We start from the raw sequence: 55,523 nt of genomic DNA on the forward strand, positions 1-55,523 counted from the left end.
ACTCGTGGGGCGAATAGCCCACTGGGCTATTCGCAATCGTCCCACTCAAACAGCGCACGCCTTGCATCCCCGAAGCCGGCCCTGCGCGCGGCGTGTCCGAGTCGCCCGCCCCACCTTAACCGCCCACGACGCTCGATCGGTGGATGCTCGTTGGATCGTTGACGAATTTGATTGGCGGCGGCCGTCGCTTGTAGCGCCACCCCTTGTGGGTGGCATCGACGTCCCGCGGCGGCGTCCTGCTTGTCGAGATTTTCCCCTTTCCAGGAGGTGGCACCGCAGGGGGGTGTAACGTTCAGCCGGCATCTCCCACCCCGGCTTTCTGCCGTTTGCTATTCCGACCTACAATATGGTCTTTTTTGATTCTTATACTTCAGGATACCCATGGCTTTGCAATGCGGCATTGTTGGTTTGCCCAACGTCGGAAAATCAACTCTTTTCAATGCCTTGACGAAGGCCGGCATTGCTGCCGAGAACTACCCTTTTTGCACCATTGAACCGAATGTGGGCGTGGTCGAGGTGCCTGATGCCCGTTTGGCGGCGCTGGCTGAAATTGCCAAGCCTGAACGCATCCTGCCGGCGGTGGTTGAGTTTGTCGATATTGCGGGCCTGGTGGCGGGCGCGTCCAAGGGTGAGGGCCTGGGCAACCAGTTCCTGGCCAATATACGCGAGACGGATGCGATTGTGCATGTGGTGCGCTGCTTTGAAGATGAGAACGTGATTCATGTGGCGGGCAAGATAGACCCCTTGTCCGACATTGAGGTCATCAATACCGAGTTGGCGCTGGCCGACTTGGCTTCTGCGGAAAAAGCCCTGCATCGTTTTCAGAAATCGGCCCGGGCAGGCGATAAGGATTCGATCAAGATGGTGGCCCTGCTCGAGAAAATCATGCCGGTTCTGGATCAGGCGCGCCCCATCCGATCGCTTGCGCTCGACGCCGATGATCAACTGCTGATCAAGCCGCTTTGCTTTATTACCGCCAAGCCGTCCATGTATGTGGCTAACGTCAAGGAAGATGGCTTTGAGCATAATCCGCATCTGGATGCTGTAAAGAAATACGCTGACGCTGAAAATGCGCCGGTGGTGGCGCTGTGCGCCGCTATCGAGGCCGAAATCGCCGATCTGGATGATGAAGATAAAGAGGTGTTCCTGGCCGATATGGGGATGCACGAGCCGGGTTTGAACCGCGTCGTGCGCGCCGGCTTCAGCCTGTTGGGCCTGCAGACCTACTTTACCGCCGGCGTGAAGGAAGTTCGCGCATGGACGATTCATGTGGGCGACACCGCCCCTAAAGCGGCGGGCGTCATACATACCGATTTCGAGCGCGGGTTCATTCGCGCCCAAACCATTGCCTACGACGATTTCATTGCCTGCAAGGGCGAGCAAGGCGCCAAAGAAGCGGGCAAGATGCGGGCTGAAGGCAAAGAGTATGTGGTCAAGGATGGGGATGTGCTGAATTTCCTGTTCAATGTCTAGAGAGCGCGCGTATTGCCGGCTTTTTCATCCGGCGTTTAGGTGTGCCCGTTGCTTGTAGGGCCACCCCTTGTGGGTGGCAAAGTCGTTGACAACCGAGGCGGTGTTTATAAACGCCGATGGCACCCACAAGGGGTGCCGCTACATTAACTGCCGGTACGTTTTGTAGCGGCAGCCCTTGTGGCTGCCATTTCCCCCAATTCAATCGTCGCCTAGCCCAAAAAATTCCTGCGCATTCAGGCCATTGATGTTGTCGCGGTCGATGGCGTTCAGCCATTGGTTCTGGTCAACGAGCTGGCCTATATGTTGTTCGCCCAGCGGAAAGGGGTAGTCCGAGCCCAGCATGACGTGTTCCGAATTCATCGTCGCCACCAGCAGGCGCAGGGCGTGCGAATCGAAGACGGCGCTGTCGACGTAGAACCGGTCCAGATAGCTTGACGGAATATTGGGGCAGTCTTCGCGCACGATGTCGCGGCATTGCCAGGCGTTGTCGACTCGCCCGAGCAAAAAGGCGAAGCTGCCCCCGCCGTGAGCAAAACACAGCTTGAGGGATTTGGGGATGCGTTCGAAGGCGCCCGAGAGGATCAGCGACAGGATACCCAGCTGGGTTTCGGCCGGCATGGCCACCAGCCAGGGCAGCATCCATTTTTTCATGCGGCCGTCGGTCATCATGTCCCACGGGTGGACGAGCACCGCGATATTGTTTTCGGCGCAATGGATCAGGAACTGCACCAGCCGCTCGTCGTCCAGATCGTGTTGACCCAGATGGTTGCCGATTTGTACCCCGACGTGGCCGCAGGCCTTGGCGCGCGAGGCTTCGCGGCAGGCCAGTTCCAGGTCTTGCAGTGGCACCTGGGCCAGGGCTTTAAGGCGCTTCGGGTTTCCGGCGCAATGCTCCAGGGCCAGGTCATTCATGCGTTCGGCCCAGGGTGCGGCGCGATCGGCCGGGCAGCTGTAGCCGAACATGATCGGCGTGGCCGAAATAATTTGCATATCCAGACCGTGACGATCCATTTCCTCGAGTCGCATGGATGAATCCCACAAGGCCCGATATACCGGGCGAAATGGACGATCGCCCTTCATGATCTGGCCGTTTTCGCCATCGCTCGATATTGTCAGCCAGGGCGCTTGCGCCGGATCCAGTCTGGCCGCTTCTTCCTGGCTTATGCGCGGGAAAAAGTGGGCGTGCATATCGATTTTTTTCAGAGGACTCATGGTTTTTATCAGGCTCCTTTGCCAGGATGCAACTTGCCGCAATGAGGGCAACGCCGCTTTTCTTCGGATTGATAGAAGGCATTGAACAGCGGCGGCAAGTCGTGCACGATGCTTTGCAATTGTATTTCGACGCGATGCACTCGTTGTCCGCAGCCATCGGCGGCTTCGCAATACCATTCGAAGCCATCGATCTGTCCGGGAGGCCGCTGCCGTTCAATGACCAGGCAGGCGCTATTGGCTTCGGGCCGTTGCGGCGAGTGGCGTACATGAGGAGGCATCAGGAAGATGTCGCCTTCTTTGAGGTCGACGCGCTCGCGGGCGCCGTCTATCCACAGGTGCAGATAGGCGTTGCCGCGCATCTGGTAAAAAAATTCTTCATAAGGGTCGTCGTGATAATCGGTGCGATGATTGGGGCCGCCCACCACGGTCACGATGAAGTCGCTGTCTTGCCAGACTTGCTGATTGCCTACCGGAGGTTTTAGCAAATGTGCGTGCTCGTCGATCCAGCGGGCGAAATTAAAGGGTTTGCCATAAGTCAGCATGCCGTTCTCCGTGTAGGGGTTTATTTCGGAAAGTAGGCGATGGCCTTGATTTCAATGAGCAGATGCGGATGCGGCAGCTGATGCACGGCTACTGTCGTGCGGGTGGGACCATCGGCCGAAAAAAACTCGCCATAGACTTCGTTGTAGCCGCCGAAATCGTTCATGTTCACCAGGTACGCCGAAATTTCGACTAAATGTTCCAGGCCGGCGCCTTCACTCTGAAGTATGTCGCGGATGTTCTCAATTACCGCGCGGGTCTGCACGCGTATGTCCAGTTGCGTGGTGCCCATGGCATCGGCCTGCGCGCCGGCAAAGCTGTTGTCGGGGCGCCGCGAACTGGTGCCCGATACGAACAGAAAGTCGCCGGCGCGCTTGATATGCGGAAATTTGCCGCGCGGCGTGGCTTTGCCCGGAACGACGCGAGCCTGTACCTGATTGTTCATCGGAGCTCCTGTGAAATGGAAGGCGTCTGGCGCCGGTAATCGGTGAGGCGTTAAAGCCGGATGCAGATGTTGCTGATTTCGGAATAGAAATCCATGGAATAACGCCCGCCTTCACGCCCCATGCCCGACAATTTAGTGCCGCCAAACGGGGTGCGCAAGTCGCGCGTAAACCAGGTATTGACCCAGACTATGCCGGTTTCAAACTGGGCCGCCACGCGGTGGGCGCGGGATAAGTGAGTGGTCCATACGCAAGCGGCCAGGCCGTAGGGGCTGTCGTTGACCCGTGCGATGACTTCATCTTCAGTGTCGAAAGGCGCAATGTGGCAGATGGGACCGAAGATTTCTTCGCGGGTACAACGTGCCGTATCGGACAGGCCGGTGATAATGGTCGGTTGCGCATAGGCGCCTTGATCGCGTTCATCGCCAAAAACGGGCACGCCGCCGCCCGTCACAATGATGGCGCCTTCTTCGCGCGCCAGCCGGTAGTAAGACAGCACTTTGTCGCGATGAGCGTGCGAGACGAGCGGCCCCATGTCCACGCCTTCGGCTTGCGGGAAATCAATACGCAATTGCTCGGTGCGGTCTTTGAGGGCGGCCACGAAGCGATCGAAAATGGAGCGCTCCACATAGACGCGCTCGGAACATAAACAGACTTGTCCCGAGTTGGTGAAGCTTGACCGCAATACGCCGGCAACAGCCGCGTCGAAATCCGCATCGGCAAACACGACGGCGGCGTTTTTGCCACCCAGCTCGAACGACACCTCCTTGACCCCTTCAGCGGCGGCTTTCATGATGGTGCTGCCCGTGCGCGACTCGCCTGTGAAGGTAATGGCGTCGATGTGTGGGCTGGTGCTTAGAAATTGGCCGGCCGAATCGGGTCCGAAGCCGTGGATCAGATTGAACACGCCGTTGGGCAGGCCGGCGGCCTGTATGACTTCGGCCAGCAGGGTGGCCGAAGAGGGTGTTTCTTCGGAGGGCTTGGCCACCACGCAGTTGCCCATGGCCAGGGCTGGAGCCACTTTCCACGTGAGCAACAGCAGCGGCAGGTTCCAGGGCGAGATAATGCCTATCGTCCCCAGGGGTTTGCGAACCACATAATTCAAAATCTTGGCGCCGTCGGGGGCGGTGCTTTCGAACATTTCGCTCGATGCGGTCTTGATCAGGTCGGCAAAGGTGCGAAAGTTGGCAATGCCGCGCGCCACGTCCAGAGTGCGCGCCTGGTGCACCGGCCGGCCGGTATCGGCGACCTCGGCGGCCACAAAATCATCGAAACGTTGTTCAATGCCATCGGCAATGCGATGCAGGAGGGCGGCGCGTTCGGTCACGCTGGTGCCCCTCCAGCCACCCTTGGCGGCGCGGTTGGCGGCACTGATGGCCGCATTGACCGTATCGCGATCCGCCTCGCAAACGCGGCTGATCAGTCGCCCGTTGACCGGGTTGATATTGTCGAACGTGCGAGCTGTTTCGACCCAGGCGCCATCTATGAAGCAACGCAGCAGCGGCGTGGATACGGCGTCTTGCGCCGAAGCAGCATGCGGGCTGGATAGGGGATTGCTGGCCATGCCGCCTCCTGAAGTCGTTTGTTTTTACCAGTGTATGCGTCTGGGTCTATAAAAAATAGTGAAATTGTTGTGGGTGGGTATTCGTTGCGGGAATATCGGTGGCGGGGTTGGTAGGGTTTTGTAGCGGCAGCCCTTGTGGCTGCCATCTACGCCAACAAATCCACCGCCATCCACGAAAACAAACCTGCCGTCGTCTACTACTTCAACGCAGCCAGCGCGCAGCGCGCGGCGCCCAGGTCCCAGGCGGCGCAGCCTACGCTTTTGAATAACAGCGGCCGGTCGAAATCCACGCCGTTTTGCAGCGCATCGGCCAGCGGCTTGACCTGGCTCCAGTCGGCATGGGCCAAAATAAGATCGCCGGCTTCGTGGTGCGCACCGGCCGGATCATCCACGTAGACTTGGCTGCCGAGCACGGTTTGCGCCGCAATCTCGGCCATATCCGCTTTGAAAGCGCCCACCCCCAGCACCAGCCGGCCCGCGCGCGCCGCTTCGTCATAGATAGGGATCTGGCTGGTGGTGGCGGTGATGACGGCGTCAATATCCGCGGGGATTGAGGCGCTTGATCCCGCTTCGAATTGCAGTTTCAAATGCCGGTGCGCCTGGATGAAAGCGCGGACTTTGTCGATGCTTCGGCCGGCAACGAATACGGTGGTATCGGGAAACAGTGCCGCGATGGCCTGTGTGTGCCCCGATGCCTGCGTGCCTGTGCCTATCAGGGCAATGTGCCTGGGGGCCTGCCTGAGAAAGGTTTTAAGGCTCAGCATCGATATGGCTGCGGTGCGCCGCGCCGTCACCGTCGGCCCGTCGAGCACAAACAGCAGTTGACCGGTTTTCCCATCATAGACAGCCACCAGACCATTGATGGTGGGCAGGTTCAGACGGGTGTTGCTGGCGGCGACATTCACCAGCTTGTGTATGCCGATATCGGCGGCTGTGGCCGGCATCGACAGCATGACGGCCCCTTGAGGGAACGGCACGGCTTGCCGCTCGGGCGCGCAGATCGCGCCGCTGGCGTAATCGAGCACCGTCGTTTCCAGGATTTGAACCAGGCGGGAAAAATCGAGGAGCTCGGCGGTTTGCCGGGCGTTGAAAATAGTCGTACTAGAGTTGTTCATGATGTAGCTCTGGAGGTGAAGGCATGGTGCTCATCCACAGAACTTCAGCGTCGTCCTTGCCGTGGTTGATCACGCGGTGCCGCATTCGGCTGTCGATGTAAAAGCAATCGCCGGCCGAAAGCACGGCCGGTTGATAGTATTCAGTATGCAGTTCGACCGCACCGCTTAACACATAGACGAACTCTTCGCCGTCGTGGCGGCTCCAGCCTGCGTTTTCCGCCAGCGCATGAGCCTTGATCCGGGTGATGAACGGCATCATGCTCTTGTGCGACAGGTGCGAGCACAGAACCTGATGGCGGTACAGCGGAGTGTCGTGGATTTCGCCGCTTCCTTTGCGTTCGATGCAGCAGCGTCCGGTGCCCATGTGGTCCTGGGCGACGGTGAAAAGCTCTGCGACATCCATATCCAGGCCTTTGGCCAGTTTAAGCAGGATGTCGTAGGTGGGGGACATCAGGCCGTTTTCGATCTTCGACAGTGTCGAGGTGGCGACATCGCTGGCCTTGCTGGTTTGTCCCAGCGTCCATCCGCGCTGCTGGCGCAGCCCTCGCAGGCGTGCGGCCAGGGCGGATTCGCTGTGTTGCGAGCTTGCTTGCCTCACGATTGGTCCAGTAATAAATAAAAAGTTAAATAGGATAGCGTAAAAGGGCAGGGCCCGATATTTCGGCCGCAAGCGGCCTCACACTATGTTTTTTTCAATAATCAGGTTGTTGTTCAAAATGCGCGCCCAGCCCATGCGCGACAGATCCAGGGTCTGGAATTTTCCGTACGTGACCAGCTCCGATAGCGCGCGCCCCACGGCGGGCGACTGCTGCATGCCGTGTCCGCTAAAGCCGTTGGCAAAGAGCAGGTTTTCAATATCCGGGTGCGCGCCGATGATGACGTTATGGTCGAGCGTATTCATGTCGTAGTGGCCGGCCCAGCTGCGCGTGCAGCGGATCGCCTCGAAGGCGGGGACGCGGGCGGCCAGCAGGGGCCACAGGGTTTCGTCGAACAGTTCATGCTCGACGTCGAAATCGAAGCATTCCGGGTCATTGGATTCGGCGGGTGATATGCCGCAAATGAATCCCTGCCCTTCGGGCCGGAAATAGGCGCCGCTGGGGTCGATGACCATGGGGCAGCCGGCAATGACGGTGGGACATTGAAAGTAGAAAACGCAGCGTTTTCGCGATTCGACGGGCAAAGCGATGCCGGCCTGCCGAGCCAGACGGGGCCCGCCTGTGCCGGCGGTATTGATCAACGTTCCGCATTGCAGGGCGGTGCCGTCGTTCAAGGTCACCCCGGTAATGCGGCGGCCCTGGCGCTGTACGTCAACCACTTCGTCTTCAATGTAGCGGGCGCCTTGCGCGATGGCTTTTTTTCTGAAGCCTTGCATCATTCCGTAGGCATCCAGCCAGCCTTCGCCCGATAGCCCAAGCGACCCGGCCGCCAGATCGCTCGTATTCAGCCACGGAAAGCGCGTTGCGAGCTGGCCAGGCGTCAGGAGCGCCACATCGACGTCGAGTGCCTTTTGTGTCCGATGATTTTCGAGCAATACCTCCATGCCGGCTGCGCTGGCCAGAAACAGATAGCCGCCTTCGTGGAAAGCGGCATCGGGTTGCTGGCCGTCGACGGCCAGCACGGATCCGAACCGGCGCAGGAATTGCGTCCCGAATTGCGACATGGCGATGTTTTCGGGCGTTGAAAACTGATGCCGGATCGAGGCCGCCGACAGAGCGGTGGCGCAGTATTGATAGCTGAAGTCCTTTTCCACTACGAGCACCGACCCTTTGAAATCAGGGTTGGCCGTCAGGAAATAGGCGCTTGCGCTACCCGCCGCCGCACCGCCGGCGATAATGACGTCGTAGTGTTTGGTTTGCATTATTTTGGGAAGGGGTTTCCGGCCCATTAATCAAGGGTTTCGCAGCGACCGCCCCACCATTTGGGTGCTTGCGGTGATTATATTGTTACAGAATTGGAAATAAATACTCTCGGTATTTTCCCTTAAGCAATATAATTTCATATAAGAAAATGCTGTGATATTCTTTCGCATAGGTGTGGTCGCCGAGGCTGACCGCCCATGTCAATCTCATCTTTAGGAAAAAAATGACTACTGCAGAATTGCTGAATAGCTTGGGGCTGGCTTCTTCAAGTTTGACGGGCGGAAACCTGGCGGTTCATTCGCCCCTTGATGGGGCTGTCATTGCGTGCGTGCACGAACATACGGTGCCCGAGGTCCAGGCAGCCATCGGGCGCGCCCATGGGGCGTTTACCCAATGGCGCCAGGTGCCGGCGCCCCGCCGCGGCGAGCTGATCCGTCTGCTGGGCGATGAGTTGCGCGCCAACAAAGAATTATTGGGCCGTCTGGTGTCGATCGAAGCGGGCAAGATTCTCGCCGAAGGCACGGGCGAGGTGCAGGAGATGATTGACATTTGCGATTTTGCCGTCGGCCTGTCGCGCCAACTGTACGGACTGACGATCGCTTCCGAGCGCCCGGGTCACCGCATGATGGAAACCTGGCAGCCTCTGGGCGTTGTCGGTGTGATTTCCGCTTTTAATTTCCCGGTGGCCGTGTGGTCGTGGAATACGGCGCTGGCCATTGTGTGCGGCGATGCCGTGGTGTGGAAGCCGTCCGAAAAAACGCCCCTTACGGCGATGGCTTGCCAGGCGCTGTTCGAACGCGCCATGAAGAAATTTGGCGATGCGCCGGCCGGTTTGTCGGAGTTGCTGATCGGAGCGCGCGAGGTCGGCGAGGCCTTGGTTGATGATCGCAGGGTGGCTCTGGTTTCGGCTACCGGCTCTACCCGCATGGGACGCCAGATCGGCCCTCGCGTGGCGGAGCGTTTTGGCCGTTCGCTGCTTGAACTGGGCGGCAATAATGCGATTATCGTGGCGCCTTCGGCCGACTTGGGCATGGCTGTACGGGGTATTTTGTTCGGCGCCATTGGTACGGCAGGGCAGCGCTGCACCAGCACTCGCCGGTTGATTGCGCACTCTGGTATTGCCGACGAGCTGGTGGCTCGGTTGAAGAAGGCCTATGCCAGCGCCCAGGTGGGTAATCCGCTGGAGGCCCACACTCTGGTTGGTCCGTTGATCGATAAGGCGGCGTTCGATGGGATGCAGGCGGCGCTGGCCAAAGCCAGGCAAGAGGGCGGAAAGGTTTTTGGTGGGGAACGGATGCTGGCCAAGGAATATCCGGATGCCTATTATGTGGCGCCCGCCATAGTCGAGATGCCTGCGCAAACCGACGTGGTGTGTCACGAGACGTTTGCGCCGATTCTGTATGTGATGCGTTACGAGAGTTTCCACGACGCGGTTGCCATGCAAAACAATGTCCCTCAGGGTTTGTCGTCGGCGGTGTTTACAACGGATCTGCGTGAGGCTGAATGGTTCTTGTCGGCGGCGGGCTCCGATTGCGGTATTGCGAATGTGAACATCGGGACGTCGGGCGCGGAGATTGGCGGGGCGTTTGGCGGCGAGAAGGAAACGGGCGGGGGACGCGAGTCGGGTTCGGATGCGTGGAAGGTGTATATGCGGCGGGCGACGAACACGATCAATTACTCGCGGGAGCTGCCGCTGGCGCAGGGCATCAAGTTTGGCGATGATGCGTGACGGTACCTCGTAATAGCGTTTCGTAACGGCACCTGTAGTACCTCTGGCTTTTGTAGCGCCACCCCTTGTGGGTGGCATTCGTCCTTTCGCATTAATGTTATCTTGCCTAGAACCTTCTAGCCCCGCATCGCGGCCGGTTAAGGTGGGTCGGGCTCTGACGGTCACGGTCATGGCTGCGCCATGACTTCCCGTGCGCAGGACCGGCTTCGGGGCGGCGTGCGAACTCGCGAGGCGAATAGCCCCCCGGGCTATTCGCAAGCGTCTCGCTCAAACAGCGCACGCCTTGAATCCCCGAAGCCGGCCCTGCGCACGGCGTGCCCGAATCGCCCGCCCCACCTTAACCGCCCACGACGCTCGTGTTGTGTGTGTTCGATCGTTGATGGTTTTGGTTGTTGCGGCGTCTTGTTGGCGGAATGGCACCCACAAGGGGTGCCGCTACAAAATTCCGTCGCTACGAAACTCTTGACGGACAAGGCGGTATCTACAAAGACATACCCGTGAATGATGTAGCGCCACCCCTTGTGGGTGGCAAAACCTTGGCCATCGAGACAGTATCCGCAAACCTCTATTCGATGGCCTTGACCATGCCTTCGATGACCTTTTTCGCGTCGCCGAACACCATCATGGTTTTGTCCATGTAGAACAGCTCGTTATCCAGGCCGGCGTAGCCGGTGGCCATGGAGCGTTTGTTGACGATGACGGTGCGGGCTTTGTAGGCTTCGAGTATGGGCATGCCGGCGATGGGCGAGTTCGGGTCGTTTTTGGCGGCCGGATTTACGACGTCGTTCGCACCTAGTACCAACACGACGTCGGTTTGCGCGAATTCGCCGTTGATGTCGTCCATTTCGAAGACCTGGTCGTAGGGGACTTCGGCTTCGGCGAGCAGCACGTTCATGTGGCCGGGCATGCGGCCGGCTACGGGGTGGATGGCGTATTTGACGATGACTCCCTGGTCGGTCAGCTTTTGTGCGAGTTCTTTAAGAGCGTGCTGCGCGCGTGCCACCGCCAGGCCGTAGCCGGGCACGATCGTGACGGATTCGGCGTTGCTCATCAAGAAGGCCGAGTCTTCTGGGCTACCCGATTTGACGCTGCGCTGGGCCTGTCCGCCGTTCTGTGCGGCGCCGGGGGCGGCGCCGAAGCCGCCCAGAATTACGCTGAAGAACGATCGGTTCATGGCTTTGCACATGATGTAGGACAGCACCGCACCCGATGAGCCTACCAGCGATCCGGCGATGATCAGCATGGGGTTGTTCAGCGAGAAGCCGATGCCCGCCGCCGCCCAGCCGGAGTAGCTATTGAGCATCGAGATCACCACCGGCATGTCGGCGCCGCCTATCGGGATGATGATCAGCACGCCCAGGGCGAAGGCAATCAGCAGCATGACGGCATAGGGCAGCCACATTTGCGTGGCGATGAACCAGGCGCCGAAGGCCAGCATGACAATGGCGAGTACCAGGTTGAGCATGTGCTGCCCGGGAAAGACAACCGATGCCCCCTGGAATAGCCTGAATTTATAGGTGCCCGAGAGTTTGCCGAAAGCGATGACCGAGCCCGAAAAGGTGATGGCGCCCACGAAGGTGCCTATGACCAGTTCGAAGCGGTTGCCGGTGGGTAAAGGCAGCCCGTTGGCCACGATATTGAACGCATGGGGTTCGGCGATGACGGCAATGGCGATGGCCACGGCAGCCAGGCCGATCATGCTGTGCATGAAGGCGATGAGCTCGGGCATTTTGGTCATTTCGACGCGTTTGGCCATGACGGTGCCGACGCTGCCGCCTATCAACAGGCCGAGCACGATCCAGCCGAGGTCGATGCCTGCCATGCCGTGAGAGGCCAGGCCGGCGATGAGCGCCGCCGTGGTAAGCACGGCGATGGCCATGCCGACCATGCCGAACAGGTTGCCGCGCCGCGATGTCGTGGGGTGTGAGAGGCCTTTGAGCGCCTGAATAAAGCAAACCGATGCGATGAGATAAAGCAGTGTGACCAGGTTAGGGGAGATCATGCCTGACCTCCGGCTGTCTTTTTCTCTTTTTTCTTGAACATTTCAAGCATGCGCCGGGTGACCAGGAAGCCGCCGAACACATTCACCGAGGCAAGCGCCACGGCAAAGACGCCCATGAATCGCGCCAGGCCGCCTTCGGTCAGGCCGGCCGCCAGCATCGCACCCACAATGACAATCGCCGAAATGGCGTTGGTGACGGCCATGAGCGGCGTATGCAGGGCGGGGGTGACATTCCATACGACATGAAAGCCGACGTACACAGCCAGCACGAAAATCGTGATATTGATGAGAGTAGGGTTGACGGCTTCCATCAGGCGCTCCTTAGTACTTTGCCGCCGGTGCACATCAGGCAGGCGGTGACGATTTCGTCGTCTTGCGGGATGAGCAGTTCGCCATTGGCGTTTGCAATCAGTTTCATGAAATCGAGGATGTTGCGGGCATAAAGGGCCGAGGCATCGGTGGCGACCATGGCGGGCAAGTTGCTGTAGCCGATCAGGCTGACCCCGTGCTTGTTGACGATTTTGTCTTTCTCGGACAAGGGGCAGTTGCCGCCGCGCTCGACCGCCAGGTCGACAATGACCGAACCGGGCTTCATGGCCTGTACCGTTTCTTCGGTGATCAGGGTAGGGGCGGGCCGGCCCGGGATGAGCGCCGTACTGATGACGATATCGGCCTGCTTGCAGCGTTCGGAAACGAGAATGGCCTGGCGCGCCATCCAGGCGGCCGGCATGGGCCGGGCGTAGCCGCCCACCCCCTGCGCAATTTCGCGTTCTTCGTCGGTTTCGAAAGGCACGTCGATAAATTTGGCGCCCAGGGATTCGATTTGCTCGCGGGCGGCGGGGCGTACATCCGACGCCTCGACCACCGCACCCAGGCGCTTGGCCGTGGCAATGGCCTGCAGGCCCGCGACGCCTGTGCCCAAAACAACGACACGCGCGGCTTTGAGCGTGCCCGCGGCCGTCATCATCATGGGAAACAGCCGTCCATATTGGTTGGCGGCCAGCAAGACGGCCTTGTAGCCGGCCAGGTTGGCTTGCGACGATAAAACGTCCATGCTCTGCGCGCGAGTGATCCGTGGCGCGGCTTCGAGCGCGAAAGCGGTCAGGCCGGCGGCAGCCAGTGCGGCCAACCCGGCCTGGTCGAAGGGATCGAGCATGCCGATCAGCACGCTATCGGGTTTCATGTGTGCGCGTTCGGAGTCGTTGGGGGTACGCACCTTCAGTACCAGATCGGCGCCCAGCGCTTGGGCGGTGTTTCCAATACTGGCTCCGGCTGCGACATAGGCCGCATCGGGGTAATGGGCCGACAGTCCCGCGCCTTGCTCGACTACTACCGTATGCTTGCCGCTGATAAATTTTTTAACCGTTTCGGGTATGGCCGCGACCCGGGTTTCACCTGGCAGGCTTTCGCGCGGAATTCCTATTTGCATCAAGACTCTCCTGCATCTCGTTAATTTTTTGCGTGGCTTACTATACCCGAACTTGCTGACAATTATTTGCATTGTCGGGCAATGATGTTTGCTAGACTGTTCTTCTCAATTAAGGAGAACATCATGGGACTTCTAGACTCTGTACTTTCTGCGGCAACAGGCGGCGGCAATCAAACGGGTGGCCAGGCGTCGCTGTTGTCTGCCTTGGTTGAGCATGTAAATAGCTATCCCGGCGGTTTGTCCGGCCTGGTTCAAAAGCTCCAGGAAGGCGGTTTGGGCGACGCGGTGTCATCATGGGTGGGAACGGGCGCGAATCAAGCGGTTTCGGGCGAGCAAGTGCAGTCCGCCTTGGGTGACGATGTCGTCAATAAATTGGCACAAAGCTCGGGCCAGGATCCCAGCACGGTGTTGAGCAGCCTCAGCACTTTGTTGCCCCACCTCGTGGATCACGCCACGCCCGACGGCACCGTCGATCCTGCTCAGGGCGGCCTGAATGTTTCATCGCTGATGGGTTCCCTGTCGGGGTTGCTGGGCAAGCTTGGCTAACGGTGTAGCGGCACCCTGTAGCGCCACCCCTTGTGGGTGGCAAAACCGCTACGGTCAAGGCGGCATCCGTAAATAGAGCACCATGGCAGCCACAAGGGCTGCCGCTACATGTGACCCACACGTTTTTGTAGCGGCACCCCTTGTGGGTGCCATTCGGTTCATCCTCATACTGGCCAGCCGCGTTTTGTTCCGCCTTACCCCTTGCTCGCACCCAATGCCTGCTCCAGATCGGCCAGGATATCGTCGATGTGCTCCAGGCCGATCGACAAACGTATCATGTCTTCGCCGACGCCGGCTTTCGCGAGCTCCGCAGGGCTTAGTTGACGATGGGTGGTTGAAGCCGGATGGCAGGCAAGCGATTTGGTGTCGCCGATATTGACCAGGCGCACGATCAGCTTTAGCGCATCGATGAAGCGGCCCCCGGCGGCGCTTCCGCCTTTGATGCCGAACGACATGATGCTGGCCGGTTTGCCGCCCATGTATTTTTGCGCCAGGTCGTGTTCGGGGTGGTCGGCCAGGCCGGCGTATTTCACCCACGATACGTTTTCATGCTTGGCCAGATACGACGCCACTTTGAGCGCGTTTTCGGTGTGGCGTTCCATACGCAAGGGCAGTGTCTCGATGCCTTGCAGAATCAGGAATGCGTTGAATGGCGAAAGTGCCGCGCCGGTGTTGCGCAAGGGCACTACCCGGCAGCGGCCTATGAACGCCGCGGGGCCGAACGCTTCGGTATACACCACACCGTGGTAGGACGGGTCGGGTTCGTTGAGCATGGGGAAGCGATCCTTGTGCTCGGCCCAGGGGAATTTGCCCGAATCGACCACGGCGCCGGCGATGGTGGTGCCGTGGCCGCCCATGTATTTGGTAAGCGCATGTACGATGATATCGGCGCCGTGTTCAAAAGGCCGGCAAATGGCGGGAGACGCGACCGTGTTGTCGACGATCAGGGGTACGCCGTGGCGGTGTGCCGCATCGGCGAAGGCTTGTATGTCCACAATATTACCGGCCGGATTACCGATAGACTCGCAAAATACAGCCTTGGTATGATCGTCGATCAGGGCTTCAAGCGCGGCCACGTCGTTATGCGGCGCGAACTTGACGGTCAGGCCCTGGCGTGGAAAAGTGTGGGCAAACAGGTTATAGGTGCCGCCGTAAAGCTTGCTGACTGAAACAATGTTGTCGCCCGCTTGGGCGATAGTCTGGATAGCGTACGTGACGGCCGCCATACCCGAGGCGACGGCCAGCGCCGCCACGCCGCCTTCAAGCGCCGCGACACGTTCTTCGAGCACCGCGTTGGTCGGGTTCATGATGCGTGTGTAGATATTGCCCGCCACTTTCAGATCGAACAGGTCGGCGGCATGTTGTGTGCTGTCGAAAGCGTAAGAGGTGGTCTGGTAGATGGGTACGGCGACCGACTTGGTGGTGGGATCAGGCTGGTAGCCGGCGTGGATGGCGAGCGTTTCTAGTTTCATGAGCAATTCGAGTGGTTGGTGGAAAGAAGGGCCCAGGGCGCGGACTGTCCATGGTACCGATGTTTTTCATACTCTGGTCGGATTATTCAATCATGTTGATATAGCATTCAGGCATAAAGCCCGGTGCGGGCGGCGTTTCATTACCTTTTGTCAGGTTTCTGCCTGAAAAACCGGGCAGGGCCGAAAAATTCCGGAGCGCTTGGGTTAGCATGCAACGTATTCAATGGATTGCGCATTAATTGGGGGTTATCCCCAAGGTTTTTGAGGGCGGAAATGAAAGTTTGGCTTAAACGAGTGCTTTTCGGATTGGTGGTGGTGATAATCGTAGCCCTGATCGGCTTGGCGATTTTTCTGCTGACCTTCGATCCAAATGCCTACAAGAGCAAGCTCGAAGAAATCGTCTACAGCCGTTATCACCGCACCCTGGCCATCAAGGGCGATATAGAACTGTCGCTCTTTCCCCGCATAGGTTTGTCGGTGCAAGGGCTGTCCTTGTCCGATCGCGATAGCACCAACACTTTCGCTTCCATCGACAGTGCCCGCTTTGCCGTGGCGATCTGGCCGTTGATGTCCAATCGACTGGTGGTGGATCATGTTGCCGTGTCCGGCTTTAAAGCCTGGATCGTGCGCGATCGGCCTGGGCACTTCAATTTTCAGGATCTGATGGGTGGCGCATCAGCCAATGACGCGGCACCCCAAACACCGCCCGGCCCGCCAGAGCCCAAGCCTGCCGCGCTATCCGTGTTGACGGGCCATGAGGCGGCGCGCGCCGATTTTCAAATTGATATTGCCGGCCTCAACCTGAAAAATGGGGAAGTCCATTTGCGCGATTTCAAGACCGGCGCCAGAACCCGCATCGAAAATCTCACACTCAATACCGGCCGCGTGACCTTCGACCAGCCTTTCGATGTCGACTTCAAAGGCAATGTGGTGGGCGTCTATCCCAAAGCCGCGGCCAGCCTCGATGGCCAGGCCGTGGTCAGGATCAATCCCGAACAAAAGGTGTATTCGGCGCAAAAGCTCAATGTGCAGATGTCGGGAGCCCTGGGCGCGCTCGATGCCAAGACGGTCAGCCTGCGCGGCAACCTGGCCTACAGTGCGTATTCGCAACTGCTCACGGCCAGCAACCTGGAACTGGTCGTACAGGGTGGCGTGCAAGGCGCGCATCCGGTCAAGAATCTCAGCTTCAATTTGTCTGTGCCCCAGTTAAAGGCCGATCGCAGCCAGTCCGAGCTGCTGCTCGAAAAGTTGTCGTTGCGCTCCAAGGGCACTTTGCCCACGCAAGACTATGAGCTTGCGGTCGATGCGCCCAGCTTGTCGATTTCGCCCGATGCGGCCAAAGGCGATGCGGTTTCGGGCACGCTCAAGCTGACCGGCCCTCAAAAGGTATTGGGGCTGGCCGTGGGGGTGAGCGGTTTGGGCGGCAACGCCAACGACCTGACGTTGAAAGAACTGAAAGTGGAAGGCGGGCTCAAGCAAGGGCTGCGCGTGGTGCAGTTCAAAGTGTCTTCTCCGGCCAACTGGAGCGCCTATAAACAGCAGGGCGGGCTGTCGGCCATTAAGGGCGACGTCAAGATCGAAGACCCGTCCTTGCCCGGCAACAGTTTCGAGTTTCCCCTCATTGGAAGCATGCAGGCCGACTTGGTCAAAGACCAGGCCAGCAGCGAAATCAATGCCGTCCTGAACGGCAGCAAGCTCGACCTCAAGCTCAAGGCGACCCGGCTGAACGATCCGCAAATTGTGTTCGACCTGAATGCCGATACCCTGGATTTCGACAAATTGCTCCCGCCCGAGCATCCCAAGGTAGCGGCCGCGGCTGATGCCAAGGCTGCCACGGCTGGCGGCAAGCCCGCGGCCCCCAGTGCCGCGGCCAAGCCGGCGGCGCCCGCCGATGCGTCCAAACCGTCGAGCAGCGTTAATTTGTCGCCTTTGGATGCCCTCGATTTAAGCGGTACGGTCAAGGTGGCGCATATCAATGCGCGCGGTCTGCAGCTCGACAAGTTCAACGCCGGCGTGAGGGTGCTTAACGGCAAGCTCGATGTGGCGCCGTTGTCGGCCGATCTGTATCAGGGCGCGCTGAGCGGCACGCTTTCGGCCGACGCGCACAACGCGATGTCCGCCCAGCTGTCGCTGGCTCATGTCAATGTAGACGGCCTGCTGACGGGCCTGACGGGTCAAAGCCGGCTAAGCGGGACCGGAGATATCGCCTTGAACCTGCATGCCCAGGGGGCGACGGTGGCCGCCTTGAAGGCGGATGTATCGGGTACGGTACAGGCCCGTGTTCATGATGGAGCCGTCAAGGGGATCAATGTGGCTCAAACATTGCGTGAAGTCGGCGGCGCGGTGGAAAATGCATTCAGCGGCCAGATGCCCGACGTAGTGACCAAGTTCGACGCTTCCCGGCAAACCGACTTCTCGACACTCGACGCTCAATTGGCTTTCGAGCGCGGTCAGGGCACGTTCAAAAAGCTGGATTTGAACTCCCCCATGCTGCGCGTAACCGAAGGGTCGCCCAATTCGATCGACCTGGTCAACAAGCAGCTTGATCTGCTCGTCAACGTGCGTCTGGTCAATACGCTTATGGGTCAGGGCGGCCCCGCGCTGGCCACCCTGAAAGGCGTTACCGTGCCGATTCTCGTGGCCGGCCCTTTTGCGGCGCTGGGATACCATGTGCAATGGAAAGACATTGGCAGCAAGGCCGTCAAGCAGGCGGTGCGCGATGGCCTGCTCGACTTGATGTCGAATCAGGTGGGTAAGGACTTCCTGCCCAAGGCGGATAAACTGGGCGCACCGGCCCAACCTGCGGCACCCACCAAATCGGACACCATCAGAAGTATCGGCAACGCATTAAAAGGATTGCTAGGCAAATGAACCCTACTCTTTACTTCCCTATAGAAGCCTGCGCGGGGATAGACAATAGCGACGCCGCTCCCTACGACCGGCAATGGCTGGTGGTCGACGCCGGCTGGCGCAGGCTTACCCAGCGTGATCAACCCAAGCTGGCGCAGGTGGAAGTGTCGATTCGTTTCGGTTATTTGGTAATGCGCGCCCCGGGCATGCTGCGCATGGACATACCGCTCGATGTCATCGAAGACGACGACAGCGTGCGCCGCCAGGCCATCATAGGCACGCAGACCATAGATGTCGTGGACGAAGGCGAGCTCGCTTGCGCGTGGATATCGAATTGCCTGGGAACCCCCAGCCGGCTGGTGAAGGTGCATCCCGACGCGCCTGCCGTGCGGTGGGACGAATAACCTTAAAGGGTTTCGGTCAGTGCCTGAAACCTCGCCAATAAAACGGCCTGGCTTTCCTGGTGCTGCGGGTCGACCTCGATGCAATCGACGGGGCAAACAACCTGGCATTGGGGCTCGCCAAAATGCCCCACGCACTCGGTACACATGTCCGGGTTGATTATGTAGATATCAGGGCCCATTGAAATGGCCTGATTCGGGCACTGCGTTTCGCAAACATCGCAGTTGATGCACTCGTCGGTAATGCGCAAAGCCATGGCGCTAGTCCTGCCTGATCATTGTCACTAAGACTGAGTGTAGTGCGAACCTGCGCCGGGCGCTTAACCGGCGCTTAGCGGGTGCCTAATTACCTTCTTCTTCTTGCAGGGCGCGATGTGTCTTGGCCTTGCTGTGCAGCCAGCGCTCCACCGAAGGAAAGACAAATTTGCTGACATCGCCACCCAAAATGGCAATTTCACGCACGATCGTGCCCGAGATGAATTGATATTGGTCCGAGGGCGTCATGAACAGGGTCTCGACTTCGGGCAGCAGATGGCGATTCATGCCCGCCATCTGGAATTCGTATTCGAAATCGGAGACGGCGCGCAAGCCCCGCACGATCACACGGCCTTCCTGATCGCGCACAAAGTCTTTAAGCAGCCCGGCAAAGCTCTTGACTTCGACGTTGGGGTAGTGGCCCAGTACTTCTTCGGCGATCTCGACCCGTTCGTTGACGGTAAAGAACGGTTTCTTGGCGTGGCTGTGGGCAACGCCCACGACGACTCGGTCAAACAGGCTGGCCGCGCGGCGCACCAGGTCTTCGTGACCGCGCGTCAGTGGGTCGAATGTTCCGGGATAGATGGCAGTAATCATGCGGGTTCCGAAGATCGGTGGAGGTGGTTGGTAAAAGGGTTCGGGGTGGATGGCACCCACGAGGGGTGTCGCTACATGGCTGCTACGGTGTATTGGTTTCAGGATTATTGACTTTTTTTTGCGCTGCAGCAAATCGTAGCAAATGATAGTGCACTTGGCCGGCTCGGCCACTACGCAGCAATTCGAATGGTTCAGGGGGCGATATGGCGGATTCCGCCTCGACATAAACCAGACCTTGCGGCTGCAAAATGGGAGGCAGCGCGGGCCACAAGGCCTCCAGCCACTGATGTCCGAAGGGCGGGTCAAGCAAGATCAGGTCGAACGGCGTGGCGCGCAGCGTGGGCAGAACCGCGCGCGCGTCGCCGGCATGGATGTGCACTTGGTTGGCCTGCAGTTTGCTGCGCAATGCCTGCAGTGCCGTCACCGCTGCCGGATTGGACTCCACCATCTGCACGTGTTCAACCCCCCTGGAGGCGGCCTCGAAACCCAGGGCGCCGGTTCCGGCGAACAGGTCGAGCACGCGCCTGGCCGAGAAATCCTGATCCCAAAGATGCTGCAGCCAGTTGTACAGGGTTTCCCGGACGCGGTCGGGCGTGGGCCGCAGGCCCTTGGCGTCGACGACGGGGATAACGGTGCGGCGGTAATCACCGCCTACAATACGGACAAGGTGCTTCTTCATGGTACGCCCAAGACCAGGGTGGCCCTTTAACCAAGTGGATGCTGGATAGTGTAAAGCCTATGTTTAGTTTATTTAAAAGAAAGAAGCCGGGCCCGCATGAGCCGGCGGCGGATGACGCTTCGGCCGCTTTGCCGCAGGCCGCCCCGGTTGAGCCTGCTGAATCCGCTGAACCGCCTATGGAGCCCGTCTTCCCGGTTGAACCTGCTGGTTCCGTTGAACCGCCTGTGGAATCCGCCGCTAAGGCGGCCGCTACGGCGAAAGCTACTGAAGCCGTGGTGCAAGATGCTGTCGTAGAGCCCGCTCAGGTACCCGCGGCGCCGGGTGCCAAGACAAGCTGGCTATCGCGCCTGAAGCAGGGCCTGTCGCGCACGGGCCAGAGCCTGGGTGGCTTGTTTGTCGGCGTCAAGGTGGATGAATCGCTGTTCGACGACCTGGAGACGGCGCTGATTATGGCCGATGCCGGCGTCGAAGCAACAGAAAAGCTGCTGGCCGCCTTGCGCGTGCGGGTCCGCAAAGACCGGCTCGACGATGCCGCGGCAGTCAGGGCGGCCCTGCGCGATATTCTTGCCGACCATCTGGCGCCTCTTGAAAAGCCCTTTCCGTTGGGACAGTTTGTGCCCTTGGTGGTCATGATTGCCGGGGTGAACGGAGCAGGTAAAACGACGTCCATCGGCAAGTTGGCCAACACCTTCCAGCGCCAGGGGGCCAGTGTTTTGCTGGCCGCGGGAGACACTTTTCGCGCGGCGGCGCGCGAGCAACTGGTCGCCTGGGGCGCGCGCAACAACGTAACGGTGATCTCGCAAGACGGCGGCGATGCGGCCGCCGTGGCCTTTGATGCGGTGAACGCGGGGCGTGCACGTCAGGCCGACGTGGTCATGATCGACACGGCGGGGCGCTTGCCTACGCAACTGCATCTGATGGAAGAATTGAAGAAAATCCGCCGCGTTATCGGCAAAGCCGATTCGGCCGCGCCTCACGAAGTCTTGCTGGTCATTGATGGCAATACAGGGCAAAACGTACTGTCGCAGATTCGCGCCTTCGATGCGGCGGTCAATCTAACCGGCCTGGTGGTGACCAAGCTGGACGGCACCGCCAAAGGCGGCACCCTCGCTGCGGTGGCCGCCGGCAGTCAGGGTGTGCGGCCGATACCTGTTTACTGGATAGGCGTGGGCGAAGGCCTGGACGATTTGCAGCCCTTTGTGGCGCGGGATTTCGCCGCCGCGTTGGTCGGGGAATGATTCTGTCGATATCTGTAGCGACAGGCCTTGTGCCTGTCATCTCTGCCAGATCCCATCTGACGTTCAGGATTTTGCCACCCACAAGGGGTGGCGCTACAACTTCCCGACCGGTATCCGTAGCGATGCCGGTATCCGTAGCGGCACCCCTCGTGGGTGCCACCGATAAAAGTTGCACAGCCAATTCAAAAACGAATCTAAATCAAGCTTTCAGCTTCCCTGCAGCAATCAGGGCTTTGAAGGCCGCCTGGGCCGCCTGCTTTTTTTGATCCTGCATCGCGCGCAGCCAGCCCACGGCAAACCAGGCCTGGGGCTGGTCGGCCACGAGTGCTTCGTAGCACCCTTGGGCCAAATACAAGTCGTTCAGCTCGCCCAGAATCTCCTGGGTTTGCGCCAGCTCGGTCAACACCCGCTCCAGGGCGGCCTTGGCGAGCAGGGTCTGGGAAAAATTCAGGCTGTAGCGCAGGCGTTTCACCTTCTTGCGCAAGTCGTGTTGCTCTTCGATCGTCAATAGCGCAAACGCGCCGCCTTGCCCCTCGATTTGCCTGAGCCATTTGTTCAGCACGGCCGCCAGCGCCTTTTTAAGGGGCTTGGCTTGCGCTGGCAGGCTTTGAGGCATCGCCCCGGCGGTTATTCTCGCTGGCGCAATGACACCTTCAAGCAAATTCAATAGCAGGATCTGAAATGAAGCGCGGCCCGCCAGCGCAGCCGAATGGTCGGGCGTATGGGTTTGTGCCGCAGGCAGGGTACAGGCCGGCATGCCCGCCCGTTCGATGAGAGGCGCAACGGTATAACGGACCACATCGTCGTCGCGTGTCTGGCCGAAAGCGCTGAAATGCCGGCGCACCTGGGCTTCGGTTCGCGGCGCCACGGGTGGGATCCAATCCCGATACAGACGCCAGCATGAGCGCAGGCGGCGTATGCCTACCCGCAATTGATGAACGTGTTCGGCGCGCAGCGTCTCGTCTGCCAGGGCGCTGTCAACGCCCGCGACGAAGGCAGCGTTGCGGATGATTTGATTAAGGCATTCGTCAGCGCAGGCCAGGTAGGCCTGGGCGGCCGACATGGCGGGTTTAAGGCGGGGTATGGCCGCTCGCTGCGGCTTGATGAAATGTTCGGCGGCGAGCGTGGCGGGCGATGACGAATCATCGGCGCCGGCAGCCGGCTGGGCTTGCGCCGCGATGGCTAGGGCGTCGCCCCTTTCCGCTTTGCTTCTCAGATCCAGGATCAGGCCGTATTTTCGTGTCCATTTCCGGCCCAGGATGAACAGGCTGCGGATGTTTCCTTTGAGCAGTTCGAATTCAATTTCACTGATGGGCAGCTCAAGGCCGCCGGCGCAAATCACGCCTTGGTCATAAGCCAGCTCCACCACCCCCGAGGGTGTCGGGATCTTCCGCACCAGGCGCTTGACCCGAGTCTCATAGCGCAGCGCCAGGGGGTGCTTGAGCCGGGAAAAAATGGCCGACAGATCGCTGCCCTCGTAAAACGATAAATCCAGTGTCGGCGTGCTGCGCGGCTGGTTGATTTCAATACGGGACAAGGCGTCCGCGCCCGGCGCCTTCAGGGTTTGTATCCACTGCTCGCCTTCCAGGCGCAGCCGCAGCGAAATCCTGGCTTGCGCCAGTTCGCGCCCGGCCGTATCGAAATATAGTGCATGCAAGGCGATTTCGTCGGCCTGCTGGCTGCGCAACTCCTGTTCGATTGCCGTGCGTGCGTTGGCCGGGACGTGTAGTTTGAGTTCTCGTTCTTCCATGTTCGCCGCTGGGCTGCCTGTGGGTGCAACATTAAGGGTTTGCATGGCCGTCGCCCGCTGCTAAGCCCCTATGTGACGGGTATGAGACATTATTGAATAGAGTTATGACGTTTGTATGACAGTCAGTTTAGGCGGTTTATAGCCTAGCCGCCTGGATATGGCGTCGGCGCATTCCTTCAACGAATGAGCGATCGGGCTTTCCCAGCGGGAATCGAACAGGGTGCTGGGCCCCAGGCAGGTCAGGGCCAGTGCGATATTGCCGGAATGGTCGAAAACCGGTATGGAAAACGCATCGATGCCAGGCAGCGGGTTTCCTAGCGCACGGGCTAGGCCATGAGCCCTGATATCGGCCAATAGCGTCTTCATGGCCTCGGCGCTGGGTTGGTGCTGACCAATGCTGGTGACCACGGCGGTGTCGCCCGCTTCCCGCTCGATGTAATGCTGGGCGATTTTGGGCGGCAGCCACGCGGCGAAGACGTGGCCCGTGGCCGTATGCAGCATCGACATGACGGTCCCTTTGCGCATGTTCACGTGCACCGGATAGCTGGCTTCGCAGATATGAATCATGGTCGGACCGTGCGAGCCCAGAACGGCAATGGCCAGCGTGTGTCCGATCTGGCTGGCCAACTGATCGACGTAGGGCAGGGCGATGCGCACCGGATCCAGCCGCTGCAGGCTGACCAGGCCCATCTGCAGGGCGAAAGGGCCCAGTTCGTATTGGCCCGTAGCCCTATTCTGCTGCACCAGGCCTACACGCACGAAACTGACCAGATAGGGGTGCGCCTTGGCCGAGGTCATGCCCGCGCGCGTCGCCAGATCACGCAAAGTAAGCGGCACGCCCGCATCGACCAGGCCGGCCAAGAGGGGGAACCCGGTTTCCACAGACTGGATGCTGCGCCGCCCGTCGTTGGGCGGGGCTGGAATTTTTTGGTCGGCCATTATCGAGGATTCGTCTAAAAGCATGCCAATAGTACTAGGGTTTGGCTTTGCGGGTTAGTATCGGTATAGAGGCGTTAAAATTAGCCAATTTCTTACTGAGCCTATCGTTATGAGCAACCCCGCCGCCGCTGCGTGCGCCGACCCGCAGTCCTACGAAATCTCGTCTGTTTCGGAAATTATCGCCCAGTTGCGGGCCGGGCGCATGGTGATTCTGGTCGACGAGGAAGACCGCGAAAACGAGGGCGATCTGGTCATGGCGGCCGACTATGTCACGGCCGATTCCATCAATTTCATGGTGACCCACGGGCGCGGGCTGGTATGCCTGACCCTGACCGAAGACCGCTGCCGGCAATTGCAGCTGCCGCTGATGGCCAGCCGCAATGGCAGCCGGTACGGCACCAATTTCACCATGTCCATCGAAGCGGCCGAAGGGGTCGGCACCGGGATTTCCGCCGCCGACCGTGCCCGGACGGTACAGGCCGCCGTGGCGCACGACGCCAAACCGGCCGATCTGGTGCAACCCGGCCATATTTTTCCTATCCAGGCGGTGCGCGGCGGTGTGCTGGTGCGTGCCGGGCATACCGAGGCGGGTTGCGACCTGACCACGCTGGCCGGGCTGACCCCCGCAGCGGTTATTTGCGAAATCCTCAAACCCGACGGCACGATGGCGCGGCTGCCCGATCTGAAGCTGTTCGCCCAGGAGCATGGCTTGAAGATCGGCACGATTGCCGACCTTATCCAGTATCGCAGCGAACATGAATCCATGGTCGAGCGCCTGTCTTCGCGCGAGGTGCAGACGGCCTGGGGGGCTTTTCGCGCGGTGGCGTATCGCGATTGCGCCTCCGGCGCGCCGCATCTGGCGCTGGTGCATGGCGACATTTCTCCCGAGGCCGAAACCCTGGTGCGGGTGCACGAACCCACCAGCATGCTCGATGTTTTGTGCGACGGCGCAACCGGCCACAGCTGGAGCATTGCCAATGCGCTCAAAACGATTACCGCGGCGCCTTCGGGCGTACTGGTATTGCTCAATTGCCAGGGTTCGGCCGAGCTCATGTTCAATCAGTTTGCAACGTGGGCGCAAGCTCCCGGTGAAATCAAGCCAGGCGACGACAGTCGTTTCGACCTCAGAACCTATGGTATCGGCGCGCAAATTCTGCGCGACCTGAACGTCGGCCACGCGCGTTTATTGGCTCGACCACGAAAAATGCCCAGCATGGCCGGCTTTTCTTTGACCATCACGGGTTACGATAGCGAACCCCTCAACTTGGCCTAACAGGACGACCAATATGAATCCCTATACGTTATCTCCCGATATGAATGGTGAAGGGCTGCACTTGGGCATTGTTCGCGCCCGTTACAACGAAGAAATCGGTTTGTCCGAGCTTGAGGCCTGCGTGGCCGAGCTGGCCGAGCTGGGCGTTGACGAGCGCGACGTCATGGTGGTCTCGGTGCCTGGCGCCCTCGAGCTGGGGGTAACTCTGGCGCAGATGGCCGAAACGTTCGAGTTCGACGCACTGATTGCGCTGGGCGCGGTCATCCGCGGCCAAACCTACCATTTTGAAATAGTCAGCAACGAAAGCGCTTCGGCCATCAGCCGGGTGGCGCTTGAAACGGGGATTCCCATCGCCAATGGCGTATTGACCACGGATACCGATGAGCAGGCTCAGGCTCGCGCCGTTGATAAAGGCCGCGATTGTGCGCGTGCCGCAGTAGAAATGGCCAATCTGGTCGCCGCGCTCGAGCCCGAGTCGGATGATGATGACGAGGACGAAGACCTTGACGATGAAGAGTAAAACCCATAGCGGCTCGGCGCAGCGGGCGAATTCGCGCAGCGCGCGCCGCCGTGCGCGCGAATTCGCCTTGCAGGGTGTGTATGCCTGGCTGTTGCGCGCCGAAGAGGGCAATCAGGAAGCCGGCGCCATCGACGCCCACATTCGCGATGACGAGGAGTTCCCAGAGGCCGACGCAACCTGGTTCAAGACGCTGCTCCACGGGGTGCTGGCCGAGGCTCCGGGTTTGCGCGAACGCTTTGTTCCCTATATCGACCGGCCGCTTGCCGAGCTCTCGCCTATTGAACACGGCATTTTGCTGATAGGCAGTTTCGAGCTTATCCACCATGTCGAAGTCCCCTATAAAGTGGCCATCAACGAAGCGGTGGAGCTGGCCAAGTCGTTCGGCGGGACCGACGGCTTCAAGTTCGTCAATGGCGTTCTCGATAAACTGGCGGCCGACGTTCGCACCGCCGAGGTTGGGGCGGCCGCCGCTCGGCGCTCGAGCCCTTAAGCCAAACTGACGAGGGCGAGTTGGGTAACGAGTTCGATCTGATCGCCACCTATTTTTCGCGTCCTGCGCCGCCTCAGTTTCTGGGGGTGGGCGACGACTGTGCGCTATTGCCTGTGGCCCCTGGCATGCAGTTGGCAACCAGCACTGACCTGCTGATCGAAGGCCGGCATTTTTTTGCCGATGTCGACCCGCGCGCGTTGGGCCACAAAGCGTTGGCCGTCAATTTGTCGGATCTGGCCGCCATGGGCGCCCAGCCGCTCGCCTGCTTGCTGGGGCTGTCCATACCGCGTGTCGAGCCTGCCTGGCTAAAGGCGTTTTCCGAGGGATTTTACGCATTGGCTGATGCGGCGTCCTGCCCGCTTATCGGCGGCGACACCACGCGCAGCCATTCCGATGTACTCATTAGCGTCACGGTGTTCGGGCAGGTCGATGCCCGTTATGCCTTGCGGCGCAATGCGGCCAAGGTGGGCGACGATGTGTGGGTCACGGGCACGCTGGGGGCGGCCGATGTCGCCTTGCGGCTTATGTTGAACACGCTCGCACCCGATCCGGCCTTGCTGGAAGCGACGCGGCCGTTTCTGGAGTGGCCGCAGCCCCCCCTTGAATTTGGCCGGAAACTGGCCGGCGTTGCCAACGCGGCCCTGGACATTTCCGATGGCCTGGTGCAGGACTTGGGACATATACTCAAGGCCAGCGGGTGCGGTGCCGATCTCGACTATGCCGCGATGCCGGCAGACCCTGTTTTGCAGAGTCTGCCGCCAGCCATCGTGCAGGAGGCCGTGTTGGGCGGGGGCGACGTGTACCAGCTTTGTTTTACGGCCTTGCCTGCGCGTCGCGAGCAGATTCTGGCGCTGGCCCGTCAGGGCGCGCTACGGGTGTCGCGCATTGGCTGCATTACCGCGCAGCCCGGGTTGCGGGTTAAAGACGCCGCCGGGCAGCTTATCCATCCTTTGCCGGTGGGTTTCGATCATTTCGGTTGAGTTTTTCGCGAGGCTTTTTAAAGGTGAGTTCCATGTCTTCTGTTGCATCTGACGTCTCTGCATCGCCTCCTTTCAAGCCTACGGCGGCATGGGTATTTCGCTCGCCCGCGCGGATTATCTCGTTCGGTTTTGGCAGCGGCCTGTTGCGCCCCGGCCCGGGTACCTGGGGCACCGTGCTGGCCTGGATTCTGTGGATACTGGTCGTTGCCCGGTTTTCCGATGCGGCCGTGGCCGGCTTATTGATCGTCTCGTTTGCCTATGGCTGCTGGAGTTGCGACCGGGTTGGAAAAGAAATGGGCGTGCCCGACCATGGCGGCATGGTATGGGACGAAATCATTGCCTTCTGGCTCGTGCTCTGGCTGACGCCCGGCACCTGGGAGGCCCAGTCGCTGGCGTTTATTTTGTTCAGAGCCTTCGACATCGCCAAGCCGCCACCCATTCATTTTTTCGACGCCCATTTCAAGAATGGCTTTGGCGTCATGTGGGACGATATCGTCGCTGCCGTCTACACCTTGCTGGTGATGGCGATATTGGTGCTATTGGAGCGACTGCTATGAACGAGAACGATTCATCGGCATTGGTTCAAACCCTGGCGCAGCAATTGCTTGACAGGGGCTGGATGATGGCCTGCGCCGAATCCTGCACCGGAGGCCTGCTGAGTGCAACGCTAACCGATCTGGCGGGATCCAGCCTATGGTTCGACCGCGGCTTTGTCACATACAGCAATGCGGCGAAGATGCAGCATTTATGGGTGCATGCCGATACGCTGGAACGTTTTGGCGCGGTAAGCGAAGAGACGGCCATGGAAATGGCGGCAGGGGTGCTTAACGCGGCCAAGGGCACACAGTTTGCCGTCTCTACCACGGGTATCGCCGGGCCGGGCGGCGCGACCCCCGGCAAGCCCGTGGGCATGGTGTGTTTCGGCTTTGCGCAACGCACGCCCGACGGCGTGGCCACCCGCGCGGCCATTCGTGTATTTGAGGGCGACCGCCGGCAGGTGCGCGAGAGCGCCGTGGCCTACGCCTTACACACCGCCATTGAGCTTATCGGGCAGCATTGATCGCATCACGCGTCGCGCGGGCGGCGTGGGCGGCGGCTTCGCGCCAGTCATCGCCGCCGCTGGCATACAGAATGGCGCGCGATGAGTTGATCATCATTCCTGTACCGTGGCTATCGCACCCCGCCTTGACCGTGGCCGGAATATCGCCGCCTTGCGCGCCGATGCCGGGCACGAGCAAGGGCATGTCGCCCACCCGCTCGCGAACGCGTGCAAGCTCTTCGGGAAAGGTCGCCCCTACCACCAGCGCGCACTGCCCGTGAGTATTCCAGTGATCGGCCACCAGGCCCGCCACGTGCAGGTACAGGGGCACGCCGTCTTTGGACTCGATGAATTGCAGATCGGAGCCGCCCTTGTTCGAGGTGCGGCACAGGATGACGACACCGCGATCTTCCCAGGCCAGATAGGGTTGCAGCGTGTCAAAGCCCATATAGGGGTTAACGGTGACGGCATCGGCGTTATAGCGCTCGAAGGCCTCGTGGGCGTATTGCTCGGCCGTTGAGCCGATGTCGCCGCGCTTGGCGTCGAGCACGATGGGCAGGTGCGGGTAGGTTTCGTGAATGTACTGGCACAAGGCTTCAAGCTGCGCTTCGGCGCGCTGTGCGGAGAAGTAGGCGATTTGCGGCTTGACGCCGCAAACGTAAGGCGCGGTGGCGTCGACCATGGCGCGGCAGAATTCGTAAATGGCGTCGCCGCGGCCGGCGATCTCGGCGGGGAACCGCTGCGGATCTGGATCCAGGCCCATCATCAGCATGGAGTGGGATGTGGCCCAGGCGTGGTTGAGTTTTTCGGTGAAGGTCATGGGTAGGGGCCAGTGAACGGCGGGAGACGGAACGAGGGCCACCGGCGTGGTGGGCGTTATAAGAATTATTTTAATGGAAGCGTAGGTAAAGCACGGTTGCCCAAATTGCGCCGCCCAACAGCAGGGATAGCATGACCGCTGCGCTGCCGAGGTCCTTGGCGCGGCCGACGAGAGCGTGATGCTCGATCGTGATGGAATCGGCCAGGGCTTCGAGCGCGGAGTTCAGGATTTCAACAATCAGCACAAAGACAATGGTGCTGATCAGCAGAAGGATTTGCATGGCGCCGCGGCCGACCCAGAACGCCGCGGGTGTGAGCACGACGGCCAGCAGCAGTTCCTGGCGAAACGCGGCCTCGTGCTGGAACGCGGCCTTGAAGCCTTGCAGCGAAAATTTAAGCGCATTGCGCAAGCGGCCGAGGCCGCCTTGGCTTTTGTACGGGGAAGTTGTGCTCATGATGGCTATTGTAGCGGCAGCCCTTGTGGCTGCCATATAGGCATTAACATAGTCTCCAATAAAACCTTCTAGCCCCGCGTCGTGGCCGGTCAAGGTGGGTCGGGCTCCGACGTGCACGGTCATGGCTGCGCCATGACTTCCCGCGCGCAGGACCGGCTTCGGGGCGGCGTGCCCGAGTCGCCCGCCCCACCTCGACCGGCCACGACGCTCGTGTGGTTGATTTTGACGAAATCGTCGTTGATGTAGCGGCAGCCCTTGTGGCTGCCAAATCGTTGAAAATCGAGGCGGTTATTCATAGAACGCCGATGGCAGCCACAAGGGCTGCCGCTACAAAAACATACCCGCCGACCCATAAAAAAATCCGGCCACAAGGACCGGATTTTTCCATCAGGGTGCCGGTCCGAAAACCGGCAGGTTATACAGACGCTTAGAAGCCGCCCATACCACCCATGCCGCCCATACCACCCATGTCAGGCATACCGCCGCCGCCAGCAGGCTTGTCTTCCACGATTTCAGCCACAGCGGCTTCGGTCGTGAGCAACAGGCTGGCCACCGACGCTGCGTTTTGCAATGCAGTGCGGGTCACCTTGGTGGGATCGAGCACGCCTTGTTCAACCAGGTCGCCGTACTCGCCCGTTGCGGCGTTGTAACCGTAGTTACCCTTGCCCTTGGCTACATTGTCAGCCACAACGCTAGGCTCGTCGCCAGCATTAGCCACGATGGTGCGCAAAGGAGATTCGATCGCGCGAACGATCAGCTTGATACCGGCGTCTTGGTCGATGTTGTCGCCCTTGACAGCGGCAACAGCGGCCTTGATACGAATGAACGCTACGCCGCCGCCAGGAACAATGCCTTCTTCGACTGCGGCGCGAGTGGCATGCAGAGCATCTTCCACGCGAGCTTTCTTCTCTTTCATTTCGATTTCGGTCGCGGCGCCGACACGAATCACTGCTACACCGCCCGCCAGCTTGGCAACGCGTTCTTGCAGTTTTTCACGGTCGTAGTCGGACGTGGCTTCTTCGATTTGCACGCGAACTTGCTTGACGCGGGCTTCGATCGATTTGCCGTCGCCATGGCCGTCGATAATGGTGGTGTTTTCCTTGGCCACTTCGATGCGCTTGGCTTGGCCCAGATCCGTCAGGGCGGCTTTTTCAAGCGACATACCGGTTTCTTCGGAAATAACCACGCCGCCGGTCAGGATGGCGATGTCTTCGAGCATGGCTTTGCGACGGTCGCCGAAACCAGGAGCCTTGACAGCCGTGGTTTTCAGGATGCCGCGAATATTGTTGACCACCAGAGTAGCCAGGGCTTCGCCTTCCACGTCTTCGGCAATGATCAGCAGAGGACGGCTGGATTTGGCAACTTGCTCAAGAATGGGCAGAAGGTCGCGAATGTTGCTGATTTTCTTGTCGTAAATCAGGACATAAGGATCTTCCAGCACAGCTACTTGCTTGTCGGGATTGTTGATGAAGTAGGGCGACAGATAGCCGCGGTCGAATTGCATGCCTTCGACGACGTCCAGTTCGTTTTCCAGCGATTTGCCGTCTTCAACGGTAATAACGCCTTCCTTGCCGACCTTGTCCATCGCATTGGCGATGATTTCACCAATCGAGCTATCGCTGTTGGCCGAAATGGAACCGACTTGCGCGATTTCCTTGCTGGTGGTGCAAGGCTTGGACAGTTTCTTCAACTCGGCCACAGCCACGGCGACCGCTTTGTCGATACCGCGTTTCAGGTCCATCGGGTTGATGCCGGCGGCCACATACTTCAGGCCTTCTTCCACAATCGATTGCGCCAGCACGGTTGCCGTGGTGGTGCCGTCGCCAGCGTTGTCCGAAGTCTTGGAGGCAACTTCTTTAACCAGCTGAGCGCCGATGTTTTCGAATTTGTCTTTCAGTTCGATTTCTTTGGCAACCGATACACCGTCCTTAGTCACGGTGGGGGCGCCGAAAGAGCGCTCCAGAACCACGTTACGGCCCTTGGGGCCCAGAGTGGTTTTAACGGCATTGGCGAGAATGTTCACGCCACGGACGATGCGCACGCGAGCGTCATCGCCAAATAGTACTTGCTTAGCAGCCATTATTAAATTCCTTGCTTGATTCGTGTTATTACAGGATCACGGCGAGGATTTCGTCCTCGCGGATGACGAGAAGTTCTTCGCCGTCGACCTTGACGGCCTGGCCGGCATATTTGCCGAACAGAACTTTGTCGCCAGCTTTCAGATCAACAGCCTGGATTTTGCCGTCGTCGGAGCGTTTGCCGGGGCCAACAGCCACGACTTCGCCTTGATCGGGTTTTTCAGCGGCGCTTTCGGGGATAACGATGCCTGACGCAGTGGTGCGCTCGTTGTCCAGACGCTTGACGATCACGCGATCGTTCAAAGGACGCAGTGCCATGGAGGAACTCCTGTTCAATAGATAATGGGTTTGGAAATCAGTGGGGGATGATTTGTTAGCACTCAACCCCTTCGAGTGCTAATTATAAGGATGAATTGGATTTGTTCAAGTGGGGTGGGGAGGGTTGTTACATTTTCGCTGGCTGTTGTCGATTTTCACTGAGTTTGGTGTCGATTTTCATTGAGTTTGGAATTTCCGTCACTCAGTTTGGAACTCTCCAAAACACGTAAAGCTAGCATTGATGCGCTCTACAACCGTTTTTTTGCCTTTAGGTGAGTATCCTAAGTCCGGCGATTTTGGTTTTTTGGTGATATTTATGGGCTTGGTCGATTGAAATCTGTCACCAGCGGATCACACCGACTCTAAGCGGAAGTTGTTAGCTCCCTTACGACTGAAAAATTAGGCATTTAAGCCGACCTTAGCTTCTTTGATTCGATGTTTTCTGTGATTGCAGACCTACCACATTGCTCTTAGGCGATGGGTGGCGATATCTCCATTATTCGACCCGTCAGCCAAGCGCCGAGTACATTTCACATACTGCAACCCGCACCGACGCATCGGCCATTCTTGTCGGTGATGTCTACGACTCCAAGGGCTATAACATACAAGGCTTCGCGCCCTTAGAGCATTCCGCTACTGCATAGGAAATTCGCCCACCAAACATGAACCAGATGACGACAAGGAAAATGACCAGTGCCTAGAATATTAATAATCCGTTTCATGATTTATTCACTCCGAAGTTGTCTGTTCTGCGATTCGCAGCCTTTGATGCTCGGCTAGCCTATTTGTGCCAGTAGCAAAAAATTTAGGCAAAGAACGAAGTTGTCGGAAAATTCCAAACTAAACGACTAACGGGTTCCAAACTCAATGAAAATCGACATTTGGAATTCCTTTCACCCAGTTTGGAACTCTCCAAAATACGTAAAGCTAATTTTGATGCGTCCTACGACCGTTTTTTTGTCTTTAGATGAGGATTCCAAACCCGGGGATTTTGGCTTTTGGCGATGTTTAGGATCTACGGTCATACCGGTTTCGGCAGACTTTATTTCTCTTTTTCAGTAGGTCGGTCCCTTGCACTCGCTCCCCTATCAGCCTACCAGACGGCTGCCGCGTCTTAAAGAAATGTTAAGCCGAATACAAAAATTTTTCGCTTGTCACGCTTTACAGTGACGCACATCATGTGACCACTTACTTGATGGAGGAGATTATGAAAATAATACCGAAAATAGATGGTTTTGGTGCCGATGTCTTGGATTGCCCATCTGGGTTGGTGGTATCAGAAGACGACCTTGAACAGATTATGCGTGCCTGGATGAAACATTCGATTCTGTGCTTCCGCGCTGTGAACATGAGTCCCGAGGAGCACGTGCGCTTTAGCCGTCGATTAGGCTCCTTGCATATCATGAGGCCGTTCAAGTTCAATCTTGACGGCTACCCCGAAGTGTTCGTGGTATCGAATGCGAGCAAGGTCGATCCCTCCAAACCCGTGGCGGGCGATGCCGAAGGCGATGCTGGACTTCGTCGAGTTGGCGAGGGATTCCATACCGATGGCGAGGACAAAGCCATTCCGAACGGTGGCTCCTTCCTATATGCAAGACAGGTTCCCCCTGAGCGCGGCGACACGCTCTTTGTCGATATGTACAGCGTCTATGAAGCCTTGCCTCAGAGCGTCAAAGAGATTATCGCCGGGCGGCGTGTTCGCTACAGTCGAATCGACTTGCATTTGACCCACTACCCCCTGATGGCGCCACTCACAGAGGAGGAAAAGCGCGAACGGCCTGACGTCTACCATCCCTTAACACGACAACATCCGCTTAGCAGGCGCACCTCGCTTTACATTGGGCGCTGGGCTTGTGACGTTGAAGGACTACCCTTCAATGAAAGCAAAGAGCTAATTACGTTTCTTCAAGATTTTGCTAAGCACCCTCAGTTCATTTACACGCACAAATGGTCATCTGGCGATGCGGTGCTCTGGGACAATCGCTGCACACAACACTGCGCTACCGGCTTTGACGATACGAAATACGTCAGGACGATGCATAGAACTACATTGGAAGGTGAACTGCCGGTGATGGCCCAGTCTAGTGCCGGCGTACAGGTAGCATTGCTTAATGAATATTCGGTTTCTTGAAACGGCGCTGTGGCTGGCCAAGTTAAAAAGCATCAAGGCCACGGCCGAAAAGCTCTGCCTTACGCAGGCGGCTGTATCGAGCCGGATATCCAACCTCGAACAGGATCTGGGCGTTTGCCTTTTCATACGTGGGGGCGACGGCTTTGAGCCGACCTCCGTCGGCGTGACCTTTTTAGAGCATGCCGACCGCATTGTAAGCGCCCACCAGTCCTTACGCGCCTCCATGCTTGATCCGAACAAACTGGTGGGCTCATTGAGAATTGGAATGACCAGCACGTTGATTCCGACAATATTGCCGAGACTTGTAGATACGCTGCGACAGGACTACCCGAGAATCTCGATTAGCTTGAAGACCGAGCTGACCGAGAGGCTACTCAAAGAACTGGAAATAGGCCGAGTCGATCTTGTTCTAGGTGCCGATAGCGAATCGGTACACGAGCGTTTCGAAAGTGTACCGTTGTGCGCATTTTCTATGACCTTTGTCGCCAGCCCCAAATTGGAACTGAAATTTGCCGATGCAGCACTTCCTGAAGAGCTAGCCCAGTATCCTATTATTGGCTATCCGCCCGGGACGCGGTCTCAACTTCGCATCGACCGCTATTTCGAAAACTGCGGCGTGCGTCCACAGATCATCCATGTATCGAATGCGGTTCCCACCAATCTTCAGCTTGCCATATCTGGTATCGGCATCGCCGCTGTTCCCGAAGCCATCGTGCAACGGGAGATCGCCTCCGGCGAGTTGGCCCCCATCAAACTTAAACGACCGTTCGTTTCAGTGAACTACCAGGCGGTGTTCCTGCGCGACCAAGGCCAGGGCCTAGCAAGAGCGGTTGCGGCCTTGGCGCGTGACGTCGCGGCCAATTATTGCGAATCGGTCGGCAAAAGAATTGCTTGGCAATAAAGGAGAAATGGTAGTGAAAGTTTCCGTCATTCAAATGAATTCCGTCTCGGATAAAGCGGCGAATCTTGCGACAGCCGAAAGACTGACGCGCAGTGCCGTTACACAAGACACCCCCGACATGATCGTGTTTCCCGAGCACTTTGATTGGGCGGGCGGCAGCGCGCAAGAGAAGGTGGCAGCGGGCGAGCCCGAAACTGATGGCCCAGCTTATAGGTTTTGCGCCCGCATGGCCGCTGAATACGGCATCTACGTTCATTCAGGCAGCTTTTACGAGAAGGTTCCCAATCAGGAGCGCGTGTTCAACACAACCGTGGTGTTCGATCCCCACGGCAAGGAGCTTGCGCGGTATAGGAAGATGCATATGTTTGACATCTTCACTCCGGATGGGCTGCGTTATGGGGAGTCCGACGCGGTGGCAGCCGGCTCGGAGATCAGCACAGCTGACGTGGGCGACTTTCGCCTCGGCCTGGCCATCTGCTACGACCTTCGGTTTCCTGAGCTCTTTCGGCGACTTGTCAGCAATGGTGCCAATGTAATCATGTTGCCCGCTGCGTTCACCTTACAAACGGGCAAAGATCACTGGGAAGTATTGTGTCGGGCGCGGGCGATTGAGACGCAAAGCTATGTGGTGGCCTGCGGTTCGCATGGACCTTTTACGCAAAATGGCGAGACGCGATATACCTATGGGCATTCACTCGTCGTCGACCCTTGGGGCCACGTTATCGCCAAGTGCTCCGACGGCGACGGCTTTGCCACGGCCCGGTTGGATATTCAGTTAATCGATAAAGTCCGCAAGGAAATTCCCTTGGCCAAACAAAAGGTGCTTCAGTGAAAAAATTCGTCCTAGAGCCCATGCCTGCTGCATTGGATCCGAAATACGTCGACATGTTATCAGCGGTGCAGACCGCTACCGTTGGCCACTTCCGTCACTGGGGATTCATGGCCCCTGACATCAAGCCAGTAAACCATACGCGCAAGATAATTGGCACTGCGGTGACCTTGTCGCTGCCCGGGCAGGATTCCACCCTACTACATCACGCTCTGACGCTGCTGCGCCCAGGAGATGTGTTGGTTATCGACCGATTGGGCGATCAAAAGCATGCTTGTCTGGGCGGCGGCGTGGCGCTTGGCGCTGTGCTAGCGGGTGCTGTGGGCGCTATCGTGGATGGCATGTGCACGGATCCCGCTGAACTCGAAGATCTCGGTTTTCCTGTTTGGGCCCGAGGCATATCGCCCATCACCACCCGGATTTACAACATTGGTGGGCAGATGAACAAGCCCGTGGCATGTGGGGGCGCCGTCGTCTGCCCGGGCGACATTATCCTGGCTGATGAAAATGGTGTGCTTATCATTCCCCGGGCCGAGGTCGCTGAAGTGTCCGAAATGGCGCTGGAAAAACAGTCTCGCGGCGATAAAAACGGTGAGCAGATGCGTGGCGGCGAACGACTCGGCGACCTGTCGGGGGCGAGCAAGTATGTCCTTGAAGAAGCATAACAAACAAAACGACTATTGGAGAATATCTTATGAAGCTGCACAAAGTTCTCGCCATTGGATTAGCCTTCAGTTACTTGACTTTTACCGCCACGCTCGCCCAGGCAGCGTGGCCAGAGCACCCGATCAAGATCGTGGTGCCCTTTCCGCCCGGCAATTCTTCTGACGTTGCAATGCGCTTGTTGGCGGAGTTGCTCTCGCCACGCCTAGGCCAGGCCGTCGTGGTTGAAAATAAGGTCGGCGCCAGCGGTACTATCGGCACAGGTTTTGTGGCCAAACAGCCCGCTGACGGGTATACGCTGGTCATGGGCTCAACAGGTCCCTTAGCGATTGTGCCGTCGTTGCGTCCAGAAACGATGACCTATGATCCTCTTGTGAATCTGGAGCCCATAGCCGCGATTGCCTGGGCACCGCAAGTGATGGTGGTCCGATCAGATGAGCCGTTCGATACGGTGAGAGGCCTTATCAAGCATGCAAAAGAGCAAGGACAGAATCTAACCTATGGCACTCCTGGAGTGGGAACGACGCCGCACCTCGTCATCTCTAAGTTCCTGCATGATGCCGGTATCTCTGGCATGCACATCCCGTATAAAGGTGGGGTGCAAAGCCTCACAGGCCTGATTGGAGGGCAGATAGACTTCATGTCTGACAACTTACCCGTTTTGGCCTCGGCCTTGCAGGGAAATCGCGTCAAACCAATCGGAGTTACGTCAGCCGAGCGTATACCGAGCCTGCCTGAAGTGTCGACCCTTGCAGAACAAGGTTTCAAGGACTTCAATATGCAGGGCTGGATTCTTTTGATGGCGCCTACGGGAGTGCCGGATGAAGCAAAGCAGCGCCTTGAGAAAGAAGTTGCCGCAGTCATGCAGGATGAGAAGATGCGCGAGCGCTTATTAGGGTTAGGTCTGGTGCCAATGAGCATGCCACGGGCGCAGATTCCAGCGTTTCTGAAAGACGAAGCCCGCAAGTGGAAAGAGGTTATCGAACTTACCGGGGCGAAGAAGCACTGATGGCGCATTTGTTCGGAATTCACCTCAAAAATCAATATCTGCCACGCATCTAATTGCGTGGACGAAGCCGATAAAGACAAGCAAACTGAAGAGCCCCGCTATCCATGCTATTCGTTGAAAATTTGAGCGAAGATGTGGATTGTCAGAAAATTCCAAACTAAGTGGTGGAAAGTTCGGAAAATTCCAAACTAAACGACTAGCGGGTTTCAAGCTCAATGGCGAATTTCCCGTAAGCTGTTGATTTTTATAGGTGTGGGATTCCAAACTCAATGACAATCGACATTTGGAATTTCCGTCACTCAGTTTGGAACTCTCAAAAACACGTAAAGCCAATATTGATGCGCTCTACAGCTGTTTTTTTGCCTTTAGGTGCATATTCCAAGTCCGGAGATTTTGGCTTTTGGCGATGTTTATGGACCTCGCCGATTGAAATCTATCACCAGTGGCTCAAACTGACCGAGGCTGTGTGAAAACCCCTTGGCGCTGGTGGGCCGATGTCGATAGAGCTCTAGCATCTCGATTGTGGGAGCCAACATGCCTCGATTCATCGAAGGCCAGGGCCGGTAGCAGGTGACGCTGATGCCAGAATGCCTGGATGACTTTATCGCCGACGACAATCCGGTACGCGTAATTGATGCGTTCGTTGACGAGTTGAGCCTGGTATCGATCGGTTTTGATCGAGCCGCACCGGCAGCTACGGGTCGCCCGTCGTATCACCCGGCTGTGCTCCTGAATATCTATATCTACGGATATTTGAATCGAGCCCAGTCCAGCCGTCGGCTGGAGCGAGAGTAGTGTCGAACTGATGTGGCTTATCGGCCGTCTAGCGCCGGACTTCAAAGCTATCGCGGACTTCCGCCGTGACACTGGCACGGACAGTCTCGACCCAGAGCAGATATTAGCCACTTTTGGAAGCGGACATTCCGATGCGTCGCTACGTTGGGGGCTGGGCCTGCGGCAATACCAGTTCCGAAGCGAGCGTCGTACCGGCAAAGAGGCGCTTGATCAGCCCAGCCAACCGGCTGGAAGCGGGATCGTTGGCGATGCTCCGGCAAGCATCGACGAAGCGCTCAGTAGCAGTTCCGAAGTGAAGGTCGTAGGTCTGCCTTTGAAGGCGCATCTCGATCATGCGTCGCAAAAACCGACGCAACTTCTCGATCTCCATGTTCCGGATAGCAAATTCAAAGTCGGCGGACGTGGCCCCCTTCATGGCCACTTCGTGCATTGTCCCCCAACCATTGTTTTCAATGATATACATGCAGGTATCAAGAACGGTGGTCCGTCCCTGAGCCTGTGCATTGACGGCGGCGAACTCCGCCGTGATGGCTTCGTGTAGTGGGCGATTGAACGGGTTTTCGTCGTTGACGTGCTTATGCTTCTGGGCTTTAAAGGAGACGATCCATCCATCAACGATCTCTTGGCCGATGCTCTTGCCACCCGGGATGTCGGCCAACGCCCTATCGAGTTCGGAGCACACGTAAGGGTCCAAAAAGCTCGCGATGGCAGGCAGCTCTGAGGCCATTTCAAGCAATTGGGCATCGCCGATACGGTGATCCCAGAACACCTTGAACAGAAACTGGCTGGCCTTCTCGCGAGCCTCGACGTGCTGCCTCTCGGCGGCGTATCGATCGATGATCGGCGCGAGCCTGCTGGCGTCGAACAGGCCCGACTCCAAGAACTCCACCACCAAGGCTTCGAATTCATCGCACCCATGGATACCCAACTCGTTCATGAGCAGCCGCCACTTCGCTCGGTGCTTCTCTTCTTCCGTGGGCTCCTTGTTCTCGTCCTTGACGAAATCCTTCCAGTCGCTGGGGGAGCCTATGCTCAGAGCGAACTGGAAGTCCGGCCCATCTTCGAGGCCCTTGTAGTGAATCGCCGCAAAGAGGACGATCGACGGTACCACCCTGGCCAGCAGCGCATCTTCCAGCGCCCGATCACCCAGGATTCGATTGGCGGCCTTGATGACTTTCCCGATGATGCGGATGTTGGTAAGCCCACAGGCGACCGACGCCCGCTTGATCGACTCGGCATGGCGGGATGGAAAAAGTTCTACGGCTATGGCGAATGCTTCTTCCGGCGTGGTCAGCATCCTCGGACTCATTCATAACCTCGCACCACAAGTGGGTCTTGCCGGTGCCCCACTTTCCAGACAGCGCGATTACCTTGTTCTCGGCGTCACCTAGCAGTTTGAGTAAATGCCCCTTCGTCTCTTTCAGTGACATGTTTCCTCCTTGCAATTCGAAACGGAGCGCGCGCTAGCTCTAGCGTTCAGCTGAACGAATGCGTAACGCCATGAGAAGCCATGCGATGAGAGAACGACTATGGCGGTCGGAAGCTCGGCGGCGCGCTATACCTCTGGCGAAGAAGCGGCACTCATCACTCGTTCCGGCACCAGATGGTTTGCACCAGAGCTGCCGGTCACCGGTACTCCCTCCTGGCCTATTGTGTTGAAAAACCCGGTTTGAACACTACAAAAAAAGAACTGCCCAAGTTGTAACGGCTTAATCGGTTTTTCGGCGCCGCTTGATTACATCAGCAACTCGACCACTCGAATGCCTCAAGCAGGCATTTCTTGTGCCTTTTTATCGCTTGGCACCAGCCACTTTGCCATTCGTCGTAAATTCTGCGCAGTCGCCGCCAGCAGGAACTCGTCTTGTGCCCCCGAGAGTCCTCGCAGTCGCAAACGATCCAGCTTCAAGATGCATTTAAGGTGAGCAAATAACATCTCAACCTTCTTTCGATCGCAGCGTGATTGCCGGTACTCAGGCGTTGCGGCGATGGACCTAGCCACATTCCGCTCGGCTTCATGGATGCTGCGAGCGATTTTACGGGTTGGCGTGTTAGGACAGCATTGGTCTTTCTGCGGACAGGTGCTGCAATCAGACTGGCTGGATCGGTAGATAATCGTGTCCGCTTTGGTGATGCGTGTGCGTGGGTTTTTGAATGCACGCCTGTCGCTGCGTAACGCATGCCCTTCTGGGCAACGGTACTCGTTTGCCTGTTCATCCCAAGTGAAGTCACCGATTGAGAAGGTCCCGTCCTTGCGCTCGGTTTTATCCCAAACGGGAACGTGCGGCGCTATGCCTTTTTCGTGAACCATCCAGCCGAGCATGGGGCCCGTGCCATAGGCCGTATCGCCCACCAAACGGCGAGGTTTAAGATCGAAGCGCTGGGCAACTCGGCCTACCATAGTCTTGGCCGACTCTACCTCTTGGGTTCGATAGGCTGGCGTGGCTTTCACATCCACAATGATGCCCGCTTGTAGGTCTATCAGATAGTTGGTCGAGTAAGCATAGAAAGCCGGACCGCCTGGGGCTGCCGTCCAGCGCGCGGCCGGATCGGTCAGTGAAATATTCTTCGGAGGTGTCGTCGACTCTGTCGAAGCGGGAATGTTGTCATCGGTGGGGTTGTTTTCTTCCAACGCTTCGAGGTATTCGCGTACGGCACGGCTCTGTCGGTCGCTTTGATGCCAGTCGGTGACTTCAGTGCCTGGTATACCACGTGCTCGGTTGGCGTCGGCTTTGATGACGCTGGCGTCAATGGCGAACCCTTCACCCGCCACAAGGCCTTCGGTCATGCACCGGCGCAAGACGAACTCGAACACGTGCCGTAGCGCCTCACTATCGCGAAATCGACCGTGTCGATTCTTGGAGAAGGTGGAGTGGTCGGGCACCGCATCGTCGAGCTCCAGCCGACAGAACCAACGATATGCCAGGTTCAGGTGAACCTCTTCGCACAGCCGACGTTCAGAGCGTATACCCAAGCAGTAACTCACGATCAGCATACGCACCATCAGTTCCGGATCAATCGATGGCCGACCAGTGTGACTATAAAAAGGGGCGAGATGCTTGCGCAAATCACCCAGGTCAAAAAAGCGATCAATGCCACGCAACAAGTGGGACCGGGGCACGTGATCATCAAGATTGAAGGAATAAAAAAGCTTCTCCTGCAAGCCAGTTTGTTGACCCATCATCGCGGCACCCTCCCGTTTATCGACTAAACGTTAGGATATACAAAACGCGTGCATTTCGGGGAGTTTTTCAACACAATAGACCCACAGCGGAACTTCATACACACTAATAATATAGAGAGCGAAGTGTAGAGAGCGAAGTGGACTGAAGCATCCGTTGCCCGCCGCCCCTCACACGAGAGGCGGCGGGCCGCTTTAGCTTTAGTTTACCTTGATGTCGATCCGACGCGGTTGGGCATGCTCGGCCTTCGGAATGCGTAGGTTCAGCACGCCATGCTTGAGCTCGGCGGACACCTTGCTGGTATCAAGTTCCTTGGATAGTGTAAAGACCCTCCGGAAGCGTGGCAGGCCTACCTCGACATAAGTCGCCTCCATGCTTTCCAGCATTGGAATGCTCACGTCGCCCTCAATCGTCAGGGTGCCAGCTTCTACCTGCAGTTTTAGCCCGTCTTTGGGGACGCCGGGTAAATCGGCACGCAGTGTAATACCGGTGCTGTCTTCGATCACGTCTACCGGCGGCATCAGGGCCTCGTCGCTGCGCTGAGCCGCTTCGGCACGCGTCCTCGCGGCATGCGAAGCCTGTTCGTTTCTGGTAATTGCGGTTGTATCGTTCATGATTGACTCTCCGATATCATTGCACGGTAATGCGGCGGGGTTGGGCCGATTCCTGACGCTTCATGTGGATGTGCAGCACGCCGTCTTGATAGTCGGCGGATACAGTACTGGGGTCCACATCGTCGGAGACGCTCACCACCCGCCGGAACCGGCCACCGAAACGCTCGTTGATGTGTACGGTGGCTTTATCATCGTCCCGGGCAGGAATCTCTAGGTTTCGTTCGCCGGCAATAGTTAGCAGACCACGGTCCAGAGTCACTTCCATAGTGGCCGGATCAAGACCGGGTGCAAAGGCATAGACCTCCACTGATTGTGGCGTTCCGCCTACGTTTAACGCGGGAAAGCTACCGCGACCAATGCCGCGGATGCTGGGTGACAGGTCAAACGCGTCCTGCATCTCGCGTTGCAGGCGATCTAACTCCGCGAATACGTCGCGGGCAAACAAGGGTCGGTACATAAGACTCTCCTTTCTTACGGTTGAACCAAGCGCCACGGCGTGCGCCGTGGCGCTTCCGCTTATTATTTTAGGGTTGATCCCGGATATTTCAAGGGTCTTCCCTTTCCCGTGACAACCCCAATTTGCACTTGATTTGCTACACGCAAGCGCCGCGCGACACATTCGCATTGATGTCGATCACCTCTCCCAGAACCGTCGGTAATTGTGGGCAAGGTTGGGTCGCAAAGCACCGCAGGAAAATGGTGGTTGGCGCCATTGGTCGTCGTCAACTGCAAGTGGCCCAGGCCCGGTATTGCAGCTGCCTCTCCTCACTTCGATACAGGAAGGCGACGCGGTGGCAGCGTGTTTGTTTTGGGCACTATCACCGTCAACACACCATCGCGATAGGAGACTTCGGCTTGATTTTGATCAACATCCTGAGGTAAAGAGATGCTGCGCTCGAAATGCCCGTACGCCCGCTCCATAAGGTGGTATCGCCGGCCTTCCTGCCCAACGCTCGACCGTTTTTCACCACGGACGCGCAGGATATTCTCGTGGATGTCGACGACCAGTTCGTCCTCAGCAATGCCGGGAATTTCCAGGCGAATCACGACCGATAGCGCGGTCTCCCATGTCTCCGCAGCGAGCAGACTCCATTGAGGAAATTCCTGCGCCGAGTCGTTCTTTCCCGCGCCTTCGGTGCTGAAATGAGTCAGCGAACCGCTGCCGCGTGTGAGCAGCTCTCGCCAGCCCTCCGTCAGTTTTTCCCAAGCCTGTTCTATTAGGTTCTTAAAGGGTTCCATGGTATTCGTCCCTAATGATCTGAACCCGTAACCGCAAATACCTTTCCATCTGAAGCACTATCTGCACGATGATATTGTTACAAATTCTTTTTGAGGTGTCCATCTGGCGACAGTTCGTGTGCGCGTTCACTACTGGCAAAAAACCTCATTCAACTATGCTGAGCCGCTCACTACGCAATCACCGCGTTGTGCTTCGTCGACCGGTTGAATCCAAGGCCGAACACGGCCCTTCACATCAGCCTCAAGTCTAGACCAGAACTAACAGATATGCCCATGACGTCATGTTTCATCATCAAAGCGCCCCTTCATGTTACTTGTCGATGCCCTCTGTGCGGCAACGTATCATTTTCTCGAATTCTTCTTATTTTTACAAAATTTGTTGATATTCTTGTTTTCGCAAATTGTTCTATTCACCGAAAACGCTCAACCTTTGTTAAGAGTATTACTCCGCACGGCCAAAAATTTTCGGCGTCGAAAGTGAAGCGGATATTATGCAAAAGCATTATGCCACTAGTGAGTGCAGCCGGTTTTCCCCAGGGCGCAATAGCGGTCGGGCCCGTTGTTGTGGATACTGGCATCGAAGGGCGTGAGAAACTGACGGAGGCCTCGTATTGGGAGTAAGGTACAGAGTAGAGGCCTTGATTGCCCGGCATTTCGGCCTGTGCCGCCAGCGGGAACCAGAACCTTATGAAGACTCTCCACTTAGCACTGCGGCCAGTCCTTGTCGCGGTCGCGTGCGCGTCGATTGCCGCCTGCGCGGATAATCCACCCCGGCAAACCGATCTGGGGCATCGGAGCCGGCTATCTTCCACGACGCGAGACGCGAACAGCACTCCTGGTTCTTCGGGTCAGCGTTTGACCATACAGTCCGGCGAGGGGGAAAGGTTGAATCTTCCCTGGTTCATCCGGGATACACAAGACTGGATCAACAGCAACTGATCCCGACAGGATTCACTAGTGGTGAGCGACGGCTTCTGGCCCGATTTCAGCCATGTCTAGATAATGCTAGCGTACCATCGGCAGTCTAGTTGCCCGATTGGTATGGGAGGGCTGAATATCTCTTATTACTACGTTCGCGGCACAAGAACAAAATTCCAAATTGAATGACGCGTCGACACCAAATTGAATTACGTATTTTAGCTAACCCATTGATTTCACAGGAGAGATTATTTCAATTCGGATGAACTTCGACAACTGTCGAACTTCATTCAATTTAAAATTGCGGAAAAGCCCTATGGCTAAGCTCGGTGCGGGTTCTGAGCGATTTTCGGTGTTGAGGTGCTTTTTGGGATTATAAAATCTTGTCGTTTCCCGGATTAAATGATGATATCGCTGTTTGGGCATTGCAAAAGTTGGCGTCAATATTTACTTTCGACCCATAGCAGCCTCTGGGGAACAGGAAAAAGCGGGCGCTCATCGTCGACCTCAATGCCGAGATAGCGAACCGTGCTTTCCAGCTTCGTATGCCCGAGCAGCAGTTGTACTGCCCGAAGATTCTTTGTCCGGCGGTAGACCAGCGCAGCTTTTGTGCGGCGCATAGTGTGGGTACCATATGCGGTATCGTCGAGACCAATCGATGCGACCCAGCGATACACTATCGGGCGTACTGCCGCGTCGACAGATGCGGCGACGTATGCAACCGGCTCGGAAACAGAAAATCTGCCGCCTTCAGTCCTCGCGCTTCGATCCAGGCTTCGAGGCTCTCACGGGTCTGCTCCGTGATCTCGAATTGGACCGGCCGCTGAGTCTTTTGCTGCATGACGGAGGCTCTCGCGGTCACGTGGCTCCCGTAACTTTAGTGCGTTTGATGTCGAGCTAACTGGCCATTGGTTTCCGAAAGAGAAACGACCCGACAGTGAGGATGTTGATCCTGAGCGCCTTTGATTTGCGTCGGGTGAGCCGGACTGAGCGTAACGTACATTGGCATTCAGCCGCTGACAGGGACGACCATCCCGTTACTTGACTCTCGAGGCCATCCCATTCATTCATCGATGCCGGCATACACCGACAAGAATTTGCGCATTCGGAATATAGCCAGCTCGGGCTTAATCAGAGCCCCGCACTGATCGGCCAGCTGGAACAACTCGGTGTAATGCAGCGCTGAGCGCGCCGACTGCATCCCTCCAAGTAGGGTGAAGTGCTCCTGATGACCGTTCAGCCAAGCCAGAAACACGACACCAGCCTTGTAATACTGCGTCGGCGCGCGAAACATTGCCCTGGATAGTGCAACCGTGGGTTTGAGGATCTCGGTGTAGTGCGCCGTGTTGCCTTCAGCGAGCGCTATCAGTGCCGATGCAGCGACGGGAGCGATGGGATCAAAAATGCCCAACAAAGCCTCGGAATGGCCCTCGTCATCACCGGCAATAAGCGTGCTGTAGTTAAAGTCATCACCGGTATACATCCGCACGCCAGGTGGAAGGCGCCTGCGCAGCGCCACTTCCCATTTGGCTTCCAGCAACGAGATCTTGATCCCCTCGACCTTGTCGACGTTGCTGCAGATGATGTCGACCACGGTGGCCATGGCGGTGGGCACGTCTGTCGAACCCCAATAGCCGGCCAGGTGGTGGTCAAATGCGTCGCCGAGCCAGTGCAGAATGACTTTGTCGCTAGCGCCCGAAAGCAATCTGCTATAGACGATTTTATAGTCGTCGGCGCTGCGGGCGCACGAGCATAACGCTCGGCTGGCCATCATGATGGCTTTGCCACCCGCTTTTTCGACGACCTCGAACTGCTCGATGTACGCTTGGGCGACTTGCTCGAGTGTAACGGATTGGCCGGGAGCCAACTGGTCCGTGCCGACTCCGCAACGCAAGTCCGCGCCTTCAACGGTTCTAGCGTGTGCAATGCTTCGGCGTATGAGCTCCGCCGACTCGCTCCAGCCCAGGCCCATCCCGCGCTGCGCGGTATCCATGGCTTCGGCGACCTTGAAGCCGAGACTCCACAGATACTCGCGAAAGGCCATGGTTGCATCCCAGTCTACACCGGCGGTTTCATCCCAGGGGTTCGCGGGTTTGGTTGGATCGGCCACTACGTGGGCGGCCGCGAAGGCGATGCGGTTGAATTTCGTATGCGGGGCCGGCGTGTAAGGGGCGGCGGAATGCCGAAGGGTATAGGACCCCAGCCCACCGTCTGGCCTTGGTAATAGGATATGCATTTCAGTACCTCTTGAAGTTCGATGCGATTGGCCTGTGCTGTATCGATCGCCGACCGGTGAACGTTAGTGGCTTACAGCCTCTGTATGTGCATGCCACCGTCAGCATAAAAAACGCTGCCGGTACTGAATTCGAAATCTCCACTTGCCAAGCCGGCCACCACGCGCCCCACGTCCTCCGGTTCGCCCCATCGCTTGATAGGGCTGATGCCTTGGGCGATAAGTTCATCGTATAGGGCTGTAACGCCTTGGGTCATATCCGTGCGAATAATGCCCGGCCGCACTTCGAAGACGGCCACGTCGTATTCCGCCAGGCGCAGCGCGAACAGCTTGGTGGACATCGGGATAGCGGATTTCGAGATGCAGTACTCGGCGCGCGTGATCGAGGCCGAGATGGCGCTGATGGAAGACACATTCACGATACTGCGTGGATGATCCTGCTTGGGGAATTTAGAGAAATAACGGCCGGCCTGTTGAGTCAAGAAAAATGCGCCTTTCAGATTCACGGCAATCAGCTGATCGAAATTTTCTTCACTGACCTCCAGCATATCTCCTCTGCTAGGTGCACCGATGCCGGCATTGTTCACCAGGCAGTCCACTTTGCCGAAGCGCCGGCAGGCGTCCTCAAATGCCGGGCCGTGGCAACTCAGATCTGAAATATCCAACTCTTTGAATTCAACTCGCGCACCCAGGCTCTGCACAATTTCCCTGGTCTGACGCGCGTCGTCATCTATGACTTTGTCGCTTAGGTAAAGGTCGAAGCCCTTCTTTGCAAGAGACACCGATATGGCTTTACCTATGCCTCGCCGTGCCCCTGTTATGAATGCAACTGGTCTGCCCATTAGCTATTCCCTATACCTTCAAGTAACGATTAATCACGCCGGTGGGCTCATTGCAGTGCACGGGCTTGCTCGGCATTTTCTTAAGCAGGCAGGACACTAGACTTCCCTCAATGAACACGGATCGATATCAATACCCAGCCCCGGCGCGTCGGGCAGCACCACCGCGCCGTCGACCAGCGGGTAGCGGTCCGCAGGCACTTGATCGAACAACATCTGGTGCACGCAGTGGTATTCCACCGATTCCGTATTCGCAAGAGACGCCGCGACATGTAGATTGGCGGCGAAGCACACCGCCGATGTCGCGCTATGGAAGGACACGGGCCGGTGGAACGCGGCCGCCAGTGCGGCGATCCGCCGGGCCTCGCCAATGCCCCCGCACTGGTTGACATCGAGATGGACCACATCGATACCGCCCTCTACGATGAGATCCCGATATGAATCCAGCCCAAAAGCAACTTCATTGCCTGCGATCGGCACAGGGCTGCGCGCCGTCAGGCGACGCAACCCCGTCAAGTCTCCCGGCGCCAGCGGCGCCTCCAGGAACCATATGTCAAGGCGGTCGAGCGCGCGTGCCATGCGCAAGGCCGAGGAGCCGTCCAGCATATAGACTGCATCGACCATGAGGCGGATATCCGGCCCGATCGCCTCGCGCACAGCCGCGACACGCGCCATATCCTCGGCCAGGGACTTTCCGCCCACTTTCATTTTGACCGCACGAAAGCCGCGCCGCACGTAGCCGGCCATCTCGTCGGCGAGGCGGGCCGGCGTATTGTCTTCGCCGTACAAGCCGCCGCTGGCATAGACATCCACACGATCGCGGCAGGCCCCGAGCAAACGGTAGAGAGGCCGCCCGTGCCGCTTTCCCGTCAGATCCCAAAGCGCGGTTTCCACGGCGCCCAGCACGCTGAGTGCAAGCCCCGGCTTGGCCGAGACCCGGGTGCGGTCGAATCCTATTTGCCACAGGCGCTCCATGTCCTCGATGTCCGCGCCGCGGAACAGCGGGGCCATCTCGTCGCGGACAAATGCTGCCAGCACAGCGGGCGATAGCGCCTCGCACCACACTTCGCCGACCCCGATTTCTCCTCCCTCGGTGCGGACGAACACAAGAAATGTATTCTTCTCCCGCCATGTGGTGCGCGGGTTGCTCGGAGGTTTGTCAAAGGTTTTTGTACAAACCCGCGGGAGTAATTCTGCAATCCGTGTCACGATTCGGCCGTTAGTTAATTGAAATATTCATTTGGCGAATGCGTTTCGTCCACCGTTCCACCTCGCCGCGCACGAACTCGCGGTACTCTTGCGGTGTAGAAACGCTGGGCTGTAGGCCCTGTTTCAGCAGGGCGTCGCGCACGCCGGGATCATCCACCATCTTCTTCAAGACCGGAGCCAGCGCCCGGGTCACCTCTTCGGGGAGGCGATCCGGCCCGAACACGCCGAACCAGTTGAGCATTTCGTAGCCGGGCAGCCCGGCTTGGGCGATGGTGGGCAGATCGGGCTGGCCCGGGAATCGCTCCGGGCTTGTCACCGCCAAGGCGCGCAGCCTGCCGGCATGGATCAGTGGTGTGGATTCCACTGGGCCGGCCATCATATACTCCAGGCGGCCGGCCACCAGTTCCTGTATCGCCGCACCGCCGCCCTTGAACGGAATATGGACGGCGTCGAGGCCCGCCTCCAGATTGAATAGTGCGGTCGCGACATGGGCGGTCGAGCCGTTGCCCGCCGATCCGTAATTGAGCTTGCCCGGATTTTTCTTGATATAGGCAATCAACGACGGCACATCCGTCGCCGGTATCGAAGGATTGACCACCAGGATACTGGGGCCGCTGGCTATGGGAGCGACAGGAGTGAGATCCTTGACGGGGTCGTACGGCAAATTGCGATACAGTCCCGGCGCCAAGGCGAGGGTCGCATTAGTCCCCATAAGCAGCGTATAGCCGTCAGGCTTGGCTTTGGCAACGAAATCCGTCCCAATGGTTCCGCCCGCGCCGGGCTTGTTAAGAACCACCACCGTCACACCCAGCGACCGGCCCAGGCGGTCGGCAACCAGGCGCCCCAGGACATCCGTCCCGCCGCCGGCTCCGAACGGAACCACCAGATTGATCTGCTTGTCGGGATACGCGGCCTGTGCGACCGTCGTCGCCAGCAATCCCCCGACCAGAATCAACTTATTCAGTAAATGCCTCATAATTCCCCCATGCTTGCGCCAAGTCAGTCATTAAACCGAGCCAGTATAGGGATGCGCAGGGAAGCCGTCCAAGACCCCCGCGGTATGGGAGCCAGACGAGATTGATATAGGATCGATACAGCATGGAGCTGCGCCATCTACGATATTTCATAGCCGTTGCGGAAGAACGTAATTTCAGCCGCGCAGCCGTTCGGCTCAACATTGCGCAGCCGCCCTTGTCGCAGCAGATCCGGCGATTGGAGCGGGATCTGGGCTTCGATTTATTTATCCGCACGCCAAAAGGCGTCGTGCCGACGCGGGCGGGCGAGGTGCTGCTCAAACATGCGCGCATCGTTCTGGAATCATCCGCTGTCGCCATCGCCGCCGCGGAAGCGGCGCAACGGGGGGTTGTCGGACGCTTGACGATTGCGTTCTTCAATTCGGCCGCTTATACGATCCTGCCCAAACTGCTGAAAGCCTACCGCGCGGCCCAGCCGGGCGTTGAAGTCGAGGTGCGCGAGATGGTGATCGCCGATCAGATCGACGCCTTGATCGAGGGGCACATCGACGTAGGAATTCTGCGCCCGCCTGTCATGGACACGCGCGTGGACATGCTTCGCCTTACGCGGGAACCCTTCGTCGTGGCGCTTCCCGCCGACCACAAGCTCGCGGCGAAGCGGCGCCTGTCGCTCGCCGATGTCAGCAATCAGAGGCTGGTCAGCTATCCCTATGGACATCTGACCGGGTTCAGGGAGCGGACCGATGCCGCTTTCGTCGCCGCAGGCATCACCGCGACCACACTGTACGAGGCCACCCAGATCCACACGATCTGTGGGCTGGTTGCCAGCGGCGCGGCTATGGCGATCGTCCCGGCCAGCGCGCGGGTCCTTCGGATGGAGGGGCTGCGCTTCGTTCCACTGTCCGGTTCAGGCCTTGTCGCAGAGACTTGGCTGGGGTGGCGCAAGCAAAACAGCATAGTGCAGCTGAAGTCATTCGTTGATGTCGCGCAAAGCCTTATCGACAGGCCTTGAGCTCTCCGTGTGCGGAATACTCCAAGCAGTTTCCGATTCCGCCGGCGCGCTGTAACTTACACCGGAAGAGATGAATCCAAGGATTTGATCGAGGAGCGTCTGGGTGTCCACGGTGTTCGATGGCCTGTTCAGATCCCACCAATACATCACCGAGTTGGTCATGCCGAAGATGAGGCGCCCGAGTACGACGGGGTCGAAGAAGGGCGAGATCGAGCCTTCTTCAATCGCGCGAGTGATGATTTTGCTCACGGTCGCCTGAAGTTTCCGCCGCCGTTCCTGCGCCGAGCGCTCTGTCTGCGTGTTGCTTTTGATCATCGATAGCAGCAGGACCTCGCCTCTATGCAGTGCCGTCAATTCGATGACGCTCACCACGATCGCCCGAAGCTGGCCGATGGCGGGCATCTCTTCGAGCCGTGTATCGGCCAGAAGTTGTTCCAAGGGGTCCAGTATCAAGTCCATCGCCGCGGAGAGGATTTCCTCCTTGCCCGAGAAATGATGATAGACAGACGCCTTCGTTATTCCGACCCCGGAGGCGATGGCATCGACTGATGTCGCGTCGTAGCCATTGAGGGTGAAGAGGCGGACGGCCTCCTTGACGATGGCTGGCGCACGCACTGCGGTGGGCTGGCGTTTATGGTCTTTCATCATTTACTCCGTCTGGCGAATTCAGTAGACTTCGGTCGCATAGCGGACACCTCGTGGGTCTACCCTTTCTATACAGTCGATCTCTTCCGCAGTCGGTTCGGCAATGGCTCGCGAAAGTCCGCTCTCTTTAGTCGTCAACTGGAGTGTAAATTCTGTAGCGTCTTGCACCTTATCAAGTGTATCTCCGCTCCTGATGGATGATACTCGTAGCTCTTCTTCCTCCATGGTCATGATGGCCATCGGCGTGATGACATGCCGTAGGTTTCCTACGCCCGTGACGAAATCCACGCGAGGGGGGAACGTGCGTCGCAGATGGACCGGTTTCCAGGCATCCACCACACTGACCGTGCGCAAGATCATCGCGAGGCCGCCGCCGCCGGGCAGCCTCTTGTCCGGACCGTCGTCCATGCGGATAACACTGCTGTTGAGTGCCCCGTGTGCATCGATCTGCGCGGCGGATACAAAAATGTGGTCGACCTCCCCCCGACCAACGAGGTCGTATGCCTCCGCCATGGGGATGACATAGCTGCCTCTGTGGCCGGCAGGGGGATCCATCGTCGAATAGGGGAGGAAGTCCGGCCTGGGGTCAATGGTGTTGACGGCGCTCACAACGGTGAGATTCTTGCCCCACCGTCGCGCTGCGAAGATCGCGATCATGGGAAATACCGAGTCGGCGCCGAAAAGAACGATCCCGCTCTCCGGCAGTGCCCGCATCATGCTCGCGAGCAGGCGTTCGTGGGGGCGTGGCGACGTCATAGAACGACCTCCTTGGCGCACGGTCGTACCGTCCGGTTGATGGCGAGTCCGCGGTCGCAGGCTTCGGTCGAAGACAAATACGCGGGTAGATCGGATTCATCAAGGGCGAGGTACTCCACGATCGCGGGGTCGTCGGCGTCGTAGAGAGGGAAGAAGGGCGTGGGCCACGCTCCGCTGGGGCATTTCACGACGGCATGCACACGATAGGGTGCGACAAGCGTTCTGTGCGGCTCGTCTCGGAAGACCTCGTCGCTGACGAGCCGCTCCGTCGTAAGAATGACTTTCGCCGCCGACTGGGTGAGCAGGTGGTCCCAGAACGGTGGTGCGCCCAGCGGAAGCCTGCCGTTGCCTAGTTCGTCCGCTTCCGCGACATGAATGACCGCCCAGTCGGGACGAAGTCGACGCATGGCATATCCCACCGTTCCGGTGTATGGATCGGCTATCGACTTGAGGCCGGCATTTCCGGGGATATCGCTTCCTTCCAGTGCCGACGGCGGCAGCGGCATGAAAAGGGTGCCTTGTGCGCTGGCGCGCATTCCGGCTCCGATCGTTGGACACGTCTGCTCCTCATAATGCACTGTACCGAGCTCGACCTTGCGCCGGAAATTCGGCGCACCCCCATAGGGCCGCTCAAACCCAACCATTCCGGAAACTGTCGACGTTATCGCATTTGCGAGCGCCAGCAAGTCGGCGTCGTATGACGGCGAGGCTTTGATGAGGTGCAGGTTTGAACGATGCTGCCGCGCAAGTTCGCGAACGAACGCAGCGGGTACCCGCTGCAGAAAGCTTCCTCCGAAGGTGATCGAGCTCCCGTCCTGGATCAGCGCGGCCGCATCTTCAAGGCGCAGTACTTTATTTCCCATCTTTGCTTCCTTTTTAAGAGGGCTTTCGGTCAGTGGTTTGAATGTGTTGACAAGGCCCTAACGTTCGATATAATAACCTACCGACCGATTGGTAGTCAATATCTCCGTGGAAGGTAGTCAAGCCGATGAAGAAGAACATGCGGCTTAATCAACGAGACAAGAATTCGAGGGAATCTAAGCATGGACGATCAGCAAAATCAGCGGTCGCGGTATGTGGCGACAGGGGGCAGATGCGAGGACACCAATGTGATGCGTTTCATGCGCAAGCACAATATCGACGCTATCGAGGATCTGCTGGTTCGCTCGGTCGACGATCCCGAATGGTTTTGGCCGGCCGTCGAGCACGAGGTTGGTATCACATGGCACAGGGCACCCACTGACTACGCCGCACCCGCCGATTTTGGAGGCGTGTGGTTCGAAGGCGGAATGGGAAATGCCGTTGACAGCGTGCTCGGGCAGCACCTCGGTGCTCAGCGCGACAAGACCGCTCTGCACTGGGTAGGAGAACCTGGCGACGTCGTCGAACTCAGCTATGCGCAACTTGCCTCTCGAGTGGAAGTCCTCGTCCGGACACTTAGAGGTCTTGGCGTCGGCGTCGGGGATCGCGTCGGCATATTCCTTCCCAATCTTCCCGAAGCCTATATCAGCATGCTCGCGTGTAGCCACATCGGTGCGGTGTTCTGCCCGGTCTTCTCCGGCTACGGCGAGGCGAGTGTGCTGCAGCGGTTCTCGCACTTCCTGCCGCAGGTGATCGTGACCTGCGACGGCTTCTGGAGGGGAGGCAAGGTGCGCCGCTTAAAACAGACGATCGACGCGGTACGCGCACGGCTGCCGGAGCCGGCCCGGGTCATCATGCTCGTGCGGGCGGGCATCGAAGTTGGCTGGAACCCGGAATCGGACATCCCGTACCCTTCAGACCCGCCTGAGCCGTTATCGCTCTCGGCGACTGCGTCTCTAGCGGCTGAGCATCCTCTGGCCGTGCTCTATACATCGGGGAGCACCGGTGAGCCGAAGGGCACAGTGCATACGCACGGCTCCTACGTGCTGAAGTGCGTGAACGACTACTTCTTTTGCTTCGATGTAAAACCCACGGATCGAGTTCTGTGGCTGGGTGACCCCGGCTGGGCCGCCGGTTCGCACATGCTGTATGCGGCGCTCACCATCGGGGCGACCGCCATCATATACGAAGGCTCTCCCGACTACCCTCGGCCGGGACGGCTCTGGCAGGAGGTCGCAGTCTCGGGAACGACCATTCTTGGGCTGTCACCGACGGTACTGCGTCAGGCGCGCCAGCACGGCCTGCGCCCGGCGGAGGAAAACGACCTCTCGCAATTGCGGCTTCTAGGATCGGCGGGGGAGGCCTGGGACGAGGACACCTGGAAATGGTTCTTTCTCGAGGTCGGCAAGCAAAGATGCCCGATCATCAACTGGTCGGGCGGCACCGAGGTCGCTGGAGGAATATTAGGCTGTTATCCGCATCTGCCTCTTGTGCCGGCGGCCTTTCATGGCGCGGTACCGGGAATGGCGCCGGATGTCGTCGACGCCACGGGCAAGCCGGTTGTCGGCACGGTGGGCGAACTCATCATTACCCGGCCGGCAATGGGAATGACGCGCTCATTCTGGAAGAACGATGAGGGCTTCCGCTCTGCATATCTCAAGGCACGGCCCGGAGTTTGGACCCACGGCGACCTTGCCCTGAGAGACGAGGCCGGCGCGTGGTTCGTTGTGGGACGTTCAGATGACACATTGAAGGTGGCAGGGCGCCGCGTCGGGCCTGCCGAGATGGAGTCGGTCGTGAACGATCATCCCTACGTCGTGGAATCTGCGGTAATTTCCATTCCCGGCGGCGAGAAGGGGTATCTCTTGTGCGTCTTCGTCGTCGCCAGCCCCGGCGGGGATTCGTTGGACCTGGCGAATGAGGTCGCGGAGCGCGTAATCGCGCAGATGGGTCGCCCATTCGCGCCGGACCGGGTCGTGGTTGTACCAGAGCTGCCCAAGTCGCGGAGTTTCAAGATTCTTCGCCGCGTCATTCGCGACGTCGCTACGGGCGCCGCCGATCCCGATCTCTCCGCGGTCGAGAACATGGAATCACTACAGAGCATTCCACTCATCAGCGCGTCGGCGCCGTTCAAAGCGTCTGAAGACAGCGATCGAAAGGAAGCAAATGGGGTTACAGCTTATGTTTGATGATTCACGACCCGGATCGGGCATTGAGGTTCGTGGACTGAGCCACGTCTTCGAGGGCGCTGGGGGGCATCCGCTCAAGGTGCTGGACGATGTCTCGTTTCGCATCGACAAGGGCGAGTTCGTGTCCATCGTCGGCCCTAGCGGCTGCGGTAAATCCACTCTGCTGGAGATCGTCGCGGGTCTGCAGGATTTTCAAAGCGGAATCGTGACTATCGGTGGGGCCAAGCCCCGGCGAGGAAACCGGGATATGGGACTCATGTTCGCTCGCGACTGCTTGCTTCCGTGGCGATCGGCGCTGGAGAACGTCGCACTGGGCCTCGAGGTACGCAGCGTCCCCGGCGACCGGCGCGCTCAGTGTGAGCAGTGGCTCAACGAAGTCCAACTTGGCGAGTTCGTCAATGCTCTACCCGCCCAGCTTTCTCAAGGCATGCGTCAGCGCGTGGCCCTGGCGCGAACGTTCGC

The 55,523-nt window shown here is 58.4% G+C and carries 54 protein-coding genes and 2 pseudogenes (1 of these 56 running past the window's edge); 22 read left to right on the top strand and 34 right to left on the bottom strand.

Annotated features, from left to right (window positions below):
- Positions 1–381: 381 nt before the first annotated feature.
- Positions 382–1,473 (top strand): redox-regulated ATPase YchF, encoded by a 1,092-nt coding sequence (ychF, locus tag EDC26_RS11605; protein ID WP_132582741.1) that lies wholly within the window; start codon positions 382–384, stop codon positions 1,471–1,473.
- 198 nt (positions 1,474–1,671) lie between these two features.
- On the opposite strand, the gene EDC26_RS11610 is transcribed toward ychF, so the two are convergent.
- The 7 genes from EDC26_RS11610 to EDC26_RS11640 form a co-directional block, all read right to left on the bottom strand.
- The gene (locus tag EDC26_RS11610) at positions 1,672–2,685 is read right to left on the bottom strand and encodes an amidohydrolase family protein (protein WP_243700891.1); all 1,014 of its coding nucleotides are present in this window, start codon (positions 2,683–2,685) and stop codon (positions 1,672–1,674) included.
- A gap of 8 nt (positions 2,686–2,693) precedes the next feature.
- Positions 2,694–3,227 (bottom strand): 3-hydroxyanthranilate 3,4-dioxygenase, encoded by a 534-nt coding sequence (locus EDC26_RS11615; protein WP_132582743.1) that lies wholly within the window; start codon positions 3,225–3,227, stop codon positions 2,694–2,696.
- Positions 3,228–3,247: 20 nt separating this feature from the next.
- Positions 3,248–3,670 (bottom strand): RidA family protein, encoded by a 423-nt coding sequence (locus EDC26_RS11620; RefSeq protein ID WP_132582745.1) that lies wholly within the window; start codon positions 3,668–3,670, stop codon positions 3,248–3,250.
- 50 nt (positions 3,671–3,720) lie between these two features.
- Positions 3,721–5,232, bottom strand: a complete 1,512-nt coding sequence (locus tag EDC26_RS11625) for a 2-hydroxymuconic semialdehyde dehydrogenase (RefSeq protein ID WP_132582747.1) — start codon at positions 5,230–5,232, stop codon at positions 3,721–3,723.
- Between the two features lie 197 nt (positions 5,233–5,429).
- Positions 5,430–6,347: a bifunctional Delta(1)-pyrroline-2-carboxylate/Delta(1)-piperideine-2-carboxylate reductase gene (gene lhpI / locus EDC26_RS11630; RefSeq protein WP_132582749.1), complete on the bottom strand. Its 918-nt coding sequence runs from the start codon at positions 6,345–6,347 to the stop codon at positions 5,430–5,432.
- Entirely contained in the window at positions 6,334–6,945 is a 612-nt protein-coding gene (locus EDC26_RS11635; protein ID WP_132582751.1) for a helix-turn-helix domain-containing protein, read from the bottom strand. The genes lhpI and EDC26_RS11635 overlap by 14 nt, the downstream gene beginning before the upstream one ends.
- 78 nt (positions 6,946–7,023) lie before the next feature.
- Entirely contained in the window at positions 7,024–8,205 is a 1,182-nt protein-coding gene (locus tag EDC26_RS11640) for an NAD(P)/FAD-dependent oxidoreductase (RefSeq protein WP_132582753.1), read from the bottom strand.
- Between the two features lie 224 nt (positions 8,206–8,429).
- On the opposite strand from EDC26_RS11640, the gene amaB reads away from it, so the two are divergent.
- Complete coding sequence (amaB, locus tag EDC26_RS11645; protein ID WP_132582755.1) at positions 8,430–9,935, top strand: L-piperidine-6-carboxylate dehydrogenase; 1,506 nt, start codon at positions 8,430–8,432, stop codon at positions 9,933–9,935.
- Between the two features lie 565 nt (positions 9,936–10,500).
- Here amaB and EDC26_RS11650 read toward each other — a convergent pair.
- The 3 genes from EDC26_RS11650 to EDC26_RS11660 are packed head-to-tail and all read right to left on the bottom strand — an operon-like array spanning position 10,501 to position 13,366.
- Entirely contained in the window at positions 10,501–11,937 is a 1,437-nt protein-coding gene (locus tag EDC26_RS11650) for an NAD(P)(+) transhydrogenase (Re/Si-specific) subunit beta (RefSeq protein ID WP_132582757.1), read from the bottom strand.
- Complete coding sequence (locus tag EDC26_RS11655) at positions 11,934–12,248, bottom strand: NAD(P) transhydrogenase subunit alpha part 2 (RefSeq protein ID WP_132582759.1); 315 nt, start codon at positions 12,246–12,248, stop codon at positions 11,934–11,936. The genes EDC26_RS11650 and EDC26_RS11655 overlap by 4 nt, the downstream gene beginning before the upstream one ends.
- Positions 12,248–13,366, bottom strand: coding sequence for a Re/Si-specific NAD(P)(+) transhydrogenase subunit alpha (locus EDC26_RS11660; RefSeq protein WP_132582761.1), 1,119 nt, complete (start codon positions 13,364–13,366; stop codon positions 12,248–12,250). Before EDC26_RS11660 ends, EDC26_RS11655 begins: the two co-directional genes overlap by 1 nt.
- A gap of 123 nt (positions 13,367–13,489) precedes the next feature.
- Between EDC26_RS11660 and EDC26_RS11665 the strand changes: the two genes are divergently transcribed.
- On the top strand, positions 13,490–13,912 hold the full coding sequence (locus EDC26_RS11665) for a YidB family protein (RefSeq protein ID WP_132582763.1): 423 nt from the start codon (positions 13,490–13,492) through the stop codon (positions 13,910–13,912).
- 194 nt (positions 13,913–14,106) lie between these two features.
- Here the strand turns inward: EDC26_RS11665 and EDC26_RS11670 are convergent, their stop codons facing one another.
- On the bottom strand, positions 14,107–15,384 hold the full coding sequence (locus tag EDC26_RS11670) for a bifunctional O-acetylhomoserine aminocarboxypropyltransferase/cysteine synthase (RefSeq protein ID WP_132582765.1): 1,278 nt from the start codon (positions 15,382–15,384) through the stop codon (positions 14,107–14,109).
- Positions 15,385–15,657: 273 nt separating this feature from the next.
- Between EDC26_RS11670 and EDC26_RS11675 the strand changes: the two genes are divergently transcribed.
- Positions 15,658–18,255 carry an AsmA family protein gene (locus EDC26_RS11675; RefSeq protein ID WP_132582767.1) on the top strand — a complete coding sequence of 866 codons (2,598 nt, stop codon included), beginning with the start codon at positions 15,658–15,660 and terminating at the stop codon, positions 18,253–18,255.
- Positions 18,252–18,638 (top strand): MOSC N-terminal beta barrel domain-containing protein, encoded by a 387-nt coding sequence (locus EDC26_RS11680; protein ID WP_132582769.1) that lies wholly within the window; start codon positions 18,252–18,254, stop codon positions 18,636–18,638. The genes EDC26_RS11675 and EDC26_RS11680 overlap by 4 nt, the downstream gene beginning before the upstream one ends.
- A 2-nt stretch (positions 18,639–18,640) precedes the next feature.
- On the opposite strand, the gene EDC26_RS11685 is transcribed toward EDC26_RS11680, so the two are convergent.
- The 3 genes from EDC26_RS11685 to rsmD all read right to left on the bottom strand — a co-directional run bounded on the left by EDC26_RS11685 (position 18,641) and on the right by rsmD (position 20,166).
- On the bottom strand, positions 18,641–18,892 hold the full coding sequence (locus EDC26_RS11685; RefSeq protein ID WP_132582771.1) for a YfhL family 4Fe-4S dicluster ferredoxin: 252 nt from the start codon (positions 18,890–18,892) through the stop codon (positions 18,641–18,643).
- An 85-nt stretch (positions 18,893–18,977) separates the two neighbouring features.
- The gene (gene coaD, locus EDC26_RS11690; RefSeq protein ID WP_132582773.1) at positions 18,978–19,487 is read right to left on the bottom strand and encodes a pantetheine-phosphate adenylyltransferase; all 510 of its coding nucleotides are present in this window, start codon (positions 19,485–19,487) and stop codon (positions 18,978–18,980) included.
- A gap of 82 nt (positions 19,488–19,569) precedes the next feature.
- Positions 19,570–20,166 carry a 16S rRNA (guanine(966)-N(2))-methyltransferase RsmD gene (gene rsmD, locus EDC26_RS11695; RefSeq protein ID WP_132582775.1) on the bottom strand — a complete coding sequence of 199 codons (597 nt, stop codon included), beginning with the start codon at positions 20,164–20,166 and terminating at the stop codon, positions 19,570–19,572.
- 59 nt (positions 20,167–20,225) lie between these two features.
- Between rsmD and ftsY the strand changes: the two genes are divergently transcribed.
- Positions 20,226–21,404 (top strand): signal recognition particle-docking protein FtsY, encoded by a 1,179-nt coding sequence (gene ftsY / locus EDC26_RS11700; RefSeq protein WP_425012598.1) that lies wholly within the window; start codon positions 20,226–20,228, stop codon positions 21,402–21,404.
- A 199-nt stretch (positions 21,405–21,603) separates the two neighbouring features.
- On the opposite strand, the gene EDC26_RS11705 is transcribed toward ftsY, so the two are convergent.
- Together EDC26_RS11705 and EDC26_RS11710 are read right to left on the bottom strand one after the other, a co-directional pair.
- Positions 21,604–23,199 (bottom strand): CYTH and CHAD domain-containing protein, encoded by a 1,596-nt coding sequence (locus tag EDC26_RS11705; RefSeq protein ID WP_132582777.1) that lies wholly within the window; start codon positions 23,197–23,199, stop codon positions 21,604–21,606.
- 57 nt (positions 23,200–23,256) lie between these two features.
- Positions 23,257–24,093, bottom strand: a complete 837-nt coding sequence (locus EDC26_RS11710; RefSeq protein WP_132582779.1) for an IclR family transcriptional regulator — start codon at positions 24,091–24,093, stop codon at positions 23,257–23,259.
- Between the two features lie 109 nt (positions 24,094–24,202).
- On the opposite strand from EDC26_RS11710, the gene ribBA reads away from it, so the two are divergent.
- The 6 genes from ribBA to EDC26_RS11740 are packed head-to-tail and all read left to right on the top strand — an operon-like array spanning position 24,203 to position 28,416.
- Positions 24,203–25,366 carry a bifunctional 3,4-dihydroxy-2-butanone-4-phosphate synthase/GTP cyclohydrolase II gene (ribBA, locus tag EDC26_RS11715; protein ID WP_132582781.1) on the top strand — a complete coding sequence of 388 codons (1,164 nt, stop codon included), beginning with the start codon at positions 24,203–24,205 and terminating at the stop codon, positions 25,364–25,366.
- A 13-nt stretch (positions 25,367–25,379) separates the two neighbouring features.
- Positions 25,380–25,886 carry a 6,7-dimethyl-8-ribityllumazine synthase gene (gene ribH, locus EDC26_RS11720; protein WP_132582783.1) on the top strand — a complete coding sequence of 169 codons (507 nt, stop codon included), beginning with the start codon at positions 25,380–25,382 and terminating at the stop codon, positions 25,884–25,886.
- Positions 25,852–26,376: a transcription antitermination factor NusB gene (gene nusB / locus EDC26_RS11725; RefSeq protein WP_425012623.1), complete on the top strand. Its 525-nt coding sequence runs from the start codon at positions 25,852–25,854 to the stop codon at positions 26,374–26,376. The genes ribH and nusB overlap by 35 nt, the downstream gene beginning before the upstream one ends.
- A 20-nt stretch (positions 26,377–26,396) precedes the next feature.
- Positions 26,397–27,356, top strand: a complete 960-nt coding sequence (thiL, locus tag EDC26_RS11730; protein WP_132582787.1) for a thiamine-phosphate kinase — start codon at positions 26,397–26,399, stop codon at positions 27,354–27,356.
- A gap of 32 nt (positions 27,357–27,388) precedes the next feature.
- Entirely contained in the window at positions 27,389–27,913 is a 525-nt protein-coding gene (locus tag EDC26_RS11735; RefSeq protein WP_132582789.1) for a phosphatidylglycerophosphatase A family protein, read from the top strand.
- A complete protein-coding gene (locus EDC26_RS11740) occupies positions 27,910–28,416 on the top strand; it encodes a CinA family protein (protein ID WP_132582791.1) in 507 nt (168 codons plus the stop codon). Before EDC26_RS11735 ends, EDC26_RS11740 begins: the two co-directional genes overlap by 4 nt.
- On the opposite strand, the gene pyrF is transcribed toward EDC26_RS11740, so the two are convergent.
- From pyrF to EDC26_RS11760, 5 genes are all read right to left on the bottom strand, one after another.
- Positions 28,400–29,215 carry an orotidine-5'-phosphate decarboxylase gene (gene pyrF / locus EDC26_RS11745; protein WP_132582793.1) on the bottom strand — a complete coding sequence of 272 codons (816 nt, stop codon included), beginning with the start codon at positions 29,213–29,215 and terminating at the stop codon, positions 28,400–28,402. The two genes, EDC26_RS11740 and pyrF, sit on opposite strands and share 17 nt — an antisense overlap.
- 70 nt (positions 29,216–29,285) lie before the next feature.
- Entirely contained in the window at positions 29,286–29,669 is a 384-nt protein-coding gene (locus EDC26_RS11750; RefSeq protein WP_132582795.1) for a diacylglycerol kinase, read from the bottom strand.
- Positions 29,670–29,788: 119 nt separating this feature from the next.
- Positions 29,789–29,965, bottom strand: a complete 177-nt coding sequence (locus EDC26_RS20160) for a hypothetical protein (protein ID WP_165931011.1) — start codon at positions 29,963–29,965, stop codon at positions 29,789–29,791.
- 131 nt (positions 29,966–30,096) lie between these two features.
- Positions 30,097–31,749 carry a chaperonin GroEL gene (gene groL / locus EDC26_RS11755; RefSeq protein ID WP_132582797.1) on the bottom strand — a complete coding sequence of 551 codons (1,653 nt, stop codon included), beginning with the start codon at positions 31,747–31,749 and terminating at the stop codon, positions 30,097–30,099.
- 28 nt (positions 31,750–31,777) lie between these two features.
- Positions 31,778–32,065, bottom strand: a complete 288-nt coding sequence (locus tag EDC26_RS11760) for a co-chaperone GroES (protein WP_132582802.1) — start codon at positions 32,063–32,065, stop codon at positions 31,778–31,780.
- 1,207 nt (positions 32,066–33,272) lie between these two features.
- On the opposite strand from EDC26_RS11760, the gene EDC26_RS11765 reads away from it, so the two are divergent.
- The 6 genes and pseudogenes from EDC26_RS11765 to EDC26_RS11790 all read left to right on the top strand — a co-directional run.
- On the top strand, positions 33,273–34,196 hold the full coding sequence (locus EDC26_RS11765; protein ID WP_165931012.1) for a TauD/TfdA dioxygenase family protein: 924 nt from the start codon (positions 33,273–33,275) through the stop codon (positions 34,194–34,196).
- Complete coding sequence (locus tag EDC26_RS11770) at positions 34,177–35,097, top strand: LysR family transcriptional regulator (protein WP_132582806.1); 921 nt, start codon at positions 34,177–34,179, stop codon at positions 35,095–35,097. Before EDC26_RS11765 ends, EDC26_RS11770 begins: the two co-directional genes overlap by 20 nt.
- The gene (locus EDC26_RS11775; RefSeq protein ID WP_243700892.1) at positions 35,084–35,929 is read left to right on the top strand and encodes a carbon-nitrogen hydrolase family protein; all 846 of its coding nucleotides are present in this window, start codon (positions 35,084–35,086) and stop codon (positions 35,927–35,929) included. The genes EDC26_RS11770 and EDC26_RS11775 overlap by 14 nt, the downstream gene beginning before the upstream one ends.
- Entirely contained in the window at positions 35,926–36,591 is a 666-nt protein-coding gene (locus EDC26_RS11780) for an RraA family protein (RefSeq protein WP_243700893.1), read from the top strand. The genes EDC26_RS11775 and EDC26_RS11780 overlap by 4 nt, the downstream gene beginning before the upstream one ends.
- Positions 36,592–36,620: 29 nt before the next feature.
- Positions 36,621–37,598, top strand: a complete 978-nt coding sequence (locus EDC26_RS11785) for a Bug family tripartite tricarboxylate transporter substrate binding protein (RefSeq protein ID WP_132582808.1) — start codon at positions 36,621–36,623, stop codon at positions 37,596–37,598.
- 579 nt (positions 37,599–38,177) lie between these two features.
- A pseudogene (locus EDC26_RS11790) lies at positions 38,178–38,469 on the top strand (transposase); the annotation flags it as partial.
- Positions 38,470–38,532: 63 nt separating this feature from the next.
- Here the strand turns inward: EDC26_RS11790 and EDC26_RS11795 are convergent.
- The 5 genes from EDC26_RS11795 to EDC26_RS11815 all read right to left on the bottom strand — a co-directional run bounded on the left by EDC26_RS11795 (position 38,533) and on the right by EDC26_RS11815 (position 43,425).
- Positions 38,533–39,690, bottom strand: a complete 1,158-nt coding sequence (locus tag EDC26_RS11795; protein WP_207915132.1) for a hypothetical protein — start codon at positions 39,688–39,690, stop codon at positions 38,533–38,535.
- Between the two features lie 468 nt (positions 39,691–40,158).
- Positions 40,159–41,574: an IS1182 family transposase gene (locus tag EDC26_RS11800; protein ID WP_132582810.1), complete on the bottom strand. Its 1,416-nt coding sequence runs from the start codon at positions 41,572–41,574 to the stop codon at positions 40,159–40,161.
- Between the two features lie 198 nt (positions 41,575–41,772).
- On the bottom strand, positions 41,773–42,186 hold the full coding sequence (locus EDC26_RS11805) for an Hsp20/alpha crystallin family protein (RefSeq protein WP_132582812.1): 414 nt from the start codon (positions 42,184–42,186) through the stop codon (positions 41,773–41,775).
- A gap of 16 nt (positions 42,187–42,202) precedes the next feature.
- On the bottom strand, positions 42,203–42,643 hold the full coding sequence (locus EDC26_RS11810) for an Hsp20/alpha crystallin family protein (RefSeq protein ID WP_132582814.1): 441 nt from the start codon (positions 42,641–42,643) through the stop codon (positions 42,203–42,205).
- Positions 42,644–42,951: 308 nt separating this feature from the next.
- The gene (locus EDC26_RS11815; RefSeq protein WP_132582816.1) at positions 42,952–43,425 is read right to left on the bottom strand and encodes an Hsp20/alpha crystallin family protein; all 474 of its coding nucleotides are present in this window, start codon (positions 43,423–43,425) and stop codon (positions 42,952–42,954) included.
- Between the two features lie 687 nt (positions 43,426–44,112).
- On the opposite strand from EDC26_RS11815, the gene EDC26_RS11820 reads away from it, so the two are divergent.
- Positions 44,113–44,364 (top strand): hypothetical protein, encoded by a 252-nt coding sequence (locus EDC26_RS11820; protein WP_132582818.1) that lies wholly within the window; start codon positions 44,113–44,115, stop codon positions 44,362–44,364.
- 419 nt (positions 44,365–44,783) lie between these two features.
- On the opposite strand, the pseudogene EDC26_RS11825 reads toward EDC26_RS11820, so the two are convergent.
- From EDC26_RS11825 to EDC26_RS11845, 5 genes and pseudogenes are all read right to left on the bottom strand, one after another.
- A pseudogene (locus EDC26_RS11825) lies at positions 44,784–45,217 on the bottom strand (tyrosine-type recombinase/integrase); the annotation flags it as partial.
- Between the two features lie 189 nt (positions 45,218–45,406).
- The gene (locus EDC26_RS11830; RefSeq protein ID WP_132582820.1) at positions 45,407–46,579 is read right to left on the bottom strand and encodes a dihydrodipicolinate synthase family protein; all 1,173 of its coding nucleotides are present in this window, start codon (positions 46,577–46,579) and stop codon (positions 45,407–45,409) included.
- A 71-nt stretch (positions 46,580–46,650) separates the two neighbouring features.
- On the bottom strand, positions 46,651–47,418 hold the full coding sequence (locus tag EDC26_RS11835; RefSeq protein WP_132582822.1) for a 3-ketoacyl-ACP reductase: 768 nt from the start codon (positions 47,416–47,418) through the stop codon (positions 46,651–46,653).
- Positions 47,419–47,514: 96 nt separating this feature from the next.
- Positions 47,515–48,624, bottom strand: coding sequence for a mandelate racemase/muconate lactonizing enzyme family protein (locus tag EDC26_RS11840; RefSeq protein WP_165931013.1), 1,110 nt, complete (start codon positions 48,622–48,624; stop codon positions 47,515–47,517).
- 10 nt (positions 48,625–48,634) lie between these two features.
- Positions 48,635–49,600, bottom strand: a complete 966-nt coding sequence (locus tag EDC26_RS11845) for a Bug family tripartite tricarboxylate transporter substrate binding protein (protein ID WP_132582826.1) — start codon at positions 49,598–49,600, stop codon at positions 48,635–48,637.
- A 122-nt stretch (positions 49,601–49,722) separates the two neighbouring features.
- Between EDC26_RS11845 and EDC26_RS11850 the strand changes: the two genes are divergently transcribed.
- A complete protein-coding gene (locus EDC26_RS11850) occupies positions 49,723–50,610 on the top strand; it encodes a LysR family transcriptional regulator (RefSeq protein WP_132582828.1) in 888 nt (295 codons plus the stop codon).
- Here EDC26_RS11850 and EDC26_RS11855 read toward each other — a convergent pair.
- From EDC26_RS11855 to EDC26_RS11865, 3 genes are read right to left on the bottom strand one after another with little or no spacing between them, the layout of a single operon-like run.
- On the bottom strand, positions 50,569–51,258 hold the full coding sequence (locus EDC26_RS11855) for a TetR/AcrR family transcriptional regulator (RefSeq protein WP_132582830.1): 690 nt from the start codon (positions 51,256–51,258) through the stop codon (positions 50,569–50,571). The two genes, EDC26_RS11850 and EDC26_RS11855, sit on opposite strands and share 42 nt — an antisense overlap.
- An 18-nt stretch (positions 51,259–51,276) precedes the next feature.
- Complete coding sequence (locus EDC26_RS11860) at positions 51,277–52,011, bottom strand: CoA-transferase (RefSeq protein ID WP_132582832.1); 735 nt, start codon at positions 52,009–52,011, stop codon at positions 51,277–51,279.
- Positions 52,008–52,874 (bottom strand): CoA transferase subunit A, encoded by an 867-nt coding sequence (locus EDC26_RS11865; RefSeq protein ID WP_132582834.1) that lies wholly within the window; start codon positions 52,872–52,874, stop codon positions 52,008–52,010. The genes EDC26_RS11860 and EDC26_RS11865 overlap by 4 nt, the downstream gene beginning before the upstream one ends.
- A gap of 180 nt (positions 52,875–53,054) precedes the next feature.
- Between EDC26_RS11865 and EDC26_RS11870 the strand changes: the two genes are divergently transcribed.
- Positions 53,055–55,061 (top strand): AMP-binding protein, encoded by a 2,007-nt coding sequence (locus EDC26_RS11870; RefSeq protein ID WP_132582836.1) that lies wholly within the window; start codon positions 53,055–53,057, stop codon positions 55,059–55,061.
- Positions 55,054–55,523: the 5' portion of an ABC transporter ATP-binding protein gene (locus EDC26_RS11875; protein WP_243700895.1), read on the top strand. It continues 355 nt past the right edge of the window; 470 of the gene's 825 nt are visible here — the first part of the coding sequence; its start codon is at positions 55,054–55,056; its stop codon lies off the right edge, out of view. Before EDC26_RS11870 ends, EDC26_RS11875 begins: the two co-directional genes overlap by 8 nt.

Source organism: Paralcaligenes ureilyticus (assembly GCF_004346225.1).
GTDB lineage: Bacteria > Pseudomonadota > Gammaproteobacteria > Burkholderiales > Burkholderiaceae_B > Paralcaligenes > Paralcaligenes ureilyticus.

What these genes read in the sequence shown, in the direction of transcription:
- ychF (WP_132582741.1), top strand. Translation starts at nt 382, where the DNA reads ATGGCTTTGCAATGCGGCATTGTTGGTTTGCCCAACGTCGGAAAATCA.
- EDC26_RS11610 (WP_243700891.1), bottom strand. Translation starts at nt 2,685, where the DNA reads ATGAGTCCTCTGAAAAAAATCGATATGCACGCCCACTTTTTCCCGCGC.
- EDC26_RS11615 (WP_132582743.1), bottom strand. Translation starts at nt 3,227, where the DNA reads ATGCTGACTTATGGCAAACCCTTTAATTTCGCCCGCTGGATCGACGAG.
- EDC26_RS11620 (WP_132582745.1), bottom strand. Translation starts at nt 3,670, where the DNA reads ATGAACAATCAGGTACAGGCTCGCGTCGTTCCGGGCAAAGCCACGCCG.
- EDC26_RS11625 (WP_132582747.1), bottom strand. Translation starts at nt 5,232, where the DNA reads ATGGCCAGCAATCCCCTATCCAGCCCGCATGCTGCTTCGGCGCAAGAC.
- lhpI (WP_132582749.1), bottom strand. Translation starts at nt 6,347, where the DNA reads ATGAACAACTCTAGTACGACTATTTTCAACGCCCGGCAAACCGCCGAG.
- EDC26_RS11640 (WP_132582753.1), bottom strand. Translation starts at nt 8,205, where the DNA reads ATGCAAACCAAACACTACGACGTCATTATCGCCGGCGGTGCGGCGGCG.
- amaB (WP_132582755.1), top strand. Translation starts at nt 8,430, where the DNA reads ATGACTACTGCAGAATTGCTGAATAGCTTGGGGCTGGCTTCTTCAAGT.
- EDC26_RS11650 (WP_132582757.1), bottom strand. Translation starts at nt 11,937, where the DNA reads ATGATCTCCCCTAACCTGGTCACACTGCTTTATCTCATCGCATCGGTT.
- EDC26_RS11655 (WP_132582759.1), bottom strand. Translation starts at nt 12,248, where the DNA reads ATGGAAGCCGTCAACCCTACTCTCATCAATATCACGATTTTCGTGCTG.
- EDC26_RS11660 (WP_132582761.1), bottom strand. Translation starts at nt 13,366, where the DNA reads ATGCAAATAGGAATTCCGCGCGAAAGCCTGCCAGGTGAAACCCGGGTC.
- EDC26_RS11665 (WP_132582763.1), top strand. Translation starts at nt 13,490, where the DNA reads ATGGGACTTCTAGACTCTGTACTTTCTGCGGCAACAGGCGGCGGCAAT.
- EDC26_RS11670 (WP_132582765.1), bottom strand. Translation starts at nt 15,384, where the DNA reads ATGAAACTAGAAACGCTCGCCATCCACGCCGGCTACCAGCCTGATCCC.
- EDC26_RS11675 (WP_132582767.1), top strand. Translation starts at nt 15,658, where the DNA reads ATGAAAGTTTGGCTTAAACGAGTGCTTTTCGGATTGGTGGTGGTGATA.
- EDC26_RS11680 (WP_132582769.1), top strand. Translation starts at nt 18,252, where the DNA reads ATGAACCCTACTCTTTACTTCCCTATAGAAGCCTGCGCGGGGATAGAC.
- EDC26_RS11685 (WP_132582771.1), bottom strand. Translation starts at nt 18,892, where the DNA reads ATGGCTTTGCGCATTACCGACGAGTGCATCAACTGCGATGTTTGCGAA.
- coaD (WP_132582773.1), bottom strand. Translation starts at nt 19,487, where the DNA reads ATGATTACTGCCATCTATCCCGGAACATTCGACCCACTGACGCGCGGT.
- rsmD (WP_132582775.1), bottom strand. Translation starts at nt 20,166, where the DNA reads ATGAAGAAGCACCTTGTCCGTATTGTAGGCGGTGATTACCGCCGCACC.
- ftsY (WP_425012598.1), top strand. Translation starts at nt 20,226, where the DNA reads ATGTTTAGTTTATTTAAAAGAAAGAAGCCGGGCCCGCATGAGCCGGCG.
- EDC26_RS11705 (WP_132582777.1), bottom strand. Translation starts at nt 23,199, where the DNA reads ATGCAAACCCTTAATGTTGCACCCACAGGCAGCCCAGCGGCGAACATG.
- EDC26_RS11710 (WP_132582779.1), bottom strand. Translation starts at nt 24,093, where the DNA reads ATGGCCGACCAAAAAATTCCAGCCCCGCCCAACGACGGGCGGCGCAGC.
- ribBA (WP_132582781.1), top strand. Translation starts at nt 24,203, where the DNA reads ATGAGCAACCCCGCCGCCGCTGCGTGCGCCGACCCGCAGTCCTACGAA.
- ribH (WP_132582783.1), top strand. Translation starts at nt 25,380, where the DNA reads ATGAATCCCTATACGTTATCTCCCGATATGAATGGTGAAGGGCTGCAC.
- nusB (WP_425012623.1), top strand. Translation starts at nt 25,852, where the DNA reads ATGACGAGGACGAAGACCTTGACGATGAAGAGTAAAACCCATAGCGGC.
- EDC26_RS11735 (WP_132582789.1), top strand. Translation starts at nt 27,389, where the DNA reads ATGTCTTCTGTTGCATCTGACGTCTCTGCATCGCCTCCTTTCAAGCCT.
- EDC26_RS11740 (WP_132582791.1), top strand. Translation starts at nt 27,910, where the DNA reads ATGAACGAGAACGATTCATCGGCATTGGTTCAAACCCTGGCGCAGCAA.
- pyrF (WP_132582793.1), bottom strand. Translation starts at nt 29,215, where the DNA reads ATGACCTTCACCGAAAAACTCAACCACGCCTGGGCCACATCCCACTCC.
- EDC26_RS11750 (WP_132582795.1), bottom strand. Translation starts at nt 29,669, where the DNA reads ATGAGCACAACTTCCCCGTACAAAAGCCAAGGCGGCCTCGGCCGCTTG.
- EDC26_RS20160 (WP_165931011.1), bottom strand. Translation starts at nt 29,965, where the DNA reads ATGAATAACCGCCTCGATTTTCAACGATTTGGCAGCCACAAGGGCTGC.
- groL (WP_132582797.1), bottom strand. Translation starts at nt 31,749, where the DNA reads ATGGCTGCTAAGCAAGTACTATTTGGCGATGACGCTCGCGTGCGCATC.
- EDC26_RS11760 (WP_132582802.1), bottom strand. Translation starts at nt 32,065, where the DNA reads ATGGCACTGCGTCCTTTGAACGATCGCGTGATCGTCAAGCGTCTGGAC.
- EDC26_RS11765 (WP_165931012.1), top strand. Translation starts at nt 33,273, where the DNA reads ATGAAAATAATACCGAAAATAGATGGTTTTGGTGCCGATGTCTTGGAT.
- EDC26_RS11770 (WP_132582806.1), top strand. Translation starts at nt 34,177, where the DNA reads ATGAATATTCGGTTTCTTGAAACGGCGCTGTGGCTGGCCAAGTTAAAA.
- EDC26_RS11785 (WP_132582808.1), top strand. Translation starts at nt 36,621, where the DNA reads ATGAAGCTGCACAAAGTTCTCGCCATTGGATTAGCCTTCAGTTACTTG.
- EDC26_RS11795 (WP_207915132.1), bottom strand. Translation starts at nt 39,690, where the DNA reads ATGCTGACCACGCCGGAAGAAGCATTCGCCATAGCCGTAGAACTTTTT.
- EDC26_RS11800 (WP_132582810.1), bottom strand. Translation starts at nt 41,574, where the DNA reads ATGATGGGTCAACAAACTGGCTTGCAGGAGAAGCTTTTTTATTCCTTC.
- EDC26_RS11805 (WP_132582812.1), bottom strand. Translation starts at nt 42,186, where the DNA reads ATGAACGATACAACCGCAATTACCAGAAACGAACAGGCTTCGCATGCC.
- EDC26_RS11810 (WP_132582814.1), bottom strand. Translation starts at nt 42,643, where the DNA reads ATGTACCGACCCTTGTTTGCCCGCGACGTATTCGCGGAGTTAGATCGC.
- EDC26_RS11815 (WP_132582816.1), bottom strand. Translation starts at nt 43,425, where the DNA reads ATGGAACCCTTTAAGAACCTAATAGAACAGGCTTGGGAAAAACTGACG.
- EDC26_RS11820 (WP_132582818.1), top strand. Translation starts at nt 44,113, where the DNA reads ATGAAGACTCTCCACTTAGCACTGCGGCCAGTCCTTGTCGCGGTCGCG.
- EDC26_RS11830 (WP_132582820.1), bottom strand. Translation starts at nt 46,579, where the DNA reads ATGCATATCCTATTACCAAGGCCAGACGGTGGGCTGGGGTCCTATACC.
- EDC26_RS11835 (WP_132582822.1), bottom strand. Translation starts at nt 47,418, where the DNA reads ATGGGCAGACCAGTTGCATTCATAACAGGGGCACGGCGAGGCATAGGT.
- EDC26_RS11845 (WP_132582826.1), bottom strand. Translation starts at nt 49,600, where the DNA reads ATGAGGCATTTACTGAATAAGTTGATTCTGGTCGGGGGATTGCTGGCG.
- EDC26_RS11850 (WP_132582828.1), top strand. Translation starts at nt 49,723, where the DNA reads ATGGAGCTGCGCCATCTACGATATTTCATAGCCGTTGCGGAAGAACGT.
- EDC26_RS11855 (WP_132582830.1), bottom strand. Translation starts at nt 51,258, where the DNA reads ATGATGAAAGACCATAAACGCCAGCCCACCGCAGTGCGTGCGCCAGCC.
- EDC26_RS11860 (WP_132582832.1), bottom strand. Translation starts at nt 52,011, where the DNA reads ATGACGTCGCCACGCCCCCACGAACGCCTGCTCGCGAGCATGATGCGG.
- EDC26_RS11865 (WP_132582834.1), bottom strand. Translation starts at nt 52,874, where the DNA reads ATGGGAAATAAAGTACTGCGCCTTGAAGATGCGGCCGCGCTGATCCAG.
- EDC26_RS11870 (WP_132582836.1), top strand. Translation starts at nt 53,055, where the DNA reads ATGGACGATCAGCAAAATCAGCGGTCGCGGTATGTGGCGACAGGGGGC.